The following is a 53,081-nucleotide window of genomic DNA, read 5'->3' on the forward strand; positions in this document are numbered from 1 at the left end:
CGAACAGCCGCTCACCGTCCAGCAGCTCGCTGACCATAGGCATGACGGTGGTGACTACCCGCTAAGTGGGACTCAGTGAAACGCCTAGTCAAGCATGGACTATACCTTGCTTCAGGACGAGTCTAGACTCTTCGATCCTTGTAGACCAGCCACGGATCGGCCCTGTAATCGATCGTCTTGTCCTGATCAGCGTGCCACTGCATGTCGTCATCGGAGTGCGCCCACAGGGCATCAGCGCGGCGCACACGGCGCGCCGCGCCCTTGTCGACCCAGCGTAGCTCCGGATCTCCCTCGAAGGTCCCGGCCGCGGTTCTCGGTGGGTACTCGATCAAGATGAGATCACCGGCCCATGCTTTGATCCTGGCGTGCAGCAGCCGTTCCCCTGGCAGGGTCACTTCAACATATGGATATTGTCCGACCGGGTACTCGCGAATAGCTTCGTTGGGTGGAACTGTCATGGAACCGATTGTCCCTTAACGAGGAAAACAGCCCGACCATTTTCGTGACGTCACGAAAATGGTCGGGCGGTTGGCTATGTCCTACTTGCGGAAGGTCTCTCCGTCGAAGCCAGGGTAAGAACCCTCGGCCGCGTCAGTCGAGAAATCCTCCTGCGGTTCGATGTCGACCTGGTCGCCAGGATCCGCAAAAGTAATTCCGCTGGCCAGCGGATCGTTGGCTTCGCGTAGCGCGTCGATGTGCTTCACGATCGTGCCGTACACCAGCTGCTGCAGGCCATACACGACGAGGAACGCCGGCAAGATCTGCATCCCGGTGAGCGCGCCGGTCGCGAATAGGTACGCGCCAGCGATTACCAGGGACACCACGACCGGCAGCGCGACGCTGAGCGTCTTGGACCAGTCGCGGGTCTTGCGCCACTGGATGACCGGGGCCGAGGCAATGGTGAAGACCGCGGCGATCGCGGCCATGAGGATATCTGTATCCATGGGGTGTTTCTCCTTTACTTGAAGGGTGGAATGTCGAGCATGCGGCAGGTGATCGAACCGGCCTGGCCGTCGGCCTTGCCGCCGCCGAGCTTGGCGTAGCGAGTCCAGTTGGCTTTCTGGATCGCGGTGACGTGCTTGGCCAGCACGGGGCCGTAGTCGCCGTCGACGATGAGCTTGCCCAGGCGCCGGGAAGCGGCCCACTTGGCGACGGCCGGCTGCAGCGTGTCGCGCACCCACTCGTACCAGCGCTGCGTGGTCGGGCCCCAGTAGCCATCGGCCTTGAAGGTGGCGCCGCCGTACTTGCGCGCACGCTCCTGGTAGCGCTTCACCGCGGCGCGGGTCATTTCGCCGTAGACACCATCAAGCGCACCGGTGTAGATGCCCAGGGACTTGAGCAGCTTCTGGATCTTCTTGGCGTCCTTGACCGAGATGCCCTTCCAGACGGTCTTGGTCTTCGGTGCAGGCTTCGACGTGCCGCCGGTAGGCTTGGTGACTTCCTCGACCTTGCCGTCATTGGCCCGGCGGATCTTGTCGGCCACTCGCTTGACCGCAGCCGGCGAACCGACGATCTCGAAGTGCATGTCATCGCGCTTCGAAATCAGCAGGTTGTAGTCGCCGCCCCAGCGCAGGGTGCCTTCGTAGTACTTGAGACGTGCGCGGATCGCTGCGCGCTGCGCCGCGGCGAAAGTATTGATCGCACCCCGGGGATGGCGCATGGCATTGACGTCGACCGCGTAACCGCCGGCGTGGTTCGAATAGCCCTTGGTCTTTCCGCGGATCGGGCGGACCGCATGGCCCCAATCATCCTCGCCCTGGTCCACGTCTTCGATGTACCGATCGACGTAGAGAACAATGTCGGTGAGGATGACCGCGACGTCGCCGCCGTGCACCTTGCCGATGATCTTCGGGATCCGCGTGAGCTGCGAAGATGACGAGTCAAAAATGACTGGCCAGCCGTTCTGGCATGTAGCCATGGGGTTTCCTTTCGGGTATGACAAGGCCCTGGCACCGGACGGCACCAGGGCATAAGAAAAGCCCCGACCATTTGGCCTAGGGCTTGGTTTGGTTCGCGCTCCTACGGAACGACAGGCAGCGCGGCGAGCGCAGCGGCGGTGGGCCACGCATCGTTGGTGAGCCAGCTAATCTGGGTGATTGAGAATTGGTCGCCGAACTTGGGTGTGGCAGTTCGGTTAATGATGCTCATATCCCGCTCGCTGTACCGAACGGTGACTCCTGAGATGTTCGTGCTACCCGAAGAGTTCATGTACACCGGGATGCGGCCAGAAGTGCCCGACGGCCGAAACCCGATCGGATATGCGGCCAAGAAATAGTTCGAGGTTGCGGACCCGAGAAATCCTACATTCTTGAGTAGTAGCGTCACTCGATTGTTCTCGCGAATCATGCGAGCGTAACCATCCGTCTCGATGGCCACGTTGGCAGTCAAAAGGCTGGCAACGTCACGCATGAACGTGGTTGCCGACAGCAGCTTCTCTGTAGCTCCGGCGGAAACGTAGACCCGCTCCCCGACTGTCGAGTCGACTCGCAGGGTTGCGTTCCCCGGGTCGCCCTGCGGACCCTTGAGCCAGTTCATGAAGTCGGCTTCGGTCCCCGTGTGGCCGAGGCCCAGCCAGACTTCGTAAGCGGAGAGTCCGTCGAACACGCCCGCGGCTGCGTCAGCCCGCACGCCATCCGAAATCTGCTGGGCCACCAGGGCTGCCTGCTTCGATTCCTCGGCAGACGCAGCAGACTCGGCCGACGACTCTGCAGACCGAAGCGCGGCCGCCTCCGACTGCGGCAATCCCCATCCTGGTGACGATGGAACCTTCACCAACGTGGTTAGGTCCTGTACCGAACCTGTAGGAACGGCAAAATTTGACGATGGAAACTTCATTTCGAAACCGTCGACCTTATCCAGGTTTATTTCGACGGTCCACGTCCAGTCTGTAACGAGGCCCCCGGTGTCATCCGTGGCGTGCAGGAAGACCCCGCGGTACATCACCTCACCTTCCCGGGGATGCCCCTTCGGGTAAGGAGTGGCCAAATACCCTTCCTCGTCGAAGATCGCAGCAACGCGGCCGAGGATCCACGTAACGGGGCCACCAGGATCCCCCACCACCGGGATGTACGCGATGGACGATTTGAAAAGTGCAGTGCCAGAAACTGGGATTACGTCCGGATCCTGGTCAGGGTCCGCGCCGTCAGTGACACCTACGACAAAGCGCCCCTCGATTTTTCCCGTTGCACGCCCTACTGGCAACACTGTCATGACGTTCCCCCGTCCTGTGTTTTCCTAATTTCGCGCTGCACAATTCCCGGAATATCCGAACGAAGCTGGTTCATCTGGCGGCCACGTTCAGCTACCGCATCGAGGTGTTCTTGGCGCGTCTGCTCGTCAACTGCTTTCAGCTCCGAGATCTCGCGGTGAATACTCCTCGTCTGTGCATGTATCAGGCCCATGTCTTTCCGGGTGGAGTAGTGATCTTCCCGAAGGCCTCGCACGTCCCGCGCAGTCTCCGTAGTCGAGGATTTCAAGCCGTCGACAACATCTCTCAGATTCGAGAGGGCTGCCGTGATTTCTTCGTGCCGTTCGTCCTGCTCTTCGCGGAGGTTAGTTGTGTGCGTATTCTTGACTTGCTCACGGGCTTCTTTCGCGTCGGCAGCCGCGGCACTGGCATTCTTGGCTGCCGAGCTCGCATCTCTCTTCGTCTTGCCAACATCGAAGGACAGCTTCCCGATCAAGGCTGTCAGCAGCGTGACAGCACCGCCAATGATTGCGAGCAATACGGTCTCAGACATTCTTGCCTTTCAGCGCACCTGCAGGGTGGGCACAAAAAATGCGCCCTCCCTGCAGGCGCTTCATGATCGATTCGGTTACTGCAAATACAGCTCGTCCAGGGCTTGTTTTAGACGAGAGTTCGGATTGTTCAAGGACTGCAAGAACATGTTGATGAATTCCGTCAGCCCAGGCGAACGGCTCAACGTTGTTGAGGCATTGCCGTCCAGAATCGTGCGAGCATCCGGGTATCGATCGTTCACCGGCAAGGCGCCCATGGTCACCAATGCTTTCACCGTGCCACCGTGGGTAACCAGCATGCACACGTTGCCGATGATGTTGTTCAGAGTGCCGGTTTTGCCCGCGATGAATTCCGGGAAGCTTGGGTTTCCGTTGACCGGGATCGAGTGGTTGATCGTGAAGGTTCTGGCGTTCGGCCCGGTAATGGTCACCGTGTGAGTCAGTTCCCCCATGATGCCGATCAATGTTGAATCCTCGTCGCGGATACGGAAGATCAGCTGGGCCATCTGCCGGGCGGTGGCCTTGTTACTGGTGCCGAGGCCCGAAGCGGTGGTGAAGTTCGCCCCAGTCCAGCCCCATCCCTGCACGGTGCTATTCATCAGAGCAATGAACTTGTCGCGAGGTGCGTCAGTTCCTGGCAGCTCTGCGCCGACCCGCGCCGCCAGCAGCTCTGCAGCCACATTGTGCGATGGGAGAGATGCCAGATAGAACAGCTCGCGCCACGTGATCACGTCGCCCGCTTTGATCTCCGGAGAGGATCCGCCGGTGATCGTGTTGATCGTGGACATCTCAGTACTGTCGAGCGTCAACGCCTCGTTCAAACGAGCATTCGTCACCGTCTTGCGCGCGACGTACTGCGTCAACATCTTCGTCAGCGAGGCCGGGATCTCTGGCTGATCGGGAAGCTTCCCGAAGTCCAACGTCCCATCGGCGCGCATCAGCACAGCTTCCTTCGACTTCAACCGATCCGACTGAACCAGTGAAGCTGGCAGGGTAATCGACTGCAGCGCTCGTTCCATGCGCGCCCGAACATCGTCCGAAGGGATGCCCTTGTAGATCAGTGTCGGACCAATCAGGCCGTCCCACCAACGCCCCGCGGTTCCGGCTTGGTGGTTACCCAAGGTCAAGCCGTCCAACGGTCGGGTGTTCGCGGTAGACCCAAACGATCCAGTGCGCGGTGTGCCGTCCACAAAGAATCGCGAACCAGTGGTCGAGAATGCTCCGTTGAACTGGGCGCCGAACACATGATCAGCAGCATCCACATCCACGGTCGAACCGAACTCGTTGCCCGCGTAGGATCCCCACTTGCCCGGATACAGCGCCGAGGCGAGGATCGCCTGTCGGCCCGCGTTGGTGGCGCCATCGATGATGACGCGGCCGGTGGGGTTCGAGATGTCGGAGCGTGCCAGGGTCATGATGAATGTCGGCTGCTGCAGCGCTTCGGGGAATAGGCCCGTGCGCAATGCGTTCGGCACGTCTCCCACGCCGTACCAGGCGCCGCCGTAGCCGTCCCATGAGGCCGGTGACCAGCGCGGCCGGGACGAGGCAACGGTAGTCGTTGCCGGTGGCAGGTTGCCCATGAGGTCGTAGATGGTGGCCACGTCGCCGTTGATCAGGTCGCGGCCCTTCGGATTCGCCGGATCATACAACGCGAACCAACCATCAGACTTTGCCAGATCGTAGATCATGCGCTGCCGCTCAGGCATCGGCACATCGGCTTCGTCAGCGACCTTGCGCCACGGCCCCCACTGCCCCGCGGCCGCGTCAATGGCCTCGCGCCAGATCATTCCGTCGGAATCGGTGCGGCGCTGCACTACTGCCAAACCTGCCGATGCCGGGAGAACTTCCAGCACGAACGAGGCCGGCGCGGGTGGCATGTTCAGGTAACCGCCCGTCGAAACGCCCTGGTGGATCCCGTAGTGCTCTGGCAAGTAGTAATCGTTCGCGTTTGCACCATCTGGCAGGAGCCCCCGACGCTGAGGCATCTTGGCCAGTAGCGCCATTGCGGCAGCGTCGCCGGGCTTACCTTCGAGCTCGGCAATCTTTACCCATTCGCCCATGGTTACGGCCTCCATTCGTAGAGATAGCTTGTGTTCAGCGGGTCAAAAGGATCTACATCTCCACCGGGCCCCGGGGCCTGCTGCAACCAGTGCATGAAGGGGTAAGGATTAGGTGGTGGAGTCTGAGAGACGTAGACGATGCCTCGGTTCGGGCCGCCGCCTCCGCCGTTTCCGGCGGTCGGATCAATGAGTTTGTCCAAGGTGCCACCGCCGGCAGGAACGCGGATCGGCATTCGCAGCTCACAAATCACATGCGCGGATTGTGATTGCACACCCACGGCGCTCTGCAGGAACTGGATCTGCACGTTGTACCAAGCCTGGGCCATCATGCCCGTAGTGGATTCCAGACTGGCGCTGAAACCCCCATCCGAATCGGGTTTCACTTCAATTGGTGCGTTCGGCCGCAGCCCGCCGGATCCGGCAACGACATTCGCCTCATTCAGGGTGAAAAGTATGACGGCCTGTTTAGCCCCCATTGGTGCTCCGGCAACGTCCTTCAAGTTGCCGCTCACTGTCGCCAGCGCCATGGCTCAGTTCCTTTCCTGGTAACGAAGAAACCCACCGATTATTCGGTGGGTTTCTTTGCGAGATTCTGTTGAGCTTTGTTGATGGCTAATGCGTAATTGGCAGCTTCTAGACTTTGCCTGTATTCGCCGATGACCATACGCAGCAATACATTTTCCTGCTGCGTTTTTGATAACGAATTCTCAAGTTCTTCGAGTCGTTGCTCGATTGTGATCTTGGGGTTGCGAGATGGATCTGCCATTTGTAGGCTCCTTAGATTAATGTTGTGCTTATGCGCCCAAAATTTATTGCTGTACTTTCCTTGTCCGCCCTTGCCCTGGTCGGCTGCTCTGCCGCTGAAACACCAGCGGCGCCCACACCTACCCAAGACGTCACGATTACCAAGGAAACCTTGGCCCCTACGGCGAGCGCCCAGGCACCAAGCGAGACTGCTGAAGCTAACGAAAAAGCGTACTTAGCCGAACTGACTTATTTGCTCTCGGACAAAAAAGATGATCTTCCAAAGAAATTCCAGAAGAAAATCACCGACAAGTACATGCTTGAGCGAGGCAAGATGTATTGCGAAAAGCTCAAGAAGAACAAGAATCTTGAGCCGATAACCTCCGGTGAAAGCACTGGAATCGACTATGCAATCGAAAGCCGGATTCTTGGCACGGCACGCAATATGCTCTGCCCTGAAGTTGTAACTAACTAATCTTGTACAGGTTGCCAGAAGCATCCACACCAATCGGCGTAAGCTCGGCTTCTGGTTTGCTTGGCAATGAGGTGTGAATAGTCGTAACGTTCAGGTTTAGAACTGGAGCTTGCAGGTCGATGTTGTTCGTATGGTTCAGCATCATGCCGAATTCAGGCATCGAGGTAAGAGCACCATTTAGGAAGTTGATCTGGCCACCGTTGGCTGGTTCGATCTGCAGGTTGCCTACGTTGATCTTTCCGCCTTCCAGAATGTTCACATCGTTATGGACGTTGAGCGTTCCATCCGCCTCGATGCCGAGCGTTCCGAAGTCGGCGCTGCCGTCTGGGAAGAGATGGAATTCTCCGGCGGATAGCGCGCCGTCGGGCGCGATATGAAGGTCTCCGAAGTCCGCGCTACCGTCCGGAAGAATCCATGACTCACCTGCGCGGAAGATGCCTCCGGCGATGATGTCGAAGTCGCCGGCAACGTCGGTCGGGCCAGTGAGGTGGTTCGTTCCGGAAAGGTTGTTCGTTCCGGTCATGTTGTTGTCGCCGGACGCATTGAATGTTCCGGTCACGTCGAGCACACCCGAGATCGTCGCTGTGCCGATGACCTGCAAGCCGCCGTTGAGGATGCGGATCCAGCCGCCGTCGTAAACTTCTAGACCCTCTCGGCCGATGGCTGAGTGGTTCATGTTGGAGCTTTTTTCTAGGCGACGGATCCTGCGGAGAATGTCCGCGACGTTTCCGTCGTTGACGTTGCGCTGTCGGCTCATTGGTCGGCTGCCCGTCCTTCCATCTCTTGCGTTACTAGGGTGATTTCTTCGTTGGCCAGGTTTCCTGAGAACTCGATGACTTCCCACTCATGCCAGCCCGACACCAGCCACGGGTCATTATTGGCTTTCCAGCGGAGGGACCCGCCGAGGCTTAGTTCGTTGAGCCGCGGTGACCCGTCGGCGCGGATCTTCATGTCGAGTTGGCGGATCGCGCCGTCACGGAGGAACCGGGCCCCAGTGGTCATCGACTGCAGCTGGTCAAGCTCCGACACCGAGGAAAACTTCATCACGTCTTCCATCGCCAAATAATTCGTGTCGTTATGGTCCGACTGCCTGACCAGTGTTCGGCGCTCTGTTCCTTCGCCGGCGCCGTACATCTTCGTGCACAGGTCGGACCCGTCGAGCTTGTAGACCATGCTGAGGACGCTGCCCTGTTCCACGTCCAGATCAAAGTCCCAAATATCGCTCTTGTTGGCGTTGACTTCCAAGACCCATTCAAGAGTGTTGTCCTGAGACCAGCGCGGCCGGAAGTCTATGTCCGGCCCATCTTCGTCCTCGATGAGGTCGTTGATGAGATCCGCGGCAATCTCGAAGTTGTACCCGTAGACCTTGAGCTTCTTGCTTCCCGCCGCATCCGGCGGGTAGCTGATCGGCAGAGCGTAGACCAGCGGTGAGCCCTTGCCGTCCGTGGAGTTCTGGACAATCCTCTTGACCAGCGTGCCTGCGGATAGCCCCGACCAGGAGACCGACGTCGTGGCAATGTCATTCGTCCGATCGTTCGTCACAAGACGCCGCTGGAAGATCTGCCAGATGTCCGCATGGGACAAGGTCAGTTGCTTGCTCGCCCAGTCGTAGGAGGCATCTGTGATGACGCCGGCGTAGACCACATGCCACGCAGCAGCAGACGAGGCCCGCCACTCGATAACCACCCAGGACTGCCACGGCCACACCGGCAGGCGCTGCACACCTCTAAATCGTTCATCCAGCGTGTTCACCACCAGCTGCCCGCCGGCGCCGCTATTACGCTTACGAGTCCAAGAGCCCGAAACGAACGGCAGTTCCACGCGTGATTGCCATGTTGGCGCAGTTCCTGGCGGGTCTACTCGTCCGTCGACGACTTGAACCCTGTACGGCATGGTGCCTCCTAAATGTAGGTGTCGTTGAAGTTGATCTTGACGCTGCCGGATCCAGTGGTCCTTGGGGTGGACCAGAAGCTCTGCACCACTCCGGGCTTGATCCCGAAGTACTCGGCGGTGCCAAAAACTTTCATGGCCCGGTCGCCGTTCTCTTTCAAGATCCCGGTGCGCATGTCGATCGTGTGGGTCGATCCCGACGCCAAGGGCTTGATGACCTCCACGAGCCGGCCGCCGAGAGTCAGCTCATACCCGCCGGGCATGCTGCCGGTGACGGTGATGACTGGCCACGCGATGGCGTTTCCTCGGTGGAACAGATCGATCGCTGCACCCACGGCGCCGGGCTCTTCATGCGGTTTGCCGTATTTGTACGGGTCTGTCGCCTTGAGCGTCATTTGATACTCGATCAGCCGATTGGCTACGACATCGATCTCAGGCTGACCATTTCGCCCTACAATTGCCCAGCGAGTGTTGCCGTCAGCGTTGATCGTTAGCTTGCGTTCTCCTTGAGCCAGCAAGCCGCTGATCATTTCGTACCCTGCCCACCTTGCCGATGCGCTGGGCGCTGCCAGCGCACCGGCCAGGGTGATGAACCTTGATTCGTAGTACGTCTCGGCCGGGTAGTCGCCGTCCTGGTTGACTCTGGAATTTTGATCTTGCTTGGCCGCGGGGCTATTCCACCATCCATCGATGTCGTCGATTTCCAGATAGCCCCACGGCGATGACGGATCGTTGAGCTCGACCCCGCCAAGGATGACACTAAGCACCTGGATCCCATCCCTTCGTCTTCAAATCCCGTCGCTCCTTCGCCTTGATAGCTTGCGCGGTAGCTTCGGGATCCGGCCCGCTGACGGTGTAGGTTGGCGAGTACGTCGATGACTTCTCGATCACCTGCGTCGAGGGCCGCACGGGTGCGGTAGCTGCAGCGAAGCTGGACGGGCCCGGCGCATCCGGCACTTCCACCAGATGCGACATCGAGTTATCGATCGCCGGGGCCATGTCCTCCACGCCAATCAGCACGCCTTCGCCGATGTTTTCGCCGAACCCGGCGAATACCTTCGACGGCGAGTGGATGCCCAGTGCGGCTTTGAACGGGCCGACAATCCAGTCCGGCAACAGATCGAGGAAGAACGAACCGATAGTGCCAGCCAGCGAGCTAATGCCGTCGAGCAGGCCACGGATGATGTTCTTGCCAGTTTCGACCAGCCACGCCCCAGCGCCCGAAAGGGCACCGAGGATCTGGTCAGGCAGCCCAAGGAAGAATCCGACGAGGCTCACGCCCATAGAAATGGCGCCGTCGACGAAGCTCTGCCACAGGCCGGCCAGGAACGCACCCACCGCGGCCCACATCGCATTCCATCCAGCGATGAAACCGGCTGTAACCTCGCCCAGCCAGCCCATGAACCCGCCCCATACCTGAGTCACCCAGGCAACGACGAGATCCCAATTGGCCACCAGGAGCGCCAGCGCCGCGATCAGCAGCACAATTCCGGCGACGATCCACGTCACCGGGCTGGCCCACATCACCGCGTTGGCGATGCCCTGGGCAATCGCAAACGCGCCCAGGGCGAGCACTACGGGCGCGAGGATCGGCGCGAACTGAGAAAGCCCCTGCAGCAGCGGCTCAAGGACCGGCAGCGCACCAGCGACCATGCCGCCGAGTGCTGACTCAGCTTCGCGCCCCAAGGACGTCAGCGCGGCTTGCGGCCCCTCGGTGATTGAGGATTCGAGCATGTGTGCCGATTCCTCAAATTCACCGAGGCCACCATCTGCAGCAGTGAGTGCGTTGAGGAATCCTGGGATCTTGTTCTTGCCGATGTCTTCCAACGGTGTGCCGAAAAGAGCGATCGCGGCCGAGGCCTGTTTGCCCGGGTCCTTGATCTCTTTCAGCTTGCCCATGATCTTGGCGAAGGCTTCCCCCGCTTTGTCCCCGCCAGCCAGCAAGTCATTGGCCATGGTCTTTCCCGACAGGCCAAGACCCTTGAGAGCTTCTTGCGCCCCCTTGTCATCCAGATCTGATGCACGGATCATGAATTCTTTGAGAGCGTCACCGGTCTTGTCGATCTGGATAGATCCGCCCTGCGCCGCATCTGCGATCAGGCCCATGGCGTTGGGGCCCTTGATGCCCAGGGCTTCGAAGTCCTTCGAGTACTCGCTGAGTACCGGCAGCAGCTCAGCACGCATCGCCTTGGGGACTTTGGTGCTGGCCTTGGCTAGCAGGTCCATTCCTTCGGCAGCATCGCCAGCAAGGCCGCTTTGAACCATGATCCCTACAGCGGACGCGGTCTCGCCGATATCTGTTTCGAGGGTCTTGCTCAATGCCAGTGCTTTACCGGTCATGGCATCAAGTGCTTCGGCGCTAGCCTTCTTCATCCCAGGGAAGGAAGACATCACGGTTTCCACCGCGTTGCCAACGTCCTGCAGGGATTCACCGAAGGCATCACCATAGAGGCTCGCAGTGGCATCACCTGCCGCCTTGGCTTGCCCGGGGTTGAGCTCTAAACCCGTTGCGATTTCACGGCTGATCGAGTCCTTGTCCAGGGCAGTCATGAAACCCTTGGTGATTGCCGCGCCTGCCGCGCCGCCGGCGGCCATGCCGAGCTTAGGATTCATGATCCCGGCGAAGGCCTTCTTGCCGGCAGTGGCAAGTTGCCCACCCATCGAGTCGGCTGATTTAACAATGTCGTCGAAAGCCTTGTCGACGCCTTTGGCGTTGCCGATGATGTCGAACATGAGTTTTTGTACAGCCACGGGCCCTCCTTACTTGCGCCGGCGACGCGGCCGCGACGAACGCTTCCGCTCGCGGCCCTTCTTCTGTTCTTCGGTCCACTTGTCGGCGTGACGCACGAACAGCAGCCACATGTCGTACTTCATGTCCCACACGTTCAGCGGCGTGATTCCAGGCCAAACGTGGGCAATGGTCGGCAGCCACTGAAAGACGCTTTTCTCGATGTCGTCTATGTGGTCACTGGTTCGTTTGGATCCTCGTCGTCCGGATCGGAATCCGTCAGGGCTTCTTTTGGGTCGGCGCCCACCTCGTCCTGCTCATCGGCGATGAACCCGATCTCTTGGATTGGGACATCCGAGGCTTCGTCAAAGTCGATATGCTCGCCTTTGCCTCGTCGGCAAAGGAAGATCAAAGCCCGCAGCGCCTGGATCCCGTCCTCATGCTCAAGCAGGTCGAGATGTGAATTCGACTTTTCTAGACGCTTGAACGCGTTAACGATTGACTGGACCCCCATGCCGGATTTGATCTTCAGGACATACAGATCGCCGAGGGTTGCTTTGGCGATACCGTCTTTGATTTCGTACTCGATGCCTTTGATTACGAGCTTCACGATTTATCCTTTTCCGTTGAGTGCGTCAGCAATGGCTTTCTCTGCCTGCGCGCCGGCTTTCTTGGCGCCTTTGCTGATTGGTTTCCACCAGTAGGGCTGGCCATACTGGGTGACGTACTGGCCGCGGCCGCCGAAGGCCGGGTGGCGGAAGGTCTTCTTGTTCCAGACCTTGGCCATGTCGTACTTCTTGCCGCCGTTGGTGCTTGGGGTTTTGACCGCTTCAATGCGGATGCCTGAGCGGGTTTTGCCGGCGACGACGCGGGTGCGAAGGTTCCGCTTGATGCTTCCGCGTAAGTTCGTTGATCGCGACCGCTTGGCGCTCTTGGCTTCATAGACGTTGACCGTCCGCAGATAGCCCTTGCGGCCGTCCCGCGGTTTGACCCGAACGACTTTCTTCCCCGCCCGCTGGGCCACGCCGGGCGGCGGCGCGGAAAGCTCCTGCCGCTGCCCGGCAATGATGTCGTCACCTACTGCGCGCAGGTTCCGGCGCAGGTTGCGCAGTACGCGGGGCCCCTGCTCTTCCTTCACGCGCTGCAAGGTTGCGCGCAGATTCTTTGTATCGAATTGAATCTGCGGTCCGTCGGCGCTCATTAGAACCCGGTGTCGGTCGAGCGGTACACCACGTAGACCGGCTTTACTCCCGGGATCAATGCGTCCAGGGAAGTGAAGTCGATTTCCTGGGTCACCGGCTCACCGCCGTTGGAGGCTGGCAGCTGCCCGTCGAGTTTGACCGAGGACAAGAACACCTGCAGCGCAGGGCGCACTCCGGGCGCGATCTCGGCTCCAGCTTCGAAGGTGAGCACGATCTGCAACGATTCCTGGTTCAGGAATGCGTCGCGCAACAGGTTGTTGTCGTACTCCGCGACCATTGATCCGGTGGCCTCCACCAAGCCGACTTCTGGCCGGCGGCCGCGCTTGCCCTCCGAGCCGAAAGTGAAGCCTCCCTCGTCGATGCCGTTGGACAAGGACAGGGTGAACTCGGTGATGTTGCCGGCCACGGTGCCGCCGGCGGCGAGCGCGGTGTTGGTTGGTGCGGTGACGGATCCGCCGATGGTGATGGAGCCGTGCACGAACGTGAACAGTTCCATGTTTGCCGGGTATACCGTCGGCACGTAGGGGGTGTCGGTGACGGTTTCGCGGGCGTTCCATGTGGTGGTCAGCTTGACGATTTCACCCTGTGCCGCGCTGAGCTCCGCAGATTCGACGACCGCGCCGTGGAAGGTGTGCGGCTGGATTGCTCCGCCGCCGATCAGTGGCACGCCCTTCTGGACGGTGAAGGAGGGCAGTGCTCCGTCGGTGAAGGTGTGTACCTGCTGGTATGCGGGGCCGGATCCGATCTGGGTGTTGGTGCTGGCCCCGAGGATTGCGTGGAACAGGCGGCCCATGCCTTTGGTGGTGACTTCGAGCTCGATGTCTCCGCCGGACATTTCTTTGGCGAGGGCGCGGCGCGCTGTGCGTGGGACTCGAGAACCGACGCGCAGGCCTTCGCCCTGGACGATTTCCGGGTTCCAGGCCAGGGATTCGGAGACGAACTCTAGGAACTGGTCTGGTGTTGCTGCTACGCCGTAGGCGTTCTCGAGGCCGAGGCCTAGCGAGCAATCAAGCTGAGTGGTCATCGGTTGCCTCCAACCTGTTCGAAGTTGTTCTCTTGGGCCAGCAGTCTTTCTGCAGCGGCCTCGGGGACGGCGACGGTTTCGCCGTGCTTGACGATCTGCCCCAGTAGTGGGACGTCGAGATCACCGAGTGGTGAGATGTTGCGGATCTTGATTTGAGCCATGTCGGTTCTCCTAGCGTCGGACTCGGTGCCGTGCGGTGAAGGTGGCTGTGACGTCCACGCCGCGCCCGGCTTGCAGGTATTCTTCGGGGGTGACTCCGTCGGTCTGAACGCTGGTGAGCAGGCAATACCGCACTACTCCGCCGAGGGTGGAGTCGTTTAGTCTGACGGATTCTTCGATGCGGCTGATCAGGTCCATCGCCCTGGTCTGCGCGGGTAGTTCCATGGAGCCGTCGCCTTGGAAGAGGCAGGAGAAGACGACGTCGACGGTCATCGTCACTTCGCGCGATCGGTTGGTGCCGAGCGTCGCGAAATCGAACTGTGCTTCCATCTGGGTGACGGCGATGATTTCGTCCGGCAGGAAGGTTCCTGGGGCGCCGGGGCAGACCAGGACGTCCTTGGTGTCTTCCCCTTCGGCCATCAGAGCTTCGATGCGTTCAAACAGGGCTTGTTTGAATGCCAGGCCGGCTAAGAAGGGCGAGGTCATGCGAAGCCCCCGATCTGTGTGTTCGGCGCGCACAGCTCGACGACGCGCCGTGGAACGGCGAAACCGGACGGGGTGAAGACTTCGTCGGTCGGGTCGACGCGGACGCCTGAGCCGCCGGCGTACTGTTTGCCGATCTGCACCCAATGCCGGACCAGTTCACGGGCTGCCAGCCGGATATTGGCTGGAACGACTGGGAATCCTTCCTGCCATGTGACCGTGACGGTTGTTCCCGGGAAGAGCGTGCGGCTCTGCTGGGGGCCGGCAAAGAGGATCCCGTGCTCTTCGGACCAGGTGGTAAATTCTTGGCCGTCAACGAACACGCTTACCACGTGGCTGGTTGCCCCTGGCAGAACGATGAGCGACTGCCCGGCCGAGAAGTTGCCGGTGACAGTCCTGGCGATTACTGGGCCAGTGATGTCTTCGATAACCGGAGTAGCCGCCGCGATGTAGAGGCGAAGATCATCGATGTATTCATCATTGGCCCGGCTTGCGCCGAGTGCTGTGAGCGCGTCGTCGATGCTGATCAGGAAGCGCGGGTCTTCTGGCCAGACGTCGAAAATGTCGGTGTAGACGATTCCGGCGTCACTGCCCCAGCTAATCCGCCATCGGCCGGCCATGTCCGCGGTGATAGTCGCGGTGCCGCGGACTTGATCGATCGCCGCGGTTCCGGCCGTCCCATCGGGTCGGATGACCTCGGCTGTCAGCGTGGCCGCTTCTGGGCGAGTCTTCCATTCGGCGGTGTACTTTGAGCCGAGATCAACCGACGACATTAGGACTCCTTGGACTTCGGAGGATTCTTAGCGTCAGCCTTGGCCTTGGCGTCTGCAGCGGCCTTCGCCTTGGCATCCTCTTCGGCTTTTCGCTCTGCCTCGGCCCGGGCCTCTTCTTCCGCCTTAGCCTTGGCGTCTGCAGCGGCCTTCGCCTTGGCCTCCTCTTCCGCCTTCGCCTTGGCTTCCTCTTCGGCCTTTTGCTCTGCCTCGGCCCGGGCCGCCTCACGCAGCGAAGCGAGAGACTTGTTGCCGGCAGGTACAACAGCCTTTTCTTCACCCGCCCCAGCGACTGCGAGTTCACCCGCCGCGGGGTCCTCAGCAATGCCCTGGGCAATGAGCTGGGCGGCTTCCGCCTCCGGAACTTCCAAAGTCTCACCGGGCTTAGGCCATTTCTTGCCATCGCGAGATCCGGAGACCAGTGCGCGCATTCGAACTAGTGGTGCCATGATTGTGTTCCTTTCACACATGAAATGACTCAGCGGGCGAGCGCTTGGGGTACGCTCGCCCGCTGGGTCAAGTGGTTGGGGTTAGGCTCCTGGCAGGAGCAGGTGCTTCACAGCGCCCGACTGATCCATGAGCAGACCATCACCGCGCACCAGAGCGCGGAAGGTGATCATGTCCTTGTCGAAGCTGAAGTGCTCCGAGGACTCGAAACGCACGCCGTTGACCAGACGCACCACGTAGGAAGCCAGATCGCCAAACAGCAGCGGCTTGGCGTTGGCACCCATCACCGGCATGAATGGATCGGTGCGGACCGGCTTGCCCTCGATCATGTCCGGAGTGCCTGCGATGACCGAGGCCTGCCAGATGTAGTTGTCGTTACCGTCCTTGAGCTTGCGCAGGTAACCGGCAGTGGTGTCTTCCATGACCCACGACGCCGAGGGACGGTTACGGTATGGGCCGATCACCGAGTAGAACAGGTCGATAACGTCATCGAAGGTTGGCGCCAGTGAACCGGCAGTCTTGCCCAGGGTCGACGAGCCAACGATGCCCGCTGGCTCGCTGGTACCGGTGCCGATGATCAGCTTTTCGCCCAGCGCGTTGCCGATGGCCCAACCTGCAGCACGCGCAAGGTAGCCGCTCAGGTCCACGCCGGTGTCTTCCAGCAGTTCCTTCGGCACCTCGATGAGGTCGCCGTACTTGTAGGAGCCGAGGGTGCGCTTGCCGAAGGCTGGTTCGGACTTTGGAATCACGCCGCCTTCGGAGACCTGCGCGCCCTGTGGGTGGCTGATGGTCACTGGAACGTCGATGTTCTCGCCGCTGGCGGTGGTCCAGGTGGTGGCCCCACCGGTCAGCATGGTGGCCACTTCGATGGCATGCTCCATGAGCTGGCCATAGAAGGTAGTCGGGACAGTCGCGCCGCCAGCGCCAAGGGTGCCGGTGGACAGAGCGCGAGTCTCTGCCTCGGTGCCGAAGGCTTCGAAGGCTCGCGTGTCACCCTTCAGGAAGGAGCGCAGCTGGGTCTCGACCTCGCGCTCCGCGCCGCGCTCCTCCTTCTCGCCCTTCACGCCTGCACGTTCCAGGGCTTCCTCGGTAGCGCGGTTGCGCTCCTCGGCCTGGACGAGGCTGTCGGCCTGGGAACGGAGGGAGTCCATGTCGGCGCTCATAGCGTCGAACTGCTGGGATTCCTCCGCAGTCAGGGTGCGCTCTTCCGCTTCCGCGGCATCCAGCAGTGCACGCATCTGCGATTCAGTGTTCTTGCGCTTCTCCATCAGGAGCTGGGCCAGCTTCTTGGCCATAAGAGATCATTCCTTTCAGAAATGACGAAAGCCCAGCAGGTGCCGGGCTGTGGGTGATTTCGGAATGCGGGTGGTTGTCTACCTGCCCACGGGGTTTAGAGCCGAAGCTCTGCGAGCTGAGCGCGCCGCGAATCCGCGTCGAGCTTGGCCCGTAATTCGCCGATGGACGGATGAGTTGCGCCCTGTCCGTCCACCGGCTTCTCCTCGTGCCCGTGGGCGCGGGAAGCTTCTTTGTCATGCAGCAGCGGCGCCAGCTTGTTCTGTTCGGCCGCCTGCCGCGCTTCTTCCAGATCCAGCTCGAAACGGTCAGCTAGCGAACGCAGGCCGGTTGTGGTGTCCCGATAAGCCGGATTCACCACCGGGGCCACGTCGACCAGCTGAACGGCTTTCAGGGTCCGCAGAGGAAAGTCCTCGGCTGTGTAGCCCCAGTCGTCCTCCATGGTCCGGAAAGCGAAGGAACTGAACCGCAGGTCACCACGCTCGGCGAGCGCTTTGACGTCTCGACCGGTGCTGGTGTCTGGGAGGTCGACTTCGTACCAGAGGCCGGTGCCGTCGGTGCCGAGGCGCAGTGTCTCAGCGAGTGAGGTTCCGAGTAGTGCGTCATCCGAGTGGTTGAATCGCGCCAGGACTTCGACGCCGTCGGCGATGGTCTTGTTGAATGCTGCAGGGTCGACCTGCTCGACGAAGCCGCCGAGGTTCTGCGAGTAGCGGTTGAACACAGCCGCATAGCCGAACAGCACGCCGATTCCATTGGTGGAGGCTCGCAGTTCGATCTTGGCTGTGTGGAACCGTCGCTCGATGTCTTTGGGTTTCACGATGTTTCCTCCTTCGGAGTTGCTGGCTTTTTGCCGTAGTACTTTTGCCACTCGGCCTTCTGCTGCTCTGTGAGGGTTGGGCGGTCTTCCTGCTCGCGACCTTCGTCTTGCAGGAGCATGCCGGTTTCGAGTCCGATCCTGGTTACTTCCATGCGGGTCTTGATATCCGTGCGGACCAGGGCGTCGGGGTTGAACTTGACGTAGTGGTAATCCGGCAGTAGTCGCGAGAGGTGGTGTTCCAGGCGGGTGAAGATTGGCTGTAGTGCCCTGGTCTGGAACTTGATCTGGTTCATTTCCAACGTCGAGTACGTCAGTGAGTTTCCGGACTCGCCTCCCACGTCGCTGGGATCCACACGGAAGATCGCGGCGATCTGGTTTGCGGTGGCCTTGATGGTCTCTAGGAACTGGGCCTCGTCTGGCTTGACGCTCAGCGCTTCCCACTCCCAGTCGTTCCCCGAGACGAAGAGGTCGTTTCCCTTCACCGCGGCTTTGAATCGGGCTTTGACTTTTGCTGCATCCGCGTCTTTGAGCGATGACTGGTTGTACTTCAGATGCCCGGATGGGGTGGATCCGTTGTCGAACCAGTCCTTGCCGTAGCTTTCGGCCAGTTCGCCGGTTTCTATGACCCGTTTGAACTGACCAATGGGCGATAGTCCGACGACCGAACCAGGCAGGAGATACCAGGGGATGTGAACTACCGTTGCCGGGTCCAGCTGATCGCCCTTGTAGCGGTACACCGGCAGGCTTCCGGACTCGTCGACCTGCACGTGATCGGGGTGAAGCCAAGCAATCTTTGAAGGCCGTCCCGCGCCGTCCAATGTCGTGATCAGCCCGTAGGCGTTGCCGCGCAGCAGGAAGCTGGTGGCGAACTGCGCCAGCCATTCAATGCGGCCCATCGTCGGGACTGGGTGTGGATCCAGCAGCAGTTCGGATTGCTGTGTGGCTTTCTGCTTCGTTCCCCTGGTGGATTCGTACTCTGAGACCGGCATGATCGCGATAGAGTCTGCAATCAAGCTTGTGGCCGCGTAGACGGGCACAAGCCGCAGCGCGCCCTTCATGGACCCATCGAATCCCTTTCCGGTCCCCAGCAGGCTGAACCAGCCTCCGCTATCGGACCGCTGCTCAGTGGTGCTTCGGCGGAAGAGGCTCATGCGCGGTTCCTCCGATCAATCAACCAGGACAGCACCAGCACCAGCACGCCAGCCGAGGCCAGCGCGCCGGGAAGCGTGAACACCGCCACGGCGAGCGCAACGGCAACGATGATCAGCAGCGCGCCGATCAGGTCTAGCAGCGACGTGAGCCCTACAGATTGTGGGTCAGAGGATCGTTTCGTCGACATCGTATTCATCCTCTCGTTTCTCGATGTACAGCCAGCGAGCCAGCGTCACGGCGTACATGGGCGAAATGTCTTTGAGTTCCCGGCCGCGGGCGAAAACGAACGCCTTGTCGGCGATGATTCGTTTGACGGTGGCGGCCATTGCGTCGTTCAGTAGTTTGTCGTCCGGGAACCGGAGTGATCCGACGAGGGCCTTGTCGTAGAAGTCACCGCATGCAGCCACCCGGTTGGGGCCGGACACAGTGATCACTTCGAAGTCCTCGTCTTCCAGATCCTGTTTGAGCGATAGCGCCGAGCCGTTACCGTCGATCGCGACATACTTGCCGCCCAGTACACCGCGCAGGCGCTTCAACTCAGAGACGACGTTCTGTGTGCCATCCAGGCGGTCAAACACTTCGACGTAGGCATTTGCCCGGCCATCGATCGGTTTGGCGGCCAGCGCGATCGATGCGTACTCGCGCTCCGGAGAGACGTCGATCGCCCAGAACGGTGTCCCAGTCCAGGACTCGGCTTCGAGATCCACGAAGTTCTTTTCCCATCCATCTTTCGGAATGAGCTTCGGGGGACCCTTGGCCGCTGGCCACCAGCCGAGCCATGCACGCTCCCACTCGGTTTTGTCCGTCGCATTTATGCGCATGTTCATCACGCGGTCGGCTTCGATGGTGTGGCCGAGGGCCGGATGACACTGCAGCAGGGTCTCCGGGTCGTTGGGATCCGCGTCGACCGGTGCCGAGTACTCGATGTAGCAAGTTCTGGATTCCACGCCTGCATCAATCAATGCGCGGCCCAGATCCACCTTGTCTCTCAAGTACAGCGACGATGTATCCCCCGCAGCCGACAGGACCCACATCTGAGACCCCATAATGGTGACCAGCGTCGGCTGGATGCCACCTTCGAGCATGTTGTCACGGTGCACGTAGGCCTCATCGATGTGTGCCTCGTCGTTGGCGTCGCCGTGTCCGGATTCGCGCTTCACTGCATCGATGGCCAGCTCCGCGCCGTTGATGAACCGCAAGGCTTCTTCTCCGCCACGCCACCGGGGCTTTGCCAAGAAAATGTCCAGCGGCGATCGGTGCAACGGCAGGTAGTAGTCGTCTTTCAGGCGTTTGAGCGCTTTCAAGCGATTCTGCGCGGTGTAGATCATCCGGGCGTCCTGAGTCGTGAGCGCCCTGTGCGTGAGCTTGCCGCGGCTGATCGTGGTCTTGCCGGCACGGCGAAGCACAACGATAATCACCGTGTCGTACCAGTAGCCGCCAGTCCGAGGATCGATCTCGCAAGCGATGTTCAGGGCGTCCTGCTGCCACGGCATCGGATTGTTCCCCATCGCCGCCATGACCTTGGCAACCTGCCCGCCACGGGTTGCGCGCTGGGGGTTGCGCTTCGTTCCGTACAGCGGAGGCGGGTTCCGCGGGGCTGTGCCGAGCATTCACCACCTCCGAGAGATTAGAGCCCAGGCGGCCCGTTCTGGTCCCCGTCGTCGGAGAATAGGCCCGCCAGCAGTTCTTCGGGACTCCGTACCGGGCCGCCGTCGCCGTTGGTGACTTTTCGCAGCCGGTCGAACACGTTGAACAGTCTGGACTCCATGCCGGAAATCAGATCGGGGCGGTCGATCCGCGGGATCTGGTCCAAGACGCGGGCGTTGTACTTCGCCAGCACCACCAGAGTTTTCTTAAACGGAGGCTCCCCGACGATCTTGTCCAGTTCGCCAGTCAGTACCCGTTCGATTTCTCCTGGTTCCGTCTGCCAGTCCAACGACACGCTCGACGGCTCAATGGCCGGCGGAAGCTCCGGCAGCTCTTCCAGGTCGATCTCGCCGCCCTGGTCGCGCAGCTTACGGCGAGCGCGGTATGCGGCCATGTCGTCGCGCTTGGCCTTTCGGCAGTCAGCGCACCGGCATCCCTTGCGGTATCCGGCTAGGCCGGGGCCGATGCCGCCGTGGCGGTATGGAATCGCAGGATTCTCGGGCTTTCCCATCGTTCCTCCTGCCTGTTGTCGATGCTTCTAAATTTCGGCCAATTCGCCGCTTGACCTGCCTACACGTGTAGGGCGCTACCCGGGAAATCGGGGAGAGAGAAAAAAATGGAACATGCGCGGGTCGCCCGCACATCGGTTTTCTAAAAAACCAAGATCTCGCGGGCCGCGGGGCCTCATCGACGTCTTCGAAGTTCTCCAAGTTTTGTGTTTGGCCTTGGCTTTCGTTGATCGATGATGATTTGCTTTCGTCTTTGGTTCTCTTTGCGCACGTTGCACCCGAGGTGCATCGGCTGCAGGTTCCAGTGCGCCGTCGGGTGGCCACCATCAGCAAGAGCAACAATGTGATCAAGCGATGGGCCAAGCGGATGTCGAGGCCGAAGCCCGAACACTATCTCCTTGCCGCACCATGCACAGATTGAACCGGGCACACAGTACTGGGCCACCAGCCTGCGCCATGGTCTGCCGTGCCGGCCACGCTTCGGATCCCACTCGCTGAGCACGATCACCTCACCACACCTGCGCATGACAAAGCCCCGATCACTCAGTGAGTGTTCGGGGCTCTTCAAGACACGAATGCCATTACATCAATAATTTAATCATGCTAAGTCAAGCATCTAGATTCCCGCATGATTCCGGGGCCTAGCGCCTCTTGGCTTGCGCGCTGCCTGCTGCTTCTGCCACACATCGAAGGGTATGAAGTGATCCCGATTCCTGGTGCACTGCACAACCTTCCGCTCCTTGGGCATGTGCTGCCAGACTGCCTTGACCTCGCCGCCGCACACGACCGGCTTGCCATCCTCTGACATCACGACAATCTTGCACAGGTCCGGAAGGACGACCTCAGTCTCGCCTCCCTCGGTGACCTTCTCGATCTTGGACCCAGCCTCGATAGCCCACCAATAGGCTTTCAACACCCACACCGGATCCGGAACCTGAACGATTCTCGGCACCATGGATCTGGCCAGCCACCCAGCAAGCGACGGTGTCGACTGATCATCTGGCAGCCGCACATCGATGTACCGATCGGTCACCGCAAACGCCAGCTTCCAGATCGCCTGCCCCGCGTCTCGCATCGCGTCAACCACCTCGACCCGAAGGGGCACCGGCGGTTCCTCCCGTGGAGTCTTCCTCTCACTGCCACCACCACGACCAGGGGCCAACGAATCCTGAGCATCGTCCCACCGGTCATCCACCATGCGCAGGGCAAGCCACAGCTTCTCTTCGCACTCCGAACAGATCCTGGAATCAACCGCGGCTGACACCACCCCGATGTGTTCTCGATACACGGCGTGCACCACGCACACACCCGCATCATGAGCCGCACGCGATACGCACCCCCAACACTTGCAGCCTGGCCCATCAACGTGTTCCGCCATTACTGCTCTCCCTCCAAGTACTTTCGCTCTGCATCGTCTTCACATTTCCGGCATGGCAGGTGCAGCCCGTGGATCTCGCACACTGAGTTCGGTGCTTCTTCCTGCCAGCCATGGACCCCCTTGTATGGAGATCCGAATTTCCCACCAGTGAGTACTTGAGGAGCAGCGCCAGCATTGTTGTTCGTCATTGCTGGTTGTTGGTTATTGCGTCTGCCTCGTTTACGTCTGGATCTTGATCTTCGAGGCTTAGAGGAATCAGGGGTCGGGTCTGGCTGACCCTGCCGGGCCCCCTGACCATCCCCACCCCTCCCCACCCCACCAGCCCGCGCCCCCGCCCGCGCAGGCCCGTGGATAGCTCCCAGCGTCTGGTCTGAGTTTGGTCGCTCCTGACCAGCTTCTGGACCAATTTTGGTCGCGAGTTTGGTCATTGCCGCCGGCATTTCAGGGTCTTCTTCGCACATCCAGGCATAAGCCTCGGACGGTTCGCCCTCGGCAGGCACCTCGACGCTCGACTGCTCCGGAGCGACGATCTGCGAGCCTTCTGGCGCGATCGTCGAGCTCAACGGAGCAGGAGCTTCAATGGTGGTGTCAAGGATGAGGCCGAAGCCTGCAGCAAGGTTCTGCTGCCCAGGCTCAACAACCGGAGCGATGCTCGACTTCTCTGGAGCGACGTTCAGCGGGCCTTCTGGCGCGATCGTCGAGCTCAACGGAGCAGGAGCTTCTTCTCTGGCTGGAGCAGGCAGCAGGACCATGCCTGCTTCTTGTGGAGTGCGCTGTCCCTTTTTCCGGTTACACGCTGCACACGAAAGGACAAGGTTCTGGATGCCATTGGCCTTTTTAGGGTCGATGTGATCCATTTCCATGCGCTTATCGCCCTTGGTGGTCTTTTTGTAGACCAGGTCGCCGCAATAGCGGCACTTGCCACGGGAGCAGATCGGGAAATCGGTAGCATCACGCGCCCAGACCTGGGCACGCAACTGAGGATCTTTCAGCTCCTTGGCTTTCGCCTGCTTGAGCTTCTCGTCCTCGGCTGTGTCATAGCCGAACTGGAACCAATCATGGAACACATACGAACCAGCCGGTATCTCTGGACACTTCTCGCACCCATGCCCCGACGCATGCCACAGGCCAACTCGAACCAACAGCGCCGCTAAGAGATCAACTGCTTGCTTGTTGAGCAGGATCTTCATCAGATGCACTTCGGTGAGCTTGCCATCGGTCTTCGCGTCACGGCTGAAACTGCCGGCCATAGTCCACAATCCCAGGGCTGCCATGCCAGTGAGATCACCACCTAGCGCAGCTTCTGCCAACGCCCGGGCTTTCTCATTCACGTGCAGCTTGTCGTCTACCTGGAAGAAAGACACTCCCTAATCCCCTCCTTTCATAATCCTTCAAATCGTCATTGGTGCGGGCGGCCGGCGGCGCCCGAATCATCATGGCCACGCAGGGATTCATAGCGAGCTCTCGATCCTGATGACCTGCTCCGGGTGGCCAATCCGCTCTGCTTGCAGCCCTCGCCAATTGACGGCTATCTTGCTGGACAGTTCCCGGTGGTGAACGAAAGTAATCTGGCCATAGACGGCAGCCTGATTCGGAAAGTCGATTTGAGCATGCAGTCCGCGGTGGAAAGACGTGATGTCGCCCAGACGAATCGGCTCCATGTCCCGGACCGGGTCAAGCTTTTCCGGCGGACCCACGAACTCCCGCGGTTCAGCTTTTTCGGTCATCTTCCCTCCTTGACCTGTTGGGCGCGGGCTTCAAGCCATCGAGCAACCTCTGCTGGTATTTCGGTATCGAACACATCCCTGGCGGCTTCGGTGAGCGCTTCTGCTTTCGCTTCAGCACGGACCTGCTCTAGCCAGCGGTCGAATGCTGCGCGACGGGTGTCGTCGCACCATGGCGCCATTCGCGTGGCGAAGTCTCCCCGCACTTGCTCGGTGCTCGGCGTGTTCCGGTTATCACACATTGGTAAGTTCCTTTGCTCGGTCACGCATGATCTGTTCCATGACACCCATTCGCTGGGCGACGATCTGCGCTCCAGTAACGCGTCGTGCGTCCTGCTCGTACTGCCAGCGTGCTTCGGAGCTGAGCACGTCAGCGGCTTCGGTGTACCCGGCTGCTTTCGCTTCTTGCTCAAGCCACTGCGTGAACCGCTCAAGCACTTCACCCACGTGCGCGAGGTGGTACTTGCCGCCAAGTTCCCCATCTTGGGACTTCCAGCCGCAAATGCAATGAGTGCGCCTATCGCGGATCCCGCCCTTGCGGCTGTGCGCGGCCAGTATCTCGATGATCGCTACCATTAGTTCACCGGCCTATCTAGGACACGGGCGGGGAGCTTGATCTCCACGGCCATTAGTCCTTCCTCATCGCCGCCCAAGCCGTACCAGCGGGCAGGGAATGGGCTGTTTATATCTCTCAGCTCCAAGACGCTCCCCTCCCTTTCGCGGAGAACTGTTCCGACTGGAAGCGATTCGACTTCCTTAGTACTGCGCACCGTGTCTGGTTGGGGAGGCAAAGCGGCGAAGTAAGTTGATACCACCAGCTCAGCCGCTTCGTCATAACCGATGTCCAGACCTTCGTATGTCACATGGTGTTCCCATAGCTTGTCAGTCGCTGCCTGTAGCGCATCTGAATTTAGGTTCTGCTTGGGCATTGCTCCTCCTTCGGTGTTCATGCCTGCAGCGCGAATTCTGACTTTTGCGCTTCAAGTACTGGGGCGATGGCGTGGCAGACGTCGTTGACAAGACTTGCGACTGCCTCAGCGGCCTTCATGATCTCCTTGCTCACGTCCTCGCTGAGGTAGAGGAACACCCGGTACGGGTTGATTTTGATTCGTTCCAACCGTGTCTCTGCCATTGCGGCCTGGATCTGCTGCTTGCAGTTCTTCTCGTACAGGCCCGCTAAGCGCGGCTGGCCCGTCTGCCGGCAATGCTCGGCGCGACGTGCAAAGTTGATCGCCTGCGCGATATTCGGGTTGCTCATAGTGAGTTTCCTCCTGAGTGACTATCAGATAGTGACGACGACGAATCCGACTTCGGGCTTGGTTTGCCGGTGATGGTGATCTTGTCGGATGGACGGAAGCCGAAGGACCCTTTGTGGGTGACAACTTCAACGATCTTGAGCTCGACGACTACCGACTTTTTGGAGCCGATCGCTCTCTGTTCGAATGTCTCCACCGAGTGCGTCACCGATTGAATGTCGCCCATGCGTCCGAGGCTCTTGCCGAGGTCCGTACCGTTCAGGCGGCGGGCTTCAATCTCCGTGCTCATGCTTGCACCAGGAATCCTGCGAAGCGTGGAAGTCCTGCTCCATTTTCGCCATGAACAAGCGTGGCCCCGTCCATCGGGTCTTCAAGGTTCGGCCCGGGCTTCCATGCCCAGTCGGCACGATGGTTGAACTTAAACTCAATGAGATCGTCAGCGTCGAGTAGATGCTCGATGGTTCCCCCAACTGCGCCCTCGACGCTTTGACGGACTGCTTCGTCGGCGCTGTGCGCATCGGTAGTGCCGGTGACGATGAACAGTTCAGTGTCTTCGCCAAGCCAGATGACTTTCGGGTTTTCAGTGCTCATGATCTGGTCCTTTCCATAACGCCGCGAAGTCGGCTTTCTTGATCAGTCGTTCGGTTACCTTGCAGATGGCCACTACAACCGCGGCGAGGGATACTGCTGGCCATGCCCAGCTTGAGAGGAAGAGTCGGGCCGAGTTGCGCCCCACGCGCTCGGCTGTGGGTTTAGGTAGGTTTCGGGCGAAGACCCCTACACCCATCCCGACGAGGGCCGCGCACATGGTGGCCAGGACTCCGGCAAGGTAGAACATGGCGAGGTTGTTGAGCATTGACCAGGTCATCGGTTGGCCCGGTTTCTCTTGGCGATGATGTGCTCCACGATGAGGTCTGGGCGATGCCCGAACCATTCCTCGGTGTCCCCGGTCGCGCTGTCGACCACCTTGACGTATGGCATTGTCAGCGCAATGCCCATCTGGTCGGAGATGGCGCGCATCTTCTCGATCGTCTCGATGTCGGTATTGGGCACGTGCACGGTGCGGTACAGGACTTTGAACTTGCCCAGGCTGCGCTTCGTGTCGAGGCACTGCTGGCAGTTGTCCTTCGTGTGGACGGTGATTTCTAGGCTCATTAGCCTGCCTTCTTTCGGTAGATCGGTTGCCCTGCCTGCAAGCGGGCCTGGGCAGCGTCCCACAGGCGGCCTGCGCCGCGCTGGGTCAGCCTGGCGGAGAACACGACGCGCTCATGAGGCGGCGCACCCACGATTGATTCCTTGACCTTTACCCATTCGGCTTTCACTGCCTGGGCGGTGGCTTGGTTTCGGCGCACGGTATCGCCGCGGATGATCAGGTGAAGCTCGCCAGCGAGATCGAAGACGTCCTGGTGCCGCACCTTGACGCCGGGGACGTTGGCGGCAGCCCACACCTGCAGTTGGTTCGCGAGGTCGCTAATGGTCTGCAGCCCCTCGGCCTGCCGGTACATGTCGATCTGTGCGACCTTGGGCCGAGCTGCTTCCAGCTCCTTGGCCTGATCAGCGACCCGGGACTGCAGCTCCCCCACAATTTCAAGGGCTCGCTCTTCCAAGCTCTTGGGCTTGACTGGCGAGTACTGTCCGGTCTTGCGGATCTCCGGAAGCACATCATGAGTCAGCCAGCGCTTGAAAGCCTTGGCTTCTGGCTTTCGCGAGCGCAGGACCAGCGAGTACATGCCCGCTTCGGTGACGTAGGTCAGTTGCTGGACTCCGCCAGGGGTGCGGATACTATCCGTACCCTTTTCGTCGTCGTCGAGGCCGCGCACGGCGTCATGGACTCGGCCGATGTCGAGGATGTCGCACAGGTCGGAGGCAACGAAGCACGGTTCGCCGTTGATGAGGAAAGTTCTCACTTCCTCGTCTTGGTAAATGTGCACCTGCATTTCATTCACGGTTTCCTCCTAAACAAGGTTTTTCGTTTGTTTTTTGACTGACAAAGTTTTAGAGCTTCGGTTCCGGCTTGGGAAGCCTCACAGGCATGACCACTTGCTCCAAGGTCACCTGGTCCAGGGGTTCAACTCCGGAGGTCAATCGGACCCCCTTGCCGGGCGCGTGCACGCTGATCCGGATCTTGTCCCCACGGATAGCGCCCAGTGCTTCGCGGTAGAAGGTGGGGTTGAATCCAGTCCGCAGCTCAAGGTCGCCCTCTGCTCTGATGAGCGGAGACCGGGCGCTTCCGTCCTCACCTGAACCGGTGATCTGCAGCGAAGAACGGTCCTCCGTGCTCGTGAGAATCAATGGGATGTTGCGTTCCAGGACGGTTTGGACAATGCGGGCGGCGCGCATCATTTCCGTTGCAGAGAAGATGAGGTGTTGTTCGCCTTCCGGCCGGAACAACGGCTTGATCTTGGGGTACTCGCCCGACACGCACAACGTCGAAGCACTGAAAGATTCCGAACGCATCATCAAGTGGTCAAGGCTCTTCGCGCCTACAGGGCCGGACAGGGTGAGCTTCATGTCTCCCGGCTTGTCCAGCAGTGTACGGATTCGCTTCCACTCGGTGAGCTTGATGAGGAACTGCCCGTCGAAATCGCATCGCGTCGGAAACCATGATCTGGCCAACCGATAGCGGTCCGTTGCATAAGCCGTGACTTTGTCGGTCGAGAAGTCCAAGGCAATCGATGTCAGGATCGGTAGGGTGTCGTCCTTGCTTGCCGAATGCATCACCTGATCGAGAGTGTCCCGGAAGGCCTGCACATCGATCGTGAGATGTCTCTGCTGCGCGCCAGGATGCGGGTTCGTTCCCTTCAAGAACACATCGAAAAACTCATCGTGCCCCTGGCTTGCTCTGGCCGATGGCACGCTGATCTCGAATCCATCAGATTCCAGGGACAAGCGGCTCAGGTTCTCGGCGCTGTCCCAGGTCCACCTCAAGGTAACTTCGAGGTCCTTGGCCGCGCCGCGGGTGATCTCGGTCAGCACTGGGATGACGAATTCACCTAGGATGAGACGTTGCTGGACTGGCGAGTCGTCGGCCTTTCCGCGGGCCGCGCAGAGGCCGGTCTGATAGTCGAAAGTCTCGACGGCAAGCCATCCTGATTCCTGGAAAGACAAGGCGGTGAGTGCCATGAGTGGGGATGGAACGCGGCCCGGCACGCGGACCTTTTTCAACATGGCCAGCAGCTCACGCGCCGGAACGATCAACGCGGCCTCGTCGGTCTGGCTTCGGACGCCGAGTGCTTCAAGTGTGACGGTCATGATGCTTTCGCCTTTCTTCTCTTCCTTCGTTGCTTTTGAATGCCCTTGGCTTTCTGGGCTTTTTCGTAGAGCCATTTACGTTCGGACGGCGTCTTGCCTCCGAAGATCCCCGTATTGATCTCTCGCTTTTCCAGTGCGTAATCCAGGCACTCTTGCTTCACCGGGCAGGCGAAGCAGATCTTGAGCGCCTTGTCGTTGACGACGTCGGCCTTGCCCCTGGAAGGGAAGAACGGGTCCTCTTTGCCGAGGGTGGTGTACATGTCCCGGCAGGCGGCGTGTTGCCGCCAGTCGACGGGCTCGCTAAGGGGTGGCTGGGCTGTGCTTTCGGTGCCGATCAGTGCCATGGCCCTTAGTTCAGCTCGATTCCCTCGATGGCCGGCGCGCACTCCGCGCAGATCCCGGTCCACTTGGTGTCCTTGACGACTTCCTGCATGCAGTTCTGGCACGTCGCCGTGTTCAGATGGACGTTATTACCCGGCCTCTCGGAGGTCTCTTCAGCCAGCCGGATGATCTCCGCCTCGTCCTCGGAGGGCACATAACCGACGAAGTCGATGAGTTGCTGGTACCAGAACGCCAGTGGCTTCCAGCGGGATTCTTTGTCGTAGGAGTCGCGCATGTACCAGTTGGTTTTCACCAGCTTGCGGTCGCTATCAGCGATCGGTGCGTATGCCAGGAGTAGCGCGAGCTGCTGAGTAGTCAGGCCCAGTGCGGCCTTGCGCGCACGCTCTTCCCACTTTTTGCGCTTGCCCTCAAACTCCGGACCGTAGATGGATTCATCGCCGTCTGGTTCGGGGAACGGAATGGACACGGCTTCGCCAATGACTTCGGCGCCGTCGAAGTTGTACCCGCGAACCGCTTGATCGAAGATCATCGAAACCAGGAGGCCGCGGGCGTTCCGGTCCTCGATAGCTTTCTTGTCCTGGATCTTCTTGAGCACGAAGGCATGGCGCGCACGCTGGGAAATTGGAAGCACGCTATCGAGGCGCCGCAGCTTCTCACGACGCGCCTTTTCTTCCGGCGACACCTGCTTCTTAGTGGCTGATGCCGGCAGCTTCTCCCACCACTGCACCGCGTCCGGGTCTCCAACATCGAACTGATGCCCTGCGGCGATGTGTTCCTCGACGCTGGCGATCTTGCCGGACTTGGCCCACTTACCGCTGTAGCGGTTAGTCTCGTCAAGCTCTACGGCGTCGGCTTCAGTGAGATCCTGGCGTACCTTCTGGCGCTTGGCGTTGGCCTTCTTCTGCTCGATCAGGCGGGTGACTTCTTCCTGCCCGACGGTGCGCTGCCACGAATTGGCCACCTCGTCCACAACGTCAGAGAAGAGATCGGCACCGGTTTCCGCTTCCAGATCGATAATGTCCTTGGCTGCGAAGAGGTCGATCTTTCCTGCCGCCTGCAGCTGCGCGACCTTCGGCTGATTTGCTAGGGCTGCGCGAGGCTTGACCTCGGCCTTGTCGATATTGAAGTTCTTTGCAATCCATGATTCGCTCTTGCCCTCGGTGAGCATGCCCTGCAGCGCTTTGGACTGTCCGAGGTAATCGAGTGGCAAGTGATTAGTTCCGGTCGAAAGCGCTTCGGTATATAGGTCCAGCGAGGCGTTGGACGGTGACTCGACGATTTCGCATTTCATCTGATCCAGGCCGGCGCGCAGCGCGGCCGCGTGGCGGCGGTGACCGCCCTGGATCATGAAATCGCCGGCAAGATCTGGATGCGGGTAAATGGTGATGGCGTCCATCTGACCGAGGGTCTTGAGCTCGTGAGCCAACTGGTCGATATCCCCCATGTCCGTTCTGGGGTTCAGTGGGTCCGGATGAATCGCCGTCGTTGGCACCATCCGAAGTTCACCTGGTTTTTGAGACACGACTACCTCCATAGGGTGTGTCAGAAGAGGAAAGGAAAGAGGGGGACCTAGCCCTGCTGGGCGGCCTCGGCACGAGATGCTGAGATCTCCGAAGTGCCCCAATCGATCAAGGCGATAGCAGTGAACACGGCGAAAACGATCATGGTCAGCACGCCGAGGCCGTTTGGCATCGGCAGCACGAAATAGAGCGCCACTGCCAGGACCGTCAAGGTGGGGATCCAGATCATCCACATGCGAAGCTCGTAGGCACGGTAGATCTGATCAGCGCTCACGTGGATCACCATCCAACGCAGTCAAAGCCTCTACGGGCTTAGGGGTCGGGATGAAAGCAGTGATCTCGGCAAACTCGATCCCGTTCACCAGAATCTTTCCTACGCCGTCTACGCCCTTCTCGCGCATGGTTCCTTGGTCAACGTAGACCGTGCTTCCGCGGTACTTGTGGTTCGCCCATTTCTGCACCGTCTGCTGGATCTGCGTGGCGCAGTCCGACTTGGGATACTCTTTCCATTCCACGTCTAATGGCGGCTCAGATACGCGTTTGCCGTTCTTGCGGTTGAATTTTCCTGCGACCTCGTCGGGCGCGATGATCAGGATGCGACCATTGATCTTTCTCATGCTGCTACCGACTCGCCTGCAGCGCGTGAAGCGAAGATGTTTGCCAGGACTGCCCCGGCCTCTGCGATGCAGCGGTCCTTGATTGCCTGAGCCTCGGGGCTCAGCGCCTCGGTCTGCTGCGAAGTGGTCTGTACACTGGTCATTGAAATCAGTCCTTGCTTAGTCAGTTTCGGTTTTGGTTTCGTCGCCCTCAGCAGTTGCCGCTGCTGAGGGCTCCTTCATTTCCGGGGACCCCGGAGTGTGCACCCTCTCGGTAAACTCAGAAGTTCCACCAACCGCGTCATGCGACGCATCATTTACCGAGAGGGAAATTTCTTGAACATCATCGAGTACTTGGAAACTGAAGTTGATCGGTGCGCGACCCTTCAAGACAATGCCAACGGAGATATTCACGCCCAAATCGCGGCCCTGCAGTCGATGCTTGTCTCGACAATCCAAGCCACTCAATCCCTCGCCGCGATCCTCCACCGAGAAGGGATCGATATCGAGATGCCTGCGCGCAATGCTCCTCGACGCCGAGGCCTTGATCTCTTTGATCTTGGCTCTTAGCAGCTCAACCTCTTCACGAAGGTTCGGGTAACCCTCGGCAGCTTGCGCTGCTTGGGTCTCTTTCGTCGGAAAGCCCGAAGCGGCGCACTCCTCAAAAGCAGCACCGATATTCTGTCCCTGATCGCTGCTCTTGGCCCACCCGCTATCATTCCGTGGGTGGGTCAAAGTCTTCTTTGGCCCCATGGGCACATGCCCACCCAGCGACATCTCAAAGTTCTCCACCATAATTCGCCGCTGCACAGCATTCCCCTCGGTCAGTGCAACATTCATGAGGCACCCCTGGTGCACCATCGCAAGGTGAATCATGCTGCAGACTGACGGATCAAGGTGCATGATCGTCGATGAAGTCGTTGACTTCCGATCCACGCTGAACTCCCCACCACACACGCGGCAGACCTTGTCGCGGTCTCGGAGCTCCCTCTTGAATGGTGCTGCGGCTTTCCGCATGGCCTTGTCACGATTCTGTTCCTGGTGCATCTGGTAGTGCGCCTCCACTTCCTGGTTGTAATAGTCCTGCTGCTCGAAGTCGTCATCCGTGATGACCTGACCACCGATTCCGATGTGGAAGTAGCAGCCTGGCTCTTCGCACTGGTACTCACTCATGCCACACCCAGCTTTCCTGCACGCCGCCTAGACACTTCCCTATCATTGCAACGCTTGCCAGTTTCACTAGCAGTGCTAGATATTTCAGGCACAAAATAGACATCGAGCGGAACATCAAGTGCTTTGCAGATCAGCTCAGCAGTCCGCCCTTTGTTCACCGACTTCGTATCCCCTCGCACCAGGTTGTCAATCGTTCCCGGCGAAACTTCCGCGTACTTCGCAAGTTCTCGATTGGAAAAATCCTTGCGGTCCATTCGATCGGCTAGCGACTCTGGCGAGACAATCAACTTCATTCGCATACGAGCTGGCCACCTCCTTCTCTTGTTGGTTCGAGTCGTGACCCTGCGATGCCTTTGCGTATCCATTGAAACCCCTCTTATGCATTTTTGTCTAGCGGTGCTAGTGGTTTTGTATTGCAATATTAGGCACCGCGTATTTCAAAAAGCAAGCCCCTCGCTCAATAATCACGCAGAACTCAAAATTTTTTATTTTCTTTCTTAGGCATCAAGCGGCGCTAAATGCCCGTAACAAGTTAGGCACTGCCTAAGATTGACAAGTGGACGAACCTCGCTTTTGAAGAAACGATTAGGACCGTGATGCAAGGACAAACTCTCGCAAGCCTCATCGAGGAAGCGCGTTACAGCAGCCCCGGCAAACCGCTGTCCTATGACTCGCTTGCCAAAGCTTGCGGGGGAAAGCCCTCAGCTGGACGCCTACAACAGATCGTTTCCGGGAAACTCAAAAACTTCCCAGACCCCGAGTCCATCCAAGGACTAATGTCGGGGACCGGTCGGACAGCAGAAGAGATCGTTCTTGCTTCAGCCCGCTCGCTGGGACTCCCCGTCGGGGACAATCCTTCAGACTCGGTCTTTGTTCCAGGGCTATCCGCCCTACCAGAGAGTGCACTTGAAGTCGTCAAATCCTTAACACGCGAGCTGGTCAACCTTTCTCGTAAGGCAGATCATGCAGAAGCAGCAGACCCGCACGCCACTACCCAGCGTCCACAACTTCGAGCAGTGGCGCCCATCGATCACCCTAGCAAGGGACAGAAGACCAAGTCGGACGATTACCCGAAACCAAACGACATCGTCTACGAATTAGACAAACTCGGTATCAAACAGCTTCACGCAGGCGACCCCGAAGCCACGGAGGCCCCGGAAGACGTGGCAGCTTATCCTAATTTCGAAACGCAGCGCGAGAAGTTCGAACGTATCCACGGCGAGCGCGGTGAGGAGAGTCAGGATCCGGGGGATTCTGAGTAGTTCTCTCTTCAGCTCGTATTGTTTGAAGGTCGTAGTGTTGTTGTATCTTCGTATGTATGTTCGATCTTTTAGGCAAGTTTGAAGTACTTGCTAGTACGGTTATCCAATGGACGAGGCCGCGCCCTACTGCACCCGGCGGGGCAGATGGTCGTCGGTCTTGGATTGACGAGAAGCTGACTCAAGATGAGCGTCGCTGCGTCCTCGCTCATGAAGCTGTCCACCTCAAGCATGGCCATCGCGGCTGCCAGCCTCCTGCTATTGAGCGCGAGGTGTGCCTTGAGGCTGCGATCTACCTGATCAATTTTCAGGACCTCAAGAGCGCGGTCCGCTGGTCTACCCATCCTGCTGTTATTGCCGAGGAACTGGGTGTGACCGAGCACGTTGTGATCGATCGCCTGCAGACACTCGACGGTGACGAGCTGCAGGAACTTTTTCCACCGGGCGAGCACATCGCCTGATCTTTTCCACAACTCGTAAACCCTTTAATTCATTGGCTTCTACGCGCCATCAGGCTAGAAGAAATATCTGATATTCACAGGAGTATCCACAATGTCATCGAATAAGGAAACTAACGCACCGACACCCGAGCCAACGCTGCCTCCTGGCGCTTTCGGCTGCAACCTTGATGATCACGGCGATCATGAAGGTGATCTATTGACGCTACTCATTTCCCGGCTCGACAGCCTGCTGCGCCCGGCGCCTTCGGGGAAGCTGAAATGAAATCCTCCGGCAGGCTGCGGGCGATTCTCTATCTCCGGCAATCGATCTCTCGCGAGGACTCCATCAGTTTGGAACTGCAGGAGAATGCCGGCCGTCAGTACTGCGATCAGCAGGGCTATGATGTCGTCCGTGTCGAAGCGGATCCAGGCATCAGCGGCCGCACCTGGAATCGCCCTGCCGTGCAGCGGACTGTTGCCAGCATCGAGAATGGTGAAGCCGATGTCATCGTGCTCTGGAAGTGGTCCAGGCTTTCACGCGCCCGCAAAGACTGGGCCGTGGCCATCGACAAGGTGGAGTCCGCCGGCGGTCGCATCGAGTCAGCCACAGAACAAGTGGACGTCACCACGTCAACAGGGCGCTTCGCCCGCGGCATGCTCGCCGAATTCGCAGCCTTCGAATCAGACCGCATCGGCGACACCTGGAAAGAAGCACAGAAGCGCCGCATAGCCCAAGGCAAGCCCGCCAACGGCCGCAAACGCTTCGGGTACGAGTACAGCCGGGAAACCGGCTTCACGCCCCACCCAGAGGAAGCCCCGGCCCTGCAGGAGATGTACCGGAGGTTCCTCCTCGGTCATACCCCACGCGACCTTGTCGAATACCTCAACGACACTGGCATCAAACCCAACCACGGATACAGCAGCGCAATTGCCACCACCTGGTCAGCCGAAACCATCATGGGAATCCTCGACAATCCCTTCGCTACCGGACGCTTCCGCCACGGCGGCCAAGTCCACCGAGGCATCCATGAGCGGATCATCAGCGAGGAGACCTGGGAGAAGTACCAATCGCGGCGACGAGCTCGCACCAAAACCGCACGCGCCGAAAGCTCACAGTACCTGCTCACCGGCCTGATCTTCTGCGGAGTCTGCGGCAGCAAAGCCTACGGCGGAGCACGCCGCGGCCCCGACGGCCAGCGCGGCGGCGCCGTCTACTCCTGTAAGCAAGCCAGCTACTACAAGGCACACCGCGGCGGATACGTCCAAGAAGATCGAATCATGGAGCACCTTCTCCCCTGGCTCAATGAACTCGCCAACGAAATCAACGCCGCGGCCGCCGCACAACCATCAGCACCCCATTCAAAAGATCCAGCGCCCGGCATACGGCGAGCGCTGATCAAGCTTGACGGTCGGCGCGATGCGCTCACGAACAAAATGTTGGACGGAACGATCCCCGACGATGTTTACACGCGGCTTCTGTCTGAGCTTGAGCATGAGAAGGAACGTCTAAAGCATCGCCTGCAGGATCTGGAAGCAGCGAAAAGTCCGGACGGCATCAAGGAAACCGCGGACCTGATTCGAGGCTGGGACTCGATCAGCATCGCGTCGAAGCGTGAGCTACTCTCACGGCTCCTCAAGGGCATCCGCTACACGGCGCAGCGGCCCAACCTCACGGTTCAAATTGTCGCTAAATGGGAAGAATGGCCCAATCCCACTTCGGACTAGTTGACGGTGGTGACCGCCATGGATTCAAAGGCGACCAAAAAGACCAGGATGAACATGCCCAGGGTTGTGGAAAGGTGCTGCGGCGAAAAGATGGTCTGTGCTGCTGGCGCATCATCACGCTCACGGGGTTTCAAGGGCATGAACCAATTTTGTCAGATCTTTTGCGGTCCTACCCGCCCAGCGCGTGCAGCGCGAAGGCCGAGAGGAATCCCGCGGTGACCAGCAGGCCGGTGTAGTCGTGGTCCGCGGCGTAGGCTTCGGGGATCATCGTGTCAGCGATCATTGTCAGGATGCCGCCCGCGGCCACCGCGGTGGCAAAGGCAAGCACCTGTTGCGGCATATCCGCCAGGGCGATGGCCCCGATAAAGGCCGCCAGACCGCTGGCCAGCGCAATGCCGCCCCACAGCAGGAAGACTGACTTGCCGCTGCGCCCTGCCTGTTTCATATCCGCGGTGCTGGCAAGGCCTTCGGGGATGTTGGAAACGAAGATGGCGATCAGCATCGTCGGGTTGATGCTTGCCCCGGCCACCACTCCCAGGCCCAGCGCCACGGATTCCGGAATGCCGTCGATCAGCGCTCCCACCGCGATGGCCGTGCCGGATGATTCCTCGGTGCTGGCGGCCTTCTGCCTGCGCCGGCTGCGCTTGGCAAGCAGCTTGTTGGCGCCGAAGTACAGCACCGCACCGGCGGTGATGCCCAGCAGCGTGGCGGCCAGGCCTCCCATGGTGAATGCTTCGAGCACCAGCTCGAAGCTCAGCGCACTGATCAGCACCCCGGCGCCGAAGGCCATGATGGAGCAGACCCAGATTCGCGGGATGCGCAGCCACCATGCGGCCCCGGCGCCAAGCAGCAGCGCCGAGCCTGCAACAGAACCCCAAATCAAAGCCTGAATAGACGCAAACATGGCACCCACTATAGCCAGCAAAGTGCTTGGCGAGTAGGTGCCATGGGAAGTTGTGCTGCGCCTAGCCCTCGGAGGACATGTTGTTGAAGCGCGAGTAGTGGCCTTGGAAGGCGACGGTAATCGTCTTGGTCGGGCCGTTACGGTGCTTGGCGACGATCACGTCGGCCTCGCCCGGACGGTTCTCCTTGTCGTAGACGTCGTCGCGGTGCAGCAGGATGACCATATCGGCGTCCTGCTCGATAGAACCGGATTCGCGCAGGTCGGAAACCATCGGCTTCTTGTCCTGACGCTGTTCGGAGCCGCGGTTCAGCTGGGACAGCGCGATCAACGGGACGTCGAGCTCCTTGGCCAGCAGCTTCAGGTTACGCGAGAACTCGGAGACTTCCTGCTGACGGGATTCAACGCGCTTGCCCGAGCTCATCAGCTGCAGGTAGTCGAGGATGATCATGCGCAGCTCGTTGCGCTGCTTCAGGCGTCGGCACTTGGCGCGGATTTCCATCATCGACATATTCGGCGAATCGTCGATGAACAGCGGGGCTTCATTCAGCCGCCCCATGGTGGTCGCGATCTTGGTCCACTGCGCGTCCTCCACCGAACCCTTGCGCAGGTCCTGCAGCTGGATCGAGGCCTCGGCGGACAGCAGGCGCATGGCGATTTCATTGCGGCCCATTTCCAGGGAGAAGAACACCGTTGCCATATTGTTCTTGATCGCCGCCGAGCGGGCGAAGTCCAGCGCAAAGGTCGACTTACCCACCGCCGGACGGGCGGCGATGATGATCATCTGACCGCCCTGCAGGCCCTGGGTCAGCTCGTCGAGCTCATAGAAACCGGTGGGGACGCCGGTGATGCCGTCGCCCGCGTTGGCCGCGTTCTCGATCTCGTCGACGGTGCCCTCGATGATCTCCGACAGGCGCACGTAGTCTTCGCTGCTGCGGTTCTCCGCCACCTTATAGACCTCGGCCTGGGCTTCGTTGACGATGGCGTCGACCTCGCCGTCCGGCGAATAACCCATCTGCACGATGCGGGTGCCCGCGTCCACCAGGCGGCGCAGCACACCACGTTCCCGCACGATCTCCGCGTAATAGCCGGCGTTGGCAGCGGTGGGGACATGCTGGATGAGGTTGTGCAGGTATGCGGCGCCGCCCACACGGGAGATCTCGCTGCGCTTGGTCAGCAGGTCGGCCACCGTCACGGCGTCGGCCGGTTCGCCGCGGCCGTAGAGGTCGATGATTGCCTCGTAGATCGACTCATGGGCAGGGCGGTAGAAATCGGTGCCGCGCAGTACCTCGACGACGTCTGCGATCGCGTCCTTGGACAGCATCATGCCGCCAAGCACCGACATTTCTGCATCGATATCCTGCGGCGGGGTGCGCCCCGCATCGGCTTCTCGCTGTTCGTAGATTGGCTCGGCGCTCATTACTGACACTTCCATCCCCTGTTGACCCGCTGGGAAAGCTTGTTTTCCACCACTGCAACTGGTCATCATGTCAAAAGCTACCGACTATTTGACCCTGACCGCTTGTGGATAGAGCACTCCCACCGCCAACAGTAGGACGGTTGCTCACCAGCGTAAACCCCGATATCCACAGAAACTGTGGACAATCCCCCTGCACCTGTGGATTGACCTGTTTACTACTTGGGGAGAACCCTGTGGATTACAGCACTTAAATCCACATGAACTTCATTTGACTAGTGCGTTTACGTTTACACAGCTGTGGACAGAATGTTAATTTCTCCGTTCACCCACAGGCCGATCAAGTGTTATCAACAACCCATGGCGTGGAGTTTAGGCGTTTTTGTGAAGTTATCAACCCTCATCAACAGGCAATCCACAAGCAAGTGGATAACTATGTGGATATCTCTGCGTAACAATTACGCCGATTGCACACCGCAGGCATGAAGCCGATGGGGCAGCGAGCCTCGCCGACTCCCGCTACAACATAAAGAAAGCGGGGTGAGAAGGTCTTTTCCTTCTCACCCCGCGACATCTCTGGGTTTTTTAAACTAGTTCCGGCACTGGCAATGAGTGAAATCGTGAATCATGGAAGATCTGTGGAGAGTGGTTGGAGGTGTCGTGGCCGTGCACCTGCAACAGGATCACCCAATGGTCGCCCGCTTCAACCTCGTCGTAGATCGAGGTTTCAAGTCGCAGCGTTGACTCATTGATAAATAATGCACCGCCCTCGGTGCGATGGGTTGCGATACCGGCGAATCGGTCTCCCTGCTTGGAAGCAATCTGGGTGCAGGCACCGCCATTGCGCTCGCTGAGCACCGATACCCCGATGCGTCCGGCCGTGCGCAGTTTCGGCCAGGTATTCGAGCTCTTCTGTACCGCGAACATCACCAACGCAGGTTCCAGCGAAACCCCGACGGTAAATGAGGAGGCCACCAGGCCGGTCTTTCCGCCCTCGATCTCAGCGCAGAGCGCGGCGACGCCGGATGGATGCTGTGCAAAGACCTTACGCAAGGTCAACGGGTCAAGTTCTTGATTTAGCGACATGGCTCGATTCCTTCGGGTCGTGCCCATCGAGACATAAGCCATCAAGAAACCGGCCGCGGGCGGTCCTGAATTTTCCTTGTCAATGAATTCATGCTCGATGTGCGGTACTTGTCCAACGCGTTTTCACGTGGGACCGAATCTTCACCTGGAGCACCCCGCTACCGTTGAGAGGGTTGCCGGCCAGCTAGCCAGGGCCTATAGCTGACGCTCTTGATTCTGCTTAAAACCTTATGGGCCGTTACGCGGCATCGTCAAACATTTCACTTCGCAAATCGCAATAATTGCCATTTCATTCGAAACCAGGGGTCAATCGCTATCGCGACTCATTGTTTTCTTCGTGCTGCAGGTTAGAGTTCGGCCCGCGACCGAGTCATACAAGGTTTGCCGATTTCAGAGAATTCGCGGAGTATGGGAAGCTCATGGCTGGCAGCTCCTATCGATCCGCCGGGATCGTCGGAACGGCCGAATGTTTTATCGCGGACATCAGAAATCAGCAGATGCTACAGACAGATCTACCGACAACCGCCCGGCTTCTGGATTTACCTCAGGAGCCATGGGGGAACGGAAAAGGTTCAACGCGTCTCATTGACGCACATCCGTCACTTGACGCCGACGAATGGGACTGGCGACTTTCGCTGGCGACCCTCGCCGAGAACTCGGAGTTTTCCCCGGCAGGTGGCGTGGTGCGCATCGTCACCATTGCTTCGACAGGCCCGATCCAACTGAACCTCAATGGCACGTGCCACGAGCTCAGCCTTGGCATGCAGGCACAATTCCTCGATTCCGACCACGCAGAAATCACCCTCGGCGGCCAAGAACAGTACGCACTGAACCTCATGGTGCGGCGAGGCAGGGGCTACGGTTCAGTCGAAACCGAGCAATTGCGGGGACAACGAGTATTTGAACCGACCGATCTGTGGCATCGAATCGTTGTCCTGGATGGTTCGGTGCGCCTTGAGGATGGAACCGAACTCGGCGCATTGAGCGTCATCAATCCGGCGCAGTCGCGTTTGGTTCTACAAGCAGATCAGGCACTGCTGGCCCACATAGTTGTCGCAGCAATTCACTGATCGTCATTTCGGCGCGATTTTCATACCGCTTGGCGCGCCGGCTTTGAGTTTTCTCGCCTGTGGCCATGGACCATGCGACGCTTGACTTCCTAGAATTTCCTGCCCCAGGACAGGGGTTCGGGACGAAGCTTTAGTGCCTCCAGAGCTTCAGCAGCGGCAGGCCGGTTACCGACGACTCATCAACGGCGCCATCGGATGGAAGACCCCCAAATTCCGTCACCCGGCACCCTGATGTTCCCCCAAGTCGAGGTGGCTGGCCTGCCGTATTCTCGTTTCTGAGAACAGGTCGATTCTCCGTATTCTCTGAACAACCCACGCGGCCCATTCCCCCGCGGCAAACCCAGTCGTAATGTGTTGAGCATCCAATTGATGACTCTTAAGGGGGCCGCAATGAGTGCAACGTATACCTTTGACGTCTTCAGCAGTCTTGATGGATTTGGTGCTGCCGGAGGCGACTGGGGCGGATACTGGGGAAAGCAGGGGCCGGAATTACTTGAGCGCCGGTTAGAGCTATACACCCCGCCCTGCCGAGTGGTATTCGGCGCCAATACCTACCGACTTTTTGCGATGTTCCTTGCGAATATCGACGACTATCCAGACGTCGAAGATGCCTGGGGCGTTGCCATGCGCAATCAACCAACGACGGTCATCTCGACAACCCTGCAGGAACCGCTAGATTGGCCACGTCCTTCCCTGGAACGCGATGACGCGCTGGATGTGGTCGCTCGACTGAAGCGGGATTCCGAGGTGCCGCTTCGGTCCCACGGTTCCCTTGCCATGAATCATTCGCTGCTTGCAGCCGGCCTCGTTGATTTCATTCAGGTCACTGTATTTCCGGTGCTCACCGGTCGTACCGGAGATGCCCCGGTATTTGGTGGGATCGACGACTACGACTTGGAGCTGGTGGATTCCCGATTGTTGGACGGGAGCATTCAAGAACTCACCTATCGCCCGACCAGGCATCCAGATCATTAGGAGATGACATTGCGGATAAATTTCACGGTCCCCTCTCCCGCATTCACATATGAATAGGACTGCGCACTGGAATAGGTCGCGTGTTCTCCGGGGAGGAGATGAATGCTGGTATCAGGGAATTCAATGTTCAATTCACCTTCGATCACCATGAGCATTTCCGACCAGCCGGCGGGATCGGGTTCGGCATCGTAGCGGGCCGCCTCCGCTAGGCTCCAGGTCCACAGCTGAACTTCGTGGGAGGCAAGGGAGGAACCTAGGAGTACCGCACGACTTTCGGAGTTCTCGCCCTTCCAGGCAAGTTCGTTGACCCTCGTGTGGGGAACCGTCGGCGCGCTCACCAGGTCCACAAAGCGGATGCCTAATGCATCAGCGAGGTAATCGAGGCTGGCAAGGCTGATATTTGCCTCGCCTGCTTCAAGATTGATGATGGTGCGTCGGCTGACTCCTGAACGCTGCGCCAGGGCGGCCTGGCTGAGGCTCGCCTGCTTCCGAAACTCCCGAAGATTTGCTCCGACATTTCGCAGTACCGGTGAATCGTTCGCATCTTGCATGTGCACTATTCTGCACTATAAGATGTGCAGAATGGTGCACATTTCAGGTGTTCGGCAAAAATTTCCGATCAGCCGCCAAGAAGCCGCCCTGCTGGCAATCACCGCAGTCTGGGGCGGCACGTTCCTGCTGGTCCATCTGGCCATGCGCTACAGCGGACCCATGTTCTTCGTCGGCGTTCGCTTTATCGTTGCCGGGGTCATTGCAGCGCTGATCTTCTGGCGTTCATTAAAAGATGTCAAGCTGTCTGAACTCTGGGCTGGCATCGCCATTGGCGTGATGATCTTCCTTGGCTACGGGCTGCAGACTCAGGGACTGCAGACCATCAACAGCAGCACCTCGGCGTTCCTCACCGCTCTCTACGTCCCGCTTGTGCCGTTGCTTCAGTGGGTTGTTTTCCGCAAACGCCCGAGCACCATGACGCTGGTTGGAGCGGGCATCGCCTTCATCGGACTGCTGCTCCTGGCAGGCCCGGATGCTGTCACGCTGGGTTTGGGCCCCGGAGAAATCGCCACCCTCGCCAGCACCCTGCCCATGGCGGCCGAGATCATCCTGATCGGCCTCTTCGCGGGCAAGGTACACCTAGGGCGGGTCACCGCCATCCAATTGCTGGTGGCCGGGCTTCTCGGATTTGCCGCCATGCCCGCAGTGGGAGAGAGCATTCCGGAGTTCAGCTGGCTGTGGTTCCTGCCGGCTGTCGGCCTGGGTCTGGCAAGCTGTTTGATTCAGGCGACCATGAACTGGGCACAGAAGTCGGTCTCTCCAACGAGGGCCACCATCATCTACGCCGGGGAACCAGTGTGGGCAGGCATCTTCGGCCGCCTCGCCGGAGACCGCCTCTCGGGCGTGGCCCTGCTCGGCGCCGCCCTGATCATCCTCAGCACGCTGATCAGCGAACTCAAGCCGACGGTGAAAAAGGGCAGGCTTGAGCAAATTACCGCTGAGCCAGTCGAGGATGCGCTGGACGACGACCCGAACCCGGCGCGCCAGGCCTAGCCTGCCGGACGCATATCTCCGGTCTGCTCAAAGCGCTGGTGCCAAGACAGCGCCTCACCCAGCAAATGCGGGGTGTGCTTTCCGTAGCTTTCGCGGCAGGCGCGGTCGAAGTAGTCCTGCAGCAGCGCCTTGTAGTCCGGGTGCGCGCAGTTGTTGATGATCAGTTCGGCGCGCTGCTTTGGCGAGTGGCCGCGCAGGTCAGCCAAACCCTGTTCGGTAATCAGGATCATGGTGTCATGCTCCGTATGGTCCACATGCGATGCAAAGGGCACGATGCCCGAGATCTTTCCACCCTTGGCGGTGGAAGGGGACATGAAGACCGACAGGTAGCCATTGCGGGCAAAGTCGCCGGAGCCTCCGATGCCGTTCATAACCTTGGACCCCAGCACGTTGGTGGAGTTCACGTTGCCGTAGATATCCGCCTCGATCATGCCGTTCAGGGCGATGCAACCCAGGCGTCGGATGATCTCCGGGTGGTTTGAAATCTCCTGTGGGCGCAGCAGGATGCGGTCGCGGTAGCGGTCGATGTTCGTGTTGAATTCCTGAACCCCGTCGGTGGACAACGAGAAGCTGGTGGCCGAGGCAAAGTCGATCGTGCCGTCTTTAATCAGCTCCAGCATGCCGTCCTGAATAACCTCGGTGTATGCGGTCAGTCCCTTGTAGCCGCCGCGGGACAGCCCCTCCAAGACCGCGTTCGCGATGTTGCCCACGCCCGATTGCAGGGGCAGCAGCTTTTCGTTCAAACGACCCTGGCGGATTTCGTAGTCAAGGAAGCCGAGCAGGTGGTCGGCGATGCGTTCGCTGGTCTCGTCGACCGGCGCGAAAGGGCTCAGGCGGTCCGGCGCATCGGTTTCAACCACCGCCACGACCTTGCGGGCGTCGATGTCCAGGTACTTCTGGCCGATGCGGTCTCGCGGCGTGGTCAGTTGGATCGGGGTGCGGTGCGGCGGCAGGGCGGTGCCGTAATAGAGGTCGTGCATGCCCTCAAGTGCCGCTGACTGCTGCTTGTTGACCTCGAGGATGACGTGGTCCGCCATCTCCAGCCAGGTTTTGTTGTTGCCCACGGAGGTGGAGGGAATCAACTCGCCGTCGGCGGTGATGCCCGCTACCTCGACGATCGCCAGGTCGATCTTTCCATAGAATCCGAACCATGCGTGCTGGGCGACGTGAGAGAGGTGGATGTCCATGTATTCCATCTCGCCGTCGTTGATGCGGCGGCGCAATTCCGGGTCGGACATATAGGGAAGACGCAGGTTCATGCCTTCTGCCTTGGCCAGCACCCCGTCGAGTTCCGGCGCGGTGGAGGCGCCGGTCAGCACGTTGATCTTGAATTTGCGGCCGGCATCGTGTTCGGCGGCGATCAGTTTGGCCAGCTCGCCGGGTACCGCCTTGGGGTAGCCGGCGCCGGTGAAGCCGCTCATCGCGACGGTCATGCCGGGCTTGATAAATGCGGCGGCTTGTTCGGCACTCATCAAGCGCTCAGTAAATGCCCGGTGATTGATACGATCGCTCAAAATATCCCTCTTCACATCGTTGTGACGCATGTAGACACGTAGACCTCAACGGAACACTCTAGTGCTGTTTTTCCGGTCGCAGTGACCGTTTCTTGGGAGAATACCGCACACAGCAGCACCCAAGCGGTAACCTGCCTCGAGTTTGCGGTAACCGGGCCGTCCCGGTCTGCCTTGCCCCGTCATAAATGGGGCCATATGAGATTTGAGCAGTGCATTCTTAGTTGATTGACAGGCTCGGTGCCTATGGTGATCACGATGAGACTTTTACCCATGGAACAGCATCCCCGCGCCCGCGCGGTCCTTAGCGCTGTCCCCCGGGTTCTGCTCATGACCGGGCTGGTGATCATCGGCCTGATTTTGATGCACGGCATGAACCTGCACAACTCTCACGCAAACGGTGCGGTACATGAATCCACTGGCCACCAGCAAGCTTCCAACGAGCGGTATCTCGTCACCGCTACGGCGCACACGACCTTGCCGGCAGACACCCTGGGCTGTGCCGACTGCGACCAGCAAGGGCAGGCACATCTTGCCGCCGCCGGCTGCGTGATCGCGTTCTTCGTTGTTTTCATCCTTCTGCGCAGGCCCACCGCGTTCCTGCTGAGAAAGGTGATTCCCGCCAGGGCCGGTCCTGGGATCGCTTGGCCTACGTTCAGCGTGCTGCGGGCGCCAAACCTCATTTCCTTGTGTATTAGTCGTACCTGAGTTCTCTCCGGCCCGCCGCCGCTCTACGCGCCCGGGCAGAATCCTGCAGCTTACGACACCGCGCCCTTCGGCGCGCTCAAAACACAGAGAGAACCCCATGAAGAAGCTTCTAACCTTCGGCGCGCTCAGCGCCAGCCTTGCCATTGTCCTTTCCGGCTGCGCATCCTCCCCCATGGACTCGGGGATGGAGCACTCGATGTCAGAGATGGGCAGCCAGTCCCCCAGCGAAACGTCGGCAGAAGTCAACACCGCAGATGACATGTTCATTTCGATGATGATTGCCCATCATCAGCAAGCCCTTGAGCTGAGTGACATCGTGCTGAACAAGGAGGGAATCCCGGAGGATGTCACCGCCTTGGCGACAAAGATCAAGGATGCTCAGACACCTGAAATCGCCACCCTCGAACAATGGCAGAAGGAGCTCAAGCTGAGCACGCCGTCAAACCACTCGATGGGAAGCGAGGACGGAATGGTCAGCGAGGATGAGATCAAGAACCTCACCAACGCCAGCGGCGATGAGGCGGCAACGTTGTTCCTGCAGCAGATGGTGGCCCACCATGAAGGCGCGGTGGACATGGCCAAGGAGGAAATCAGCCAGGGCAAGTATCAGCCGGCCATAGACATGGCCCAAAATATTGTCACGTCTCAGAGAGATGAAATCGATCAGATGAAGAAGATGCTCGAAGGCAAATAGTCCCTCAGGTACGCATCAACTCACTCATCGTTAAGGACAAAAATGTACTTTGAATCCCGACCTTCGAACTGGAGCCGACAGGCTGTCAGGCTGGCGGCTCCGATCGCGGCACTCTCGCTGCTCCTTGCAGGTTGTTCTGCCGCAGACGTTGCCGGCGGCGACAGTGCGGCCAGTGAATCGACGGTATCCGGCAGCCTGGCCTTCGACGAATTTGGTCTCCAGGGCCTTTCAGGCGAACAGGTGGTCGACAAATTGGAAAAGTTAAAGACAGCTGAACGACCCGGCGGCCTCATGGCCTCGGTGCGACCGACCGAACTTGTGCTGAGCACGAAGTCCGGCGAGCAGAAGGCCTTGGAGCTACCCAAGGAGAAGTTTTACCTGTCGGTGGCGCCCTATCAAACCCAAAGTCATGACTGCACATTCCACAGCCTCACTACTTGCCAGGGTGAGTTGAGCAACCAGGATGTGACGGTCGATTTCACCACCGATGACGGCCGGGAAATCCTGAACAACGCGAAGTTCAGGACCAATGACAATGGATTTGTTGGCCTGTGGCTTCCCCGCGATGTTTCGGGAACGTTGACCATTTCTTCCGCCGGTCAGAGCGCAACTGCGCAAATTTCCACGGGAAGTTCTGATCCAACCTGCCTGACGACCATGAAACTGACCTAGCATTTCCCCAGTAGTGGCGCTGACCAACGAGGTGCCGCGGATGAACTTCACCGGCTCCCGGACTTCGAGATATAAGCCTTCCCGATTTGATTCCACGCTCTGAACGGCCGTCACCTGGGCCGGTCCTGCCTTCGGGCGGGGCCGGCCCCGGACCGTGCCCTTGCTACGGTGGTTGGGGTCTGCTTGACTCGCAGCATGGGCAACTCACCTTCAGGCTTTGAATATCAGGTGTTCAAGGACGGCTCCGTGCAAATCCTGCACCACGGTAAGCAGGCAGCAATCCTACGCGGCCGGCGTGCCGATGATTTTCTGGACGATGTATCGCTGGACGACGGCCAGCTAATCATGGCCCGGTTAACCGGAAACTACAGGCGCGGCAACGAGCGTGCCGCGCGCAGCCACCCGAGGAATCTTAAGCCTTGATCCCTCAGCCGATATGACCGTCGCCGAGCAATTCCAGTATGTTTGATGGGCTGGAACACGAACGAAGGAACGGCGAATGTCAGAGCAGATCACGGTAAGCGCGGTAGTCATCAGGAACCCCGAAGGACAGGTGCTGACGGTCCGTAAACGCGGTACCGATTCGCTGATGTTCCCCGGAGGAAAACCCGAGCCCGGTGAGACTTCGCTGCAGACGGCGGTGCGCGAGTTTTCCGAGGAACTCGGAATTAAACTGGAAGCAAATTCACTGAAGTTCCTCGGAGTCTTCACCGCTCCGGCGGCCAACGAAGATGGTTTCAGCGTCAAGGCAACAGTCTTTGAACACCCCTACGTTGAAGTGACGGAACCCTGCGCCGAGATTGAACACCTTCAGTGGGTAGACCCGACAGCTTCAACTCCCGGGCTCGCCCCGCTCACCAAAGACGAGGTCTTCCCCGCTTTGCTGCGCCAGCAGCCCAAGGCGCAGCGCCTGACAGTATTCACCGGCTCGGCCATCGGCGCCTCCCCGGTCTTCGCTGAAGCGGCCGAAGAGTTCGGACAGGCAATTGCGGAAAGCGGCCGCGAAGTTGTCTACGGCGGGGGCAAGGTTGGTCTGATGGGCGTTGTCGCCGATGCAGTCCTGCGCGGAGGAGGGCAGGTTCACGGCGTGATGCCGCAGGTACTGATCGACGGGGAACTGGCGCACCCGGGCCTGACCAGCCTTGAAGTGGTCCCCGACATGCACGCCCGCAAGAACCTCATGACCCAATTGGGTGATGGGTTCATTGCACTTCCAGGCGGAGCAGGAACTCTCGAAGAGCTCTTTGAAGCTTGGACGTGGCAACAGCTTGGGATCCATCGCAAACCTGTGGCGCTCTATGATGTCGATGGATTCTGGCAGCCGCTGCTGGTGATGCTAAAGCAGATGACTAAGTCTGGATTCCTTTCTTCCCAGTTCCTCGATTCGCTCATTGTTGCCAGCAATCCTGAAGAGCTGTTCTCCGAACTGGAGTCTTGGGTTCCTCCGGTAGCCAAGTGGGGTAAGGACAACCGTGAAAAAGCGATGCAGGGCAGTTAAATAGCCCCGCAGCCAATGTGCCCGAGGCGTTATCGAAATGACCCCAAATGTTGATTGCGCATGCCTGCGCCCGAACCTACATTTAAATCGACTCCCACATAGGAGCCCTCTGCAATGAATGTTGGAGGTCTTTACAATGAAGAAATGGACTCGGTGGCAAGACTGGGTCGGCGTCGCGGCAGGTGTAGTAGCCGCAGTTTCAACCACATGGCTTGACGGTTCTACCAGCTCTATGACGCTGATGCTGGTCTTCGGTCTGCTGATGGTGGTCACTGGTGTTTGGAGCGTCATGATGCCACGTCTGGTTTCAATGGAATGGGCACTGACAGCTGCCAGCGCATTGTTGTTTGCCTCGCCGTGGATGGGATCGTATACCGACTTCTCGGCCAGCACCTGGATGTCGTGGATTTGTGGCGGCGTCGGCGTGGTTGCCGGCTTGCTCGCCCTCTCCCCCGCCATGGAAATGCGCCATGATACCGGTGGCTCAAGGATGGCGCACTGAGAATCAATTAATTCAAAAGTCAGTTTTCACAGCTGGTGGCTGCGCCGTCTCAACGTCGCAGCCATCAGGCTTTTATAGACGTTGACAACCAAGGAGTGAGCGGCAGATCCGAATCTTTTCTTAGAACTGCTGTGCCGCCCGTGATTTCAGTTGGTTCAGAAACGTGACGCCAGCTCATTGCGTGCCCGAACACCTCATGAACCTAGTCCGAATCTCCACGGGGATTTCCTTTCTCGGGGTTAACGCCAACGGGTGGCACACTCTCCTCGCGGAGAATGCGCCACCCGTTGAAAAGAGGTGAGTCGAAAAGACTTACTTCTTTGCAGCAGCTACAACCTGCAGGCGCAGGTTTGCAACGACGTCCTCGTGTACGCGGACGGTTGCGGTGTAGTTGCCGGTCGACTTGATGTGATCGCTAACCTCGATGTTGCGCTTGTCGATCTTGCCCAGACCGGCAGCCTCAACAGCAGCAGCGATGTCACCGGTCTTCACGGTGCCGAAGAGGCGACCGTTCGAACCAGCCTTGATGGTGATCTTAACCGGCTGGGACTTCAGCGATGCTGCCAGAGCCTGAGCCTGCTCAAGATCGGCAATAGCGCGAGCAGCGCGAGCAGCCTTGATCGACTCAACCTGCTTCTCACCGCCCTTGGTCCATACGATTGCGAAGCCGCGTGGCAGCAGGTAGTTACGGGCGTAGCCGTTCTTTACCTCGACAATATCGCCAGCAGCACCGAGACCGGTTACTTCGTGAGTCAGAATGATCTTAGCCATTTGAGTATCCCTTCTTCCTTAGCCGCGGCCAGCGCCGGAGTAAGGCAGCAGGGCAACTTCACGTGCGTTCTTGATTGCCTGTGCGATCTTGCGCTGTTCCTGCACGGATACGCCGGTCACGCGACGAGCGCGGATCTTACCGCGGTCGGAGATGAACTTGCGCAGCAATGCGGTGTCCTTGTAGTCGATGACGGTGATGTCAGCGGCCTTCAAAGGGTTGGACTTTGGTTTGGGCTTACGGATTTCAGCCTTAGCCATCGTGGAGCTCCTTAGTTTGGGAGCCCGCAGAGTGATCTGCGGGATGGTGAATAAATATTTGTTTAGAAAGGTGGTTCGTCGTTGCTTGGGTTGCCCCAGCCGCCGCCGTTGTTGCCGCCGGTGCTCCACGGATCGTTGGCTGGAGCGTTCCAGCCACCACCCTGCTGCTGTTGCTGCTGTGGGGCACTTTGCTGCTGCTGCGGAGCGTTGGAGAATCCTCCACCGCCGCCGAAGCCGCCGCCACCACCGCCGGAGCGCTGGGTGCGGGTTACCTTGGCGGACGCGAAACGGAGCGATGGGCCGATTTCATCGACCTCAAGCTCCATCACGGTGCGACGTTCGCCTTCCTTGGTGTCGTACGAGCGCGAACGCAGGCGACCCTGGGCGATGACGCGCATGCCCTTGGTCAGCGTTTCTGCAACGTTCTCCGCAGCCTCACGCCATACCGATGCACGCAAGAACAGGGCTTCCCCGTCCTTCCATCCATTGGATTCGCGGTCGAAGGTGCGAGGAGTCGATGCGATCGTAAAGTTCGCTACGGCTGAACCGGACGGCGTAAAACGCAGCTCCGGGTCGGCGGTCAGATTTCCGACGACGGTAATAACAGTCTCGCCTGCCATTGACTCTCCTTATTAAGGTTGAACGTTTTTCCTACGACGAAAGAACAGGCGTAATTAAACGCGAGCCTCTTCCGGACGGGTGACCTTGTGGCGCAGGATCTGCTCGTTGATCTTCAGCTGACGCTCAAGCTCAGCGGAAGTAGCTGGATCTGCGGTGTAGTTCACCACGATGTAAGTGGCTTCTGCCTTCTTCTTGATTTCGTAAGCCATCTTGCGACGACCCCAGATATCAACCTTTTCGATGGTGCCACCGTGGGAGCGAACAACCTCGAGGTACTTCTCGATGGTTGGCTCAACGGTACGGTCATCGACCTCTGGATCAATGAGGACCATAAGTTCATAAGCACGCATGTGAACCCACCTCCTTTGGGCTAAACGGTCGCGGCATTTCCGCAACAGGAGGTTCTTGCGTTATCTGAGCCGGACATGCCCAAGTTTCAGGCATGCGGTAGCACAGACCTTTCAATCCTACCCGAGAGCGGACGACAAGCAGAAGTCTTGGTGGTGCAGATCATGAATCTCGCCTTATAGTTCTTTACACTTTCACCGAGAAGTGTTTCGCTATTGACTACAAGAGTTGCCTATTAGGAAAACTGGAGTTTACTCATGGCTTCGATTCCCACCCACGACGAAGTGCTTGTTGCCGCGGACGCCATCGTTGATGCCTTCGCTACCACCGACACCGAAAAATACTTTGCGGGCTTTGCACCCGATGCCAGCTTCATCTTCCATCCGGAGCCTCACCGCCTGAATTCGCGCGCCGAATACGAGGCCCTCTGGGCTTCATGGCTTGAGGCTGGCTGGAGGGTCGTTTCCTGCAGCTCCAGCGATCGACTGGTGCAGTGTTTTGACGGCGGTGCGGTGTTCAGCCATACGGTGTCCACGACCGTAGACACTGGCAACGATTCGCAGGAGAGTTATACCGAACGCGAATCCATTATCTTCGCCGTGACCGACGGCAAGCTCGCGGCAGTCCACGAGCACCTTTCGACGATTACCGCCTAGGAGCACCATCATGAGTTTGCTTCGCACCATTGAGCAGAAGCTCAACCTTTCAGCAGATAGCTCCGGTCCGGTTCGCGGCACCCTGAGCATGGGCCGCATCGGCATGATCTGGCTGGCGGCCAACCTGGTGGTGACCACGCTGCTCACCGGCACCCTGTTCATCCCTTCGGTGCCGCTGACCACCGCCGTATGGCTGATCACCGCTGGCACGATCATCGGCGCGGTCGTCTTGGTGCTGATCGGCAACGTCGGCACCCGCACGGGACTTCCCACCACAGCACTAACCCGAGGTTCCTTCGGCATCCGCGGCAGCTACCTGCCGGTGGCTGCGAACATCATCGTGCTGATGGGCTGGAGCTGGGTGCAGGCAATGCTCGCCGGCATCACCGTCGACTATCTGGTGGAATCGCTGACCGGGTATTCCAACCCTGCACTGTTCTCCATTTTGTGCGAAACCATCGTGGTCATCCTGGCCATTCGCGGTCACGACGGAATTGCAAAGATCGAACCGTGGCTGGCGGTCATCATGCTGGCCATCATGGGGTGGATCTTCTACACGGTCTTCAACAAGTTCTCCCTGGCAGAACTCAACTCCCTGCCGGCCCCGGCAGAGGGCGCACTGACCGGCGGACTCGTGCTCGACGTGGTGATCGCGACAGCCATTTCCTGGACGGTGCTCTCCGCAGACATCAACCGCACCGCGAAGTCGCAGAAGGCCGGAATCATCGGATCCGGCGTGGGCTATGTGCTCTCCACCATCATCTCCATGACCCTCGGTGCAACGGTCTTCGCCTATGTTCTGCTTTCCGGCACAGAAGCCATCGCCTTCGACCCGGTTACCGTGGTCTCCGCATTCGGTGCGCCGCTGGCCATCGTGATCTTCTTCTCCGTCATGGCAACGAACACCATGGCGGTGTTCGGCATGACCACGTCATTGGTCAACGCCCGCGCGGAGGGCAACATGCGCTTCCTACCGGCAGCGCTGATCCTTGGCGTCGTTTCCATTGCGGGCTCGACCTTCTTTGGGCTGCTTGACCGGTTCACCAACTTCATGATGATGATCGGATCGTTCTTCGTTCCGGTCTTTGCCGTGGTCATCGTCGACTACTACATCATTTCCCGGTGCTCCTACACCCGGGACATCCTGCGCGCCACCAACGGACGCTACTGGTACAAGTCGGGCTTCAACCCTGCGGCCATCATCTGCTGGGTCGTCGGGGCCGCCCTGTCCTATGTGCTTGCCTATGTGTGGCCAAGCCCGATCGGTGCGACGATTCCAACGTTCGTCCTCACCTTCGTGCTGTACTTCGCCCTGTCGGCAAGGAGGATGCAGAAGAAGTACCACGAGCAGGAACACCTGGCACTGAGCGCCTAGTCTTGAAGTGCACGTTCAAGCCTCTGCCCGAACACCGCGACAAGCGTGCGCATGTAGGTATCTGAGACGTGGTGCTTGTCCCGGTACACCAGCACATTGCCTATGACCGCCGGACAGGTGCCGTCCATGCAGAATTGATCGTTGAAAGCCAGCAGGTCCACGCGCGGTTCAAGCTTGGCCGCGGCACGCGTGGCGTCTCCCGGGTCAAAGGCCGCGGCCGCCGGGAAGTCGCATCGTTTCGGATCGGCCGCATTTTTCTCCACGCAGTCGCGGGAGTAGGAATCCTGAGGCGGCCGCGGGGTATCGATGATCGGATAGAGATCCAGCCCCGCGTCCTCCAGCTCTCCCCAGGCGGCGGCCAGCCCCTGGGCCGCATCCGATTTGAACCGTGAACCGCCCCAGTTGGCGAGGATGACGGCATCGATGTCCTTGCGCTGTTTCAATTCCTGCATGGTCTGCGCATTGGCCTGTGAGCAGTTAATCTCGCCGGCCGCCTCGGCGGTGCGCCGGGCGGCGCTGAAGGGACATGAATTCTTCAGATAGGTCACCAGCTTCCAGCCGCGTTGTTGTGCGTAGCCGGATAACGCTTCATACCAATGGGCGGCATGCGAGTCGCCCACCAGGGCCACCGTATACGTGGCTTTTTTGCTCCCGAATTCGCACTCCTGGA

At 59.4% G+C, this 53,081-nt stretch carries 72 protein-coding genes and 1 riboswitch (1 of these 73 running past the window's edge); of the genes, 16 read left to right on the top strand and 56 right to left on the bottom strand.

The genetic code is table 11. The features are described from left to right. Positions 1-122 precede the first annotated feature (122 nt). The 8 genes from RUH64_RS06840 to RUH64_RS06875 all read right to left on the bottom strand — a co-directional run bounded on the left by RUH64_RS06840 (position 123) and on the right by RUH64_RS06875 (position 6,564). Complete coding sequence (locus RUH64_RS06840) at positions 123-458, bottom strand: hypothetical protein (RefSeq protein ID WP_313812339.1); 336 nt, start codon at positions 456-458, stop codon at positions 123-125. 81 nt (positions 459-539) lie between these two features. Next, positions 540-944, bottom strand: a complete 405-nt coding sequence (locus tag RUH64_RS06845; RefSeq protein ID WP_313812340.1) for a hypothetical protein — start codon at positions 942-944, stop codon at positions 540-542. Between the two features lie 14 nt (positions 945-958). After that, positions 959-1,918: a peptidoglycan-binding protein gene (locus RUH64_RS06850; protein WP_313812342.1), complete on the bottom strand. Its 960-nt coding sequence runs from the start codon at positions 1,916-1,918 to the stop codon at positions 959-961. Positions 1,919-2,019: 101 nt separating this feature from the next. Then, complete coding sequence (locus RUH64_RS06855; RefSeq protein ID WP_313812344.1) at positions 2,020-3,210, bottom strand: hypothetical protein; 1,191 nt, start codon at positions 3,208-3,210, stop codon at positions 2,020-2,022. Then, on the bottom strand, positions 3,207-3,740 hold the full coding sequence (locus RUH64_RS06860; RefSeq protein ID WP_313812346.1) for a hypothetical protein: 534 nt from the start codon (positions 3,738-3,740) through the stop codon (positions 3,207-3,209). Before RUH64_RS06860 ends, RUH64_RS06855 begins: the two co-directional genes overlap by 4 nt. Before the next feature lie 75 nt (positions 3,741-3,815). Beyond that, a complete protein-coding gene (locus tag RUH64_RS06865; RefSeq protein ID WP_313812347.1) occupies positions 3,816-5,798 on the bottom strand; it encodes a hypothetical protein in 1,983 nt (660 codons plus the stop codon). A 2-nt stretch (positions 5,799-5,800) separates the two neighbouring features. Then, complete coding sequence (locus tag RUH64_RS06870) at positions 5,801-6,325, bottom strand: hypothetical protein (RefSeq protein ID WP_313812348.1); 525 nt, start codon at positions 6,323-6,325, stop codon at positions 5,801-5,803. Positions 6,326-6,363: 38 nt separating this feature from the next. After that, positions 6,364-6,564, bottom strand: a complete 201-nt coding sequence (locus RUH64_RS06875; RefSeq protein WP_313812350.1) for a hypothetical protein — start codon at positions 6,562-6,564, stop codon at positions 6,364-6,366. A gap of 24 nt (positions 6,565-6,588) precedes the next feature. Between RUH64_RS06875 and RUH64_RS06880 the strand changes: the two genes are divergently transcribed. Continuing rightward, positions 6,589-7,017 carry a hypothetical protein gene (locus RUH64_RS06880; protein WP_313812351.1) on the top strand — a complete coding sequence of 143 codons (429 nt, stop codon included), beginning with the start codon at positions 6,589-6,591 and terminating at the stop codon, positions 7,015-7,017. Here the strand turns inward: RUH64_RS06880 and RUH64_RS06885 are convergent. The 37 genes from RUH64_RS06885 to RUH64_RS07065 form a co-directional block, all read right to left on the bottom strand. Next, the gene (locus RUH64_RS06885) at positions 7,010-7,774 is read right to left on the bottom strand and encodes a hypothetical protein (RefSeq protein ID WP_313812352.1); all 765 of its coding nucleotides are present in this window, start codon (positions 7,772-7,774) and stop codon (positions 7,010-7,012) included. The two genes, RUH64_RS06880 and RUH64_RS06885, sit on opposite strands and share 8 nt — an antisense overlap. After that, positions 7,771-8,910, bottom strand: a complete 1,140-nt coding sequence (locus RUH64_RS06890) for a hypothetical protein (RefSeq protein WP_313812353.1) — start codon at positions 8,908-8,910, stop codon at positions 7,771-7,773. The genes RUH64_RS06885 and RUH64_RS06890 overlap by 4 nt, the downstream gene beginning before the upstream one ends. An 8-nt stretch (positions 8,911-8,918) precedes the next feature. Continuing rightward, positions 8,919-9,674, bottom strand: coding sequence for a phage tail domain-containing protein (locus RUH64_RS06895; RefSeq protein WP_313812354.1), 756 nt, complete (start codon positions 9,672-9,674; stop codon positions 8,919-8,921). Beyond that, a complete protein-coding gene (locus RUH64_RS06900; RefSeq protein ID WP_313812356.1) occupies positions 9,667-11,658 on the bottom strand; it encodes a hypothetical protein in 1,992 nt (663 codons plus the stop codon). Before RUH64_RS06900 ends, RUH64_RS06895 begins: the two co-directional genes overlap by 8 nt. A gap of 206 nt (positions 11,659-11,864) precedes the next feature. After that, positions 11,865-12,245 carry a hypothetical protein gene (locus RUH64_RS06905; RefSeq protein WP_313812357.1) on the bottom strand — a complete coding sequence of 127 codons (381 nt, stop codon included), beginning with the start codon at positions 12,243-12,245 and terminating at the stop codon, positions 11,865-11,867. Between the two features lie 3 nt (positions 12,246-12,248). Further along, positions 12,249-12,836: a hypothetical protein gene (locus tag RUH64_RS06910; protein ID WP_313812358.1), complete on the bottom strand. Its 588-nt coding sequence runs from the start codon at positions 12,834-12,836 to the stop codon at positions 12,249-12,251. Next, entirely contained in the window at positions 12,836-13,861 is a 1,026-nt protein-coding gene (locus RUH64_RS06915) for a phage tail tube protein (RefSeq protein WP_313812359.1), read from the bottom strand. Before RUH64_RS06915 ends, RUH64_RS06910 begins: the two co-directional genes overlap by 1 nt. Beyond that, a complete protein-coding gene (locus RUH64_RS06920) occupies positions 13,858-14,022 on the bottom strand; it encodes a hypothetical protein (protein ID WP_313812361.1) in 165 nt (54 codons plus the stop codon). Before RUH64_RS06920 ends, RUH64_RS06915 begins: the two co-directional genes overlap by 4 nt. Positions 14,023-14,032: 10 nt before the next feature. Then, complete coding sequence (locus RUH64_RS06925; RefSeq protein ID WP_313812363.1) at positions 14,033-14,506, bottom strand: hypothetical protein; 474 nt, start codon at positions 14,504-14,506, stop codon at positions 14,033-14,035. Continuing rightward, positions 14,503-15,276, bottom strand: a complete 774-nt coding sequence (locus tag RUH64_RS06930; protein WP_313812365.1) for a hypothetical protein — start codon at positions 15,274-15,276, stop codon at positions 14,503-14,505. Before RUH64_RS06930 ends, RUH64_RS06925 begins: the two co-directional genes overlap by 4 nt. Continuing rightward, on the bottom strand, positions 15,276-15,722 hold the full coding sequence (locus RUH64_RS06935) for a hypothetical protein (protein ID WP_313812367.1): 447 nt from the start codon (positions 15,720-15,722) through the stop codon (positions 15,276-15,278). The genes RUH64_RS06930 and RUH64_RS06935 overlap by 1 nt, the downstream gene beginning before the upstream one ends. An 81-nt stretch (positions 15,723-15,803) precedes the next feature. Then, complete coding sequence (locus tag RUH64_RS06940; RefSeq protein WP_313812369.1) at positions 15,804-17,015, bottom strand: phage major capsid protein; 1,212 nt, start codon at positions 17,013-17,015, stop codon at positions 15,804-15,806. Positions 17,016-17,110: 95 nt separating this feature from the next. Next, positions 17,111-17,830 carry an HK97 family phage prohead protease gene (locus RUH64_RS06945; RefSeq protein ID WP_313812370.1) on the bottom strand — a complete coding sequence of 240 codons (720 nt, stop codon included), beginning with the start codon at positions 17,828-17,830 and terminating at the stop codon, positions 17,111-17,113. Next, entirely contained in the window at positions 17,827-18,981 is a 1,155-nt protein-coding gene (locus tag RUH64_RS06950) for a phage portal protein (RefSeq protein ID WP_313812372.1), read from the bottom strand. Before RUH64_RS06950 ends, RUH64_RS06945 begins: the two co-directional genes overlap by 4 nt. Next, on the bottom strand, positions 18,978-19,169 hold the full coding sequence (locus RUH64_RS06955; protein WP_313812373.1) for a hypothetical protein: 192 nt from the start codon (positions 19,167-19,169) through the stop codon (positions 18,978-18,980). The genes RUH64_RS06950 and RUH64_RS06955 overlap by 4 nt, the downstream gene beginning before the upstream one ends. Further along, positions 19,147-20,592, bottom strand: a complete 1,446-nt coding sequence (locus RUH64_RS06960; protein ID WP_313812374.1) for a hypothetical protein — start codon at positions 20,590-20,592, stop codon at positions 19,147-19,149. Before RUH64_RS06960 ends, RUH64_RS06955 begins: the two co-directional genes overlap by 23 nt. Before the next feature lie 17 nt (positions 20,593-20,609). Then, the gene (locus RUH64_RS06965; protein ID WP_313812375.1) at positions 20,610-21,140 is read right to left on the bottom strand and encodes a hypothetical protein; all 531 of its coding nucleotides are present in this window, start codon (positions 21,138-21,140) and stop codon (positions 20,610-20,612) included. 614 nt (positions 21,141-21,754) lie between these two features. Beyond that, entirely contained in the window at positions 21,755-22,243 is a 489-nt protein-coding gene (locus RUH64_RS06970; protein ID WP_313812376.1) for a hypothetical protein, read from the bottom strand. Between the two features lie 272 nt (positions 22,244-22,515). After that, positions 22,516-23,880, bottom strand: a complete 1,365-nt coding sequence (locus tag RUH64_RS06975; RefSeq protein WP_313812377.1) for an HNH endonuclease signature motif containing protein — start codon at positions 23,878-23,880, stop codon at positions 22,516-22,518. An 87-nt stretch (positions 23,881-23,967) separates the two neighbouring features. Then, complete coding sequence (locus tag RUH64_RS06980) at positions 23,968-24,243, bottom strand: hypothetical protein (RefSeq protein ID WP_313812379.1); 276 nt, start codon at positions 24,241-24,243, stop codon at positions 23,968-23,970. Next, positions 24,240-24,482: a hypothetical protein gene (locus tag RUH64_RS06985; protein WP_313812380.1), complete on the bottom strand. Its 243-nt coding sequence runs from the start codon at positions 24,480-24,482 to the stop codon at positions 24,240-24,242. Before RUH64_RS06985 ends, RUH64_RS06980 begins: the two co-directional genes overlap by 4 nt. Further along, the gene (locus RUH64_RS06990) at positions 24,475-24,816 is read right to left on the bottom strand and encodes a hypothetical protein (RefSeq protein ID WP_313812381.1); all 342 of its coding nucleotides are present in this window, start codon (positions 24,814-24,816) and stop codon (positions 24,475-24,477) included. Before RUH64_RS06990 ends, RUH64_RS06985 begins: the two co-directional genes overlap by 8 nt. Beyond that, on the bottom strand, positions 24,816-25,169 hold the full coding sequence (locus RUH64_RS06995; protein ID WP_313812382.1) for a hypothetical protein: 354 nt from the start codon (positions 25,167-25,169) through the stop codon (positions 24,816-24,818). Before RUH64_RS06995 ends, RUH64_RS06990 begins: the two co-directional genes overlap by 1 nt. Before the next feature lie 17 nt (positions 25,170-25,186). Further along, positions 25,187-25,498 (bottom strand): hypothetical protein, encoded by a 312-nt coding sequence (locus RUH64_RS07000; RefSeq protein WP_313812383.1) that lies wholly within the window; start codon positions 25,496-25,498, stop codon positions 25,187-25,189. After that, positions 25,495-25,785 (bottom strand): hypothetical protein, encoded by a 291-nt coding sequence (locus tag RUH64_RS07005; protein ID WP_313812384.1) that lies wholly within the window; start codon positions 25,783-25,785, stop codon positions 25,495-25,497. Before RUH64_RS07005 ends, RUH64_RS07000 begins: the two co-directional genes overlap by 4 nt. Next, a complete protein-coding gene (locus tag RUH64_RS07010; protein ID WP_313812385.1) occupies positions 25,782-26,087 on the bottom strand; it encodes a hypothetical protein in 306 nt (101 codons plus the stop codon). Before RUH64_RS07010 ends, RUH64_RS07005 begins: the two co-directional genes overlap by 4 nt. Next, positions 26,077-26,364, bottom strand: a complete 288-nt coding sequence (locus RUH64_RS07015) for a hypothetical protein (protein ID WP_313812386.1) — start codon at positions 26,362-26,364, stop codon at positions 26,077-26,079. The genes RUH64_RS07010 and RUH64_RS07015 overlap by 11 nt, the downstream gene beginning before the upstream one ends. Next, entirely contained in the window at positions 26,361-26,651 is a 291-nt protein-coding gene (locus tag RUH64_RS07020; RefSeq protein ID WP_313812387.1) for a hypothetical protein, read from the bottom strand. Before RUH64_RS07020 ends, RUH64_RS07015 begins: the two co-directional genes overlap by 4 nt. Beyond that, positions 26,651-27,433: a BRO family protein gene (locus RUH64_RS07025; protein ID WP_313812601.1), complete on the bottom strand. Its 783-nt coding sequence runs from the start codon at positions 27,431-27,433 to the stop codon at positions 26,651-26,653. Before RUH64_RS07025 ends, RUH64_RS07020 begins: the two co-directional genes overlap by 1 nt. A 58-nt stretch (positions 27,434-27,491) precedes the next feature. Beyond that, a complete protein-coding gene (locus RUH64_RS07030; protein WP_313812388.1) occupies positions 27,492-28,748 on the bottom strand; it encodes a DNA polymerase III subunit beta in 1,257 nt (418 codons plus the stop codon). Beyond that, positions 28,745-29,092, bottom strand: a complete 348-nt coding sequence (locus RUH64_RS07035; protein ID WP_313812389.1) for a WhiB family transcriptional regulator — start codon at positions 29,090-29,092, stop codon at positions 28,745-28,747. Before RUH64_RS07035 ends, RUH64_RS07030 begins: the two co-directional genes overlap by 4 nt. 5 nt (positions 29,093-29,097) lie before the next feature. Beyond that, positions 29,098-30,612: a ParB N-terminal domain-containing protein gene (locus tag RUH64_RS07040; RefSeq protein ID WP_313812390.1), complete on the bottom strand. Its 1,515-nt coding sequence runs from the start codon at positions 30,610-30,612 to the stop codon at positions 29,098-29,100. Between the two features lie 47 nt (positions 30,613-30,659). Continuing rightward, a complete protein-coding gene (locus tag RUH64_RS07045; RefSeq protein WP_313812392.1) occupies positions 30,660-30,884 on the bottom strand; it encodes a hypothetical protein in 225 nt (74 codons plus the stop codon). Beyond that, positions 30,874-31,227, bottom strand: a complete 354-nt coding sequence (locus tag RUH64_RS07050) for a hypothetical protein (protein WP_313812393.1) — start codon at positions 31,225-31,227, stop codon at positions 30,874-30,876. Before RUH64_RS07050 ends, RUH64_RS07045 begins: the two co-directional genes overlap by 11 nt. Next, the gene (locus RUH64_RS07055; RefSeq protein WP_313812395.1) at positions 31,224-31,370 is read right to left on the bottom strand and encodes a hypothetical protein; all 147 of its coding nucleotides are present in this window, start codon (positions 31,368-31,370) and stop codon (positions 31,224-31,226) included. Before RUH64_RS07055 ends, RUH64_RS07050 begins: the two co-directional genes overlap by 4 nt. A gap of 16 nt (positions 31,371-31,386) precedes the next feature. Beyond that, positions 31,387-32,379, bottom strand: a complete 993-nt coding sequence (locus RUH64_RS07060; RefSeq protein WP_313812396.1) for a hypothetical protein — start codon at positions 32,377-32,379, stop codon at positions 31,387-31,389. Beyond that, positions 32,376-32,678, bottom strand: a complete 303-nt coding sequence (locus tag RUH64_RS07065) for a helix-turn-helix transcriptional regulator (protein ID WP_313812397.1) — start codon at positions 32,676-32,678, stop codon at positions 32,376-32,378. The genes RUH64_RS07060 and RUH64_RS07065 overlap by 4 nt, the downstream gene beginning before the upstream one ends. A 297-nt stretch (positions 32,679-32,975) precedes the next feature. Between RUH64_RS07065 and RUH64_RS07070 the strand changes: the two genes are divergently transcribed. From RUH64_RS07070 to RUH64_RS07085, 4 genes are all read left to right on the top strand, one after another. Continuing rightward, positions 32,976-33,641, top strand: a complete 666-nt coding sequence (locus RUH64_RS07070) for a hypothetical protein (protein ID WP_313812398.1) — start codon at positions 32,976-32,978, stop codon at positions 33,639-33,641. Between the two features lie 56 nt (positions 33,642-33,697). After that, positions 33,698-34,099, top strand: coding sequence for an ImmA/IrrE family metallo-endopeptidase (locus tag RUH64_RS07075; protein ID WP_313812400.1), 402 nt, complete (start codon positions 33,698-33,700; stop codon positions 34,097-34,099). Positions 34,100-34,190: 91 nt separating this feature from the next. Then, entirely contained in the window at positions 34,191-34,361 is a 171-nt protein-coding gene (locus RUH64_RS07080) for a hypothetical protein (protein WP_313812401.1), read from the top strand. Next, on the top strand, positions 34,358-35,803 hold the full coding sequence (locus tag RUH64_RS07085; RefSeq protein ID WP_313812403.1) for a recombinase family protein: 1,446 nt from the start codon (positions 34,358-34,360) through the stop codon (positions 35,801-35,803). The genes RUH64_RS07080 and RUH64_RS07085 overlap by 4 nt, the downstream gene beginning before the upstream one ends. On the opposite strand, the gene RUH64_RS07090 is transcribed toward RUH64_RS07085, so the two are convergent. The 4 genes from RUH64_RS07090 to RUH64_RS07105 all read right to left on the bottom strand — a co-directional run bounded on the left by RUH64_RS07090 (position 35,800) and on the right by RUH64_RS07105 (position 39,207). Then, entirely contained in the window at positions 35,800-35,943 is a 144-nt protein-coding gene (locus RUH64_RS07090; protein ID WP_313812405.1) for a hypothetical protein, read from the bottom strand. The two genes, RUH64_RS07085 and RUH64_RS07090, sit on opposite strands and share 4 nt — an antisense overlap. A 29-nt stretch (positions 35,944-35,972) precedes the next feature. Then, positions 35,973-36,707: a ZIP family zinc transporter gene (locus RUH64_RS07095; RefSeq protein ID WP_313812407.1), complete on the bottom strand. Its 735-nt coding sequence runs from the start codon at positions 36,705-36,707 to the stop codon at positions 35,973-35,975. A gap of 61 nt (positions 36,708-36,768) precedes the next feature. Further along, positions 36,769-38,124 (bottom strand): replicative DNA helicase, encoded by a 1,356-nt coding sequence (gene dnaB, locus RUH64_RS07100; protein ID WP_313812408.1) that lies wholly within the window; start codon positions 38,122-38,124, stop codon positions 36,769-36,771. A 582-nt stretch (positions 38,125-38,706) separates the two neighbouring features. Next, entirely contained in the window at positions 38,707-39,207 is a 501-nt protein-coding gene (locus tag RUH64_RS07105; RefSeq protein ID WP_313812409.1) for a flavin reductase family protein, read from the bottom strand. 99 nt (positions 39,208-39,306) lie between these two features. Then, positions 39,307-39,423, bottom strand: a riboswitch (SAM riboswitch). 281 nt (positions 39,424-39,704) lie between these two features. On the opposite strand from RUH64_RS07105, the gene RUH64_RS07110 reads away from it, so the two are divergent. Both RUH64_RS07110 and RUH64_RS07115 read left to right on the top strand, forming a co-directional pair. After that, positions 39,705-40,277: a HutD family protein gene (locus RUH64_RS07110; protein ID WP_313812411.1), complete on the top strand. Its 573-nt coding sequence runs from the start codon at positions 39,705-39,707 to the stop codon at positions 40,275-40,277. 390 nt (positions 40,278-40,667) lie between these two features. Continuing rightward, positions 40,668-41,252: a dihydrofolate reductase family protein gene (locus RUH64_RS07115; protein ID WP_313812413.1), complete on the top strand. Its 585-nt coding sequence runs from the start codon at positions 40,668-40,670 to the stop codon at positions 41,250-41,252. Here the strand turns inward: RUH64_RS07115 and RUH64_RS07120 are convergent. Continuing rightward, positions 41,249-41,803: an XRE family transcriptional regulator gene (locus RUH64_RS07120; protein WP_313812415.1), complete on the bottom strand. Its 555-nt coding sequence runs from the start codon at positions 41,801-41,803 to the stop codon at positions 41,249-41,251. The two genes, RUH64_RS07115 and RUH64_RS07120, sit on opposite strands and share 4 nt — an antisense overlap. Before the next feature lie 31 nt (positions 41,804-41,834). On the opposite strand from RUH64_RS07120, the gene RUH64_RS07125 reads away from it, so the two are divergent. Next, entirely contained in the window at positions 41,835-42,797 is a 963-nt protein-coding gene (locus RUH64_RS07125; RefSeq protein ID WP_313812416.1) for a DMT family transporter, read from the top strand. On the opposite strand, the gene RUH64_RS07130 is transcribed toward RUH64_RS07125, so the two are convergent. Then, positions 42,794-44,311, bottom strand: a complete 1,518-nt coding sequence (locus RUH64_RS07130; RefSeq protein WP_396275994.1) for an acetyl-CoA hydrolase/transferase family protein — start codon at positions 44,309-44,311, stop codon at positions 42,794-42,796. The genes RUH64_RS07125 and RUH64_RS07130 overlap by 4 nt on opposite strands. A gap of 270 nt (positions 44,312-44,581) precedes the next feature. On the opposite strand from RUH64_RS07130, the gene RUH64_RS07135 reads away from it, so the two are divergent. From RUH64_RS07135 to RUH64_RS07160, 6 genes are all read left to right on the top strand, one after another. Then, positions 44,582-45,016 carry a DUF6153 family protein gene (locus RUH64_RS07135; RefSeq protein ID WP_313812418.1) on the top strand — a complete coding sequence of 145 codons (435 nt, stop codon included), beginning with the start codon at positions 44,582-44,584 and terminating at the stop codon, positions 45,014-45,016. 97 nt (positions 45,017-45,113) lie between these two features. Next, positions 45,114-45,710: a DUF305 domain-containing protein gene (locus RUH64_RS07140; protein WP_313812419.1), complete on the top strand. Its 597-nt coding sequence runs from the start codon at positions 45,114-45,116 to the stop codon at positions 45,708-45,710. A gap of 42 nt (positions 45,711-45,752) precedes the next feature. Further along, positions 45,753-46,382: a CueP family metal-binding protein gene (locus RUH64_RS07145; RefSeq protein WP_313812420.1), complete on the top strand. Its 630-nt coding sequence runs from the start codon at positions 45,753-45,755 to the stop codon at positions 46,380-46,382. A 195-nt stretch (positions 46,383-46,577) separates the two neighbouring features. Next, positions 46,578-46,805 (top strand): hypothetical protein, encoded by a 228-nt coding sequence (locus tag RUH64_RS07150; protein ID WP_313812422.1) that lies wholly within the window; start codon positions 46,578-46,580, stop codon positions 46,803-46,805. A 76-nt stretch (positions 46,806-46,881) separates the two neighbouring features. Continuing rightward, positions 46,882-47,880 carry a TIGR00730 family Rossman fold protein gene (locus RUH64_RS07155; protein ID WP_313812423.1) on the top strand — a complete coding sequence of 333 codons (999 nt, stop codon included), beginning with the start codon at positions 46,882-46,884 and terminating at the stop codon, positions 47,878-47,880. A gap of 136 nt (positions 47,881-48,016) precedes the next feature. Beyond that, positions 48,017-48,382 (top strand): SPW repeat protein, encoded by a 366-nt coding sequence (locus RUH64_RS07160; RefSeq protein WP_313812425.1) that lies wholly within the window; start codon positions 48,017-48,019, stop codon positions 48,380-48,382. Positions 48,383-48,694: 312 nt separating this feature from the next. On the opposite strand, the gene rplI is transcribed toward RUH64_RS07160, so the two are convergent. From rplI to rpsF, 4 genes are all read right to left on the bottom strand, one after another. Continuing rightward, positions 48,695-49,153, bottom strand: a complete 459-nt coding sequence (gene rplI, locus RUH64_RS07165) for a 50S ribosomal protein L9 (protein ID WP_141363764.1) — start codon at positions 49,151-49,153, stop codon at positions 48,695-48,697. Between the two features lie 18 nt (positions 49,154-49,171). Then, positions 49,172-49,411 carry a 30S ribosomal protein S18 gene (rpsR, locus tag RUH64_RS07170; protein WP_013350683.1) on the bottom strand — a complete coding sequence of 80 codons (240 nt, stop codon included), beginning with the start codon at positions 49,409-49,411 and terminating at the stop codon, positions 49,172-49,174. Between the two features lie 62 nt (positions 49,412-49,473). Continuing rightward, on the bottom strand, positions 49,474-50,031 hold the full coding sequence (locus RUH64_RS07175; protein ID WP_313812444.1) for a single-stranded DNA-binding protein: 558 nt from the start codon (positions 50,029-50,031) through the stop codon (positions 49,474-49,476). A gap of 54 nt (positions 50,032-50,085) precedes the next feature. Further along, positions 50,086-50,382 (bottom strand): 30S ribosomal protein S6, encoded by a 297-nt coding sequence (gene rpsF, locus RUH64_RS07180; protein WP_313812445.1) that lies wholly within the window; start codon positions 50,380-50,382, stop codon positions 50,086-50,088. A gap of 255 nt (positions 50,383-50,637) precedes the next feature. Between rpsF and RUH64_RS07185 the strand changes: the two genes are divergently transcribed. Further along, positions 50,638-51,036 carry a nuclear transport factor 2 family protein gene (locus tag RUH64_RS07185; protein WP_313812447.1) on the top strand — a complete coding sequence of 133 codons (399 nt, stop codon included), beginning with the start codon at positions 50,638-50,640 and terminating at the stop codon, positions 51,034-51,036. Positions 51,037-51,046: 10 nt separating this feature from the next. Then, complete coding sequence (locus RUH64_RS07190) at positions 51,047-52,411, top strand: cytosine permease (RefSeq protein WP_313812449.1); 1,365 nt, start codon at positions 51,047-51,049, stop codon at positions 52,409-52,411. Here RUH64_RS07190 and RUH64_RS07195 read toward each other — a convergent pair. After that, positions 52,408-53,081 carry the end of an acyltransferase family protein gene (locus tag RUH64_RS07195; RefSeq protein WP_313812451.1) on the bottom strand. The gene runs 1,408 nt beyond the window's last position, so the window shows 674 of its 2,082 coding nt (coding positions 1,409-2,082); the start codon falls outside the window, past its right edge; its stop codon occupies positions 52,408-52,410. The genes RUH64_RS07190 and RUH64_RS07195 overlap by 4 nt on opposite strands.

Source organism: Glutamicibacter sp. (assembly GCF_032154645.1).
In the GTDB taxonomy this organism is placed as follows: domain Bacteria; phylum Actinomycetota; class Actinomycetes; order Actinomycetales; family Micrococcaceae; genus Glutamicibacter.

Coding starts and splice junctions, on each gene's coding strand:
- RUH64_RS07175 (WP_313812444.1), bottom strand. CDS start 50,031: ATGGCAGGCGAGACTGTTATTACCGTCGTCGGAAATCTGACCGCCGAC.
- RUH64_RS06860 (WP_313812346.1), bottom strand. CDS start 3,740: ATGTCTGAGACCGTATTGCTCGCAATCATTGGCGGTGCTGTCACGCTG.
- RUH64_RS06940 (WP_313812369.1), bottom strand. CDS start 17,015: ATGGCCAAGAAGCTGGCCCAGCTCCTGATGGAGAAGCGCAAGAACACT.
- RUH64_RS07050 (WP_313812393.1), bottom strand. CDS start 31,227: ATGAGAAAGATCAATGGTCGCATCCTGATCATCGCGCCCGACGAGGTC.
- RUH64_RS06870 (WP_313812348.1), bottom strand. CDS start 6,325: ATGGCGCTGGCGACAGTGAGCGGCAACTTGAAGGACGTTGCCGGAGCA.
- RUH64_RS07090 (WP_313812405.1), bottom strand. CDS start 35,943: ATGCCCTTGAAACCCCGTGAGCGTGATGATGCGCCAGCAGCACAGACC.
- RUH64_RS06920 (WP_313812361.1), bottom strand. CDS start 14,022: ATGGCTCAAATCAAGATCCGCAACATCTCACCACTCGGTGATCTCGAC.
- RUH64_RS06985 (WP_313812380.1), bottom strand. CDS start 24,482: ATGTGTGATAACCGGAACACGCCGAGCACCGAGCAAGTGCGGGGAGAC.
- RUH64_RS07015 (WP_313812386.1), bottom strand. CDS start 26,364: ATGACCTGGTCAATGCTCAACAACCTCGCCATGTTCTACCTTGCCGGA.
- dnaB (WP_313812408.1), bottom strand. CDS start 38,124: ATGAGCGCCGAGCCAATCTACGAACAGCGAGAAGCCGATGCGGGGCGC.
- RUH64_RS06885 (WP_313812352.1), bottom strand. CDS start 7,774: ATGAGCCGACAGCGCAACGTCAACGACGGAAACGTCGCGGACATTCTC.
- RUH64_RS07140 (WP_313812419.1), top strand. CDS start 45,114: ATGAAGAAGCTTCTAACCTTCGGCGCGCTCAGCGCCAGCCTTGCCATT.
- RUH64_RS07125 (WP_313812416.1), top strand. CDS start 41,835: ATGGTGCACATTTCAGGTGTTCGGCAAAAATTTCCGATCAGCCGCCAA.
- RUH64_RS07150 (WP_313812422.1), top strand. CDS start 46,578: ATGGGCAACTCACCTTCAGGCTTTGAATATCAGGTGTTCAAGGACGGC.
- RUH64_RS07030 (WP_313812388.1), bottom strand. CDS start 28,748: ATGACCGTCACACTTGAAGCACTCGGCGTCCGAAGCCAGACCGACGAG.
- rpsR (WP_013350683.1), bottom strand. CDS start 49,411: ATGGCTAAGGCTGAAATCCGTAAGCCCAAACCAAAGTCCAACCCTTTG.
- RUH64_RS06990 (WP_313812381.1), bottom strand. CDS start 24,816: ATGGTAGCGATCATCGAGATACTGGCCGCGCACAGCCGCAAGGGCGGG.
- RUH64_RS07095 (WP_313812407.1), bottom strand. CDS start 36,707: ATGTTTGCGTCTATTCAGGCTTTGATTTGGGGTTCTGTTGCAGGCTCG.
- RUH64_RS06930 (WP_313812365.1), bottom strand. CDS start 15,276: ATGTCGTCGGTTGATCTCGGCTCAAAGTACACCGCCGAATGGAAGACT.
- RUH64_RS06850 (WP_313812342.1), bottom strand. CDS start 1,918: ATGGCTACATGCCAGAACGGCTGGCCAGTCATTTTTGACTCGTCATCT.
- RUH64_RS06855 (WP_313812344.1), bottom strand. CDS start 3,210: ATGACAGTGTTGCCAGTAGGGCGTGCAACGGGAAAAATCGAGGGGCGC.
- RUH64_RS07020 (WP_313812387.1), bottom strand. CDS start 26,651: ATGAGCCTAGAAATCACCGTCCACACGAAGGACAACTGCCAGCAGTGC.
- RUH64_RS06840 (WP_313812339.1), bottom strand. CDS start 458: ATGACAGTTCCACCCAACGAAGCTATTCGCGAGTACCCGGTCGGACAA.
- rpsF (WP_313812445.1), bottom strand. CDS start 50,382: ATGCGTGCTTATGAACTTATGGTCCTCATTGATCCAGAGGTCGATGAC.
- RUH64_RS06980 (WP_313812379.1), bottom strand. CDS start 24,243: ATGACCGAAAAAGCTGAACCGCGGGAGTTCGTGGGTCCGCCGGAAAAG.
- RUH64_RS07075 (WP_313812400.1), top strand. CDS start 33,698: ATGTTCGATCTTTTAGGCAAGTTTGAAGTACTTGCTAGTACGGTTATC.
- RUH64_RS07115 (WP_313812413.1), top strand. CDS start 40,668: ATGAGTGCAACGTATACCTTTGACGTCTTCAGCAGTCTTGATGGATTT.
- RUH64_RS06865 (WP_313812347.1), bottom strand. CDS start 5,798: ATGGGCGAATGGGTAAAGATTGCCGAGCTCGAAGGTAAGCCCGGCGAC.
- RUH64_RS07105 (WP_313812409.1), bottom strand. CDS start 39,207: ATGTCGCTAAATCAAGAACTTGACCCGTTGACCTTGCGTAAGGTCTTT.
- RUH64_RS07145 (WP_313812420.1), top strand. CDS start 45,753: ATGTACTTTGAATCCCGACCTTCGAACTGGAGCCGACAGGCTGTCAGG.
- RUH64_RS07190 (WP_313812449.1), top strand. CDS start 51,047: ATGAGTTTGCTTCGCACCATTGAGCAGAAGCTCAACCTTTCAGCAGAT.
- RUH64_RS07070 (WP_313812398.1), top strand. CDS start 32,976: ATGCAAGGACAAACTCTCGCAAGCCTCATCGAGGAAGCGCGTTACAGC.
- rplI (WP_141363764.1), bottom strand. CDS start 49,153: ATGGCTAAGATCATTCTGACTCACGAAGTAACCGGTCTCGGTGCTGCT.
- RUH64_RS07035 (WP_313812389.1), bottom strand. CDS start 29,092: ATGGCACTGATCGGCACCGAAAGCACAGCCCAGCCACCCCTTAGCGAG.
- RUH64_RS06910 (WP_313812358.1), bottom strand. CDS start 12,836: ATGAGCGCCGACGGACCGCAGATTCAATTCGATACAAAGAATCTGCGC.
- RUH64_RS06925 (WP_313812363.1), bottom strand. CDS start 14,506: ATGACCTCGCCCTTCTTAGCCGGCCTGGCATTCAAACAAGCCCTGTTT.
- RUH64_RS06950 (WP_313812372.1), bottom strand. CDS start 18,981: ATGAGCCTCTTCCGCCGAAGCACCACTGAGCAGCGGTCCGATAGCGGA.
- RUH64_RS07005 (WP_313812384.1), bottom strand. CDS start 25,785: ATGAGCACGGAGATTGAAGCCCGCCGCCTGAACGGTACGGACCTCGGC.
- RUH64_RS07120 (WP_313812415.1), bottom strand. CDS start 41,803: ATGCAAGATGCGAACGATTCACCGGTACTGCGAAATGTCGGAGCAAAT.
- RUH64_RS07000 (WP_313812383.1), bottom strand. CDS start 25,498: ATGAGCAACCCGAATATCGCGCAGGCGATCAACTTTGCACGTCGCGCC.
- RUH64_RS07155 (WP_313812423.1), top strand. CDS start 46,882: ATGTCAGAGCAGATCACGGTAAGCGCGGTAGTCATCAGGAACCCCGAA.
- RUH64_RS07010 (WP_313812385.1), bottom strand. CDS start 26,087: ATGAGCACTGAAAACCCGAAAGTCATCTGGCTTGGCGAAGACACTGAA.
- RUH64_RS06965 (WP_313812375.1), bottom strand. CDS start 21,140: ATGGGAAAGCCCGAGAATCCTGCGATTCCATACCGCCACGGCGGCATC.
- RUH64_RS06915 (WP_313812359.1), bottom strand. CDS start 13,861: ATGACCACTCAGCTTGATTGCTCGCTAGGCCTCGGCCTCGAGAACGCC.
- RUH64_RS07080 (WP_313812401.1), top strand. CDS start 34,191: ATGTCATCGAATAAGGAAACTAACGCACCGACACCCGAGCCAACGCTG.
- RUH64_RS07110 (WP_313812411.1), top strand. CDS start 39,705: ATGCTACAGACAGATCTACCGACAACCGCCCGGCTTCTGGATTTACCT.
- RUH64_RS07185 (WP_313812447.1), top strand. CDS start 50,638: ATGGCTTCGATTCCCACCCACGACGAAGTGCTTGTTGCCGCGGACGCC.
- RUH64_RS06875 (WP_313812350.1), bottom strand. CDS start 6,564: ATGGCAGATCCATCTCGCAACCCCAAGATCACAATCGAGCAACGACTC.
- RUH64_RS07135 (WP_313812418.1), top strand. CDS start 44,582: ATGGAACAGCATCCCCGCGCCCGCGCGGTCCTTAGCGCTGTCCCCCGG.
- RUH64_RS06845 (WP_313812340.1), bottom strand. CDS start 944: ATGGATACAGATATCCTCATGGCCGCGATCGCCGCGGTCTTCACCATT.
- RUH64_RS07060 (WP_313812396.1), bottom strand. CDS start 32,379: ATGAGTGAGTACCAGTGCGAAGAGCCAGGCTGCTACTTCCACATCGGA.
- RUH64_RS07055 (WP_313812395.1), bottom strand. CDS start 31,370: ATGACCAGTGTACAGACCACTTCGCAGCAGACCGAGGCGCTGAGCCCC.
- RUH64_RS06890 (WP_313812353.1), bottom strand. CDS start 8,910: ATGCCGTACAGGGTTCAAGTCGTCGACGGACGAGTAGACCCGCCAGGA.
- RUH64_RS07085 (WP_313812403.1), top strand. CDS start 34,358: ATGAAATCCTCCGGCAGGCTGCGGGCGATTCTCTATCTCCGGCAATCG.
- RUH64_RS07025 (WP_313812601.1), bottom strand. CDS start 27,433: ATGCAGGTGCACATTTACCAAGACGAGGAAGTGAGAACTTTCCTCATC.
- RUH64_RS06995 (WP_313812382.1), bottom strand. CDS start 25,169: ATGCCCAAGCAGAACCTAAATTCAGATGCGCTACAGGCAGCGACTGAC.
- RUH64_RS06960 (WP_313812374.1), bottom strand. CDS start 20,592: ATGCTCGGCACAGCCCCGCGGAACCCGCCTCCGCTGTACGGAACGAAG.
- RUH64_RS07160 (WP_313812425.1), top strand. CDS start 48,017: ATGAAGAAATGGACTCGGTGGCAAGACTGGGTCGGCGTCGCGGCAGGT.
- RUH64_RS06955 (WP_313812373.1), bottom strand. CDS start 19,169: ATGTCGACGAAACGATCCTCTGACCCACAATCTGTAGGGCTCACGTCG.
- RUH64_RS06935 (WP_313812367.1), bottom strand. CDS start 15,722: ATGGCACCACTAGTTCGAATGCGCGCACTGGTCTCCGGATCTCGCGAT.
- RUH64_RS07065 (WP_313812397.1), bottom strand. CDS start 32,678: ATGCGAATGAAGTTGATTGTCTCGCCAGAGTCGCTAGCCGATCGAATG.